Source organism: Ruegeria sp. CDSA141, from assembly GCF_059612005.1.
In genome coordinates this window covers 57111-114009 of record NZ_JBXWPT010000007.1, presented here as the reverse complement: position 1 = coordinate 114009, position 56899 = coordinate 57111, and the positions used below count along the sequence as shown (strand labels likewise).

Genomic DNA, 56899 nt, shown 5'->3' with positions numbered 1-56899 from the left:
GGATGGGTTTGTCCCTGGTCCCTATGATGCGGCCAAGGGAAAACAGACCTGCCAGCACATCATCGACATGCTGGAGCATCTCAAGAAACACCCGTCCCAGGGTGGCCCCGAGGTGATGGAGATGGAGCGGTTCTGGCACCCGCGCATGAACTGGTACGGTCCTTCGGGCATCGGCACCGGGCGCGGGTATGCAGGGTTCCGCAACTGGCATCAGATTCCGTTTCTGAACGGTATGCCGGATCGCGGGCAGTTTGTGGACGACATCACCTATCACTTCTTCGGTGACGGGGAATATGCGGCCGTGACTGGCTGGCCCAACATGATCCAGACCGTCACAGACGATGGTTGGATGGGCATCGCTCCATCAGGCAAGAAGATCACCATGCGCAGCCTCGATTTCTGGCGTTTGGAAAACGGCAGGATCCGGGAAAACTGGGTGCTGGTTGATTTGCTGGATGCCTACCGGCAGCTTGGCGTTGACGTCTTTGCCCGTCTGCGGGAATTCAACAAGGCTCGAAATATGGGCCGCATTGAAATACCGGATGGAATGAACTGATGACCGAATTGCCACGCACCCCTTCGTTTTCCCTGAACGGCAAATCCGCCCTCGTTACCGGAGCTTCATCTGGCATCGGTCAGGGCTGTGCAGTGGCTTTGGCCGAGGCAGGCGCGCATGTCGTCTGCGCGGCCAGAGGCAAGGACCGGTTGAACGACACCGTCGCTGCCTTGCAGGATCACGGCTGGTCGGCCGAAGCGCTTGTGATGGATCAGGGTGATCTGGGCGCATTGGAACAGCTTTTCGCGTCGCGCTGCTTTGATGTCGTGGTGAATTCGGCCGGGATCGCACGGCACAGCGCGGCCATCGAAACCACGCCCGATGACTTCGATGTTGTCACCAATGTCAATTTGCGTTCGGCCTATTTCCTGTCCGCCTACGCCGCCCACGCTTTGATCAAGGCAGGAAAGCCGGGATCGATCATCCACATCTCCAGCCAAATGGGGCATGTCGGTGGGGTCGACCGGGCACTTTATTGTGCAACCAAGCATGGCCTGGAGGGCATGGTCAAATCCATGGCGATCGAGTGGGGTAAACAGGGCATTCGGATCAACACGGTCTGCCCGACTTTCATCAGAACCCCCCTGACCCAATCCACTTTCGACAATCCTGAACGTGCCGCTTGGATCATGGACAAGATCAAGCTGGACCGGATCGGAGAAGTCGAAGACATCATGGGCGCGGTGCGGTATCTCGCATCAGACGCCTCTGCTCTGGTCACTGGTACTTCGATGTTGATTGACGGGGGTTGGACAGCAGATTGATGGCTAGGAAGGTCACATCTCTTCAGGTTGCGCAGTTGGCTGGTGTCAGCCAGTCCGCCGTCAGCCGCGTTTTCACGCCTGGCGCCTCTGTCAGCAAAAAAACCGAGGAGAAAGTGCGCAAAGCCGCCGCTGAACTGGGCTATCGCCCAAACGTTCTGGCCCGCGCCATGGTATCCGGGAAAAGTCGCATCATCGGATTGGTGGTCGCCTATCTGGACAACTACTTCTACCCAGAAGCGCTTGAGAAACTGTCAAATGCATTGCAGGAACAGGGCTATCACGTTCTGATCTTCATGGCCTCCAGAACCGCTGGAAACATAGACGACGTGATGGAGGAAATCCTCGATTATCAAGTCGATGGCGTCATTCTGGCCTCGGTTGCGATGTCGTCGGATATTGCAACGCGGTGTCAGCAGGCGGGTGTGCCGGTGGTGTTGTTCAACCGCAGTCAGGATATCGACGGGATCACCTCGGTTACATCGGACAACTACGCTGGCGGCCGTAAGGTGGCCGAGTTCTTTATCGCCGCTGGTCACAGACGCATCGCCTATATTGCCGGGTGGCAGGGCGCTTCAACACAGCGAGATCGCGAGGCCGGCTTCCGGGCCGCGCTCAGCGATGCGGGCCAAGAACTGTACGCTCACGACATCGGTGAGTTTCACACTGAGAACGCACGCCTCGCGGCCCGCCGTATGTTTGATGTCGAACCGCTGAAACGGCCTGATGCCGTGTTTGTTGCCAATGATCACATGGCGCTTGCGGTCATGGACGTCATTCGGTTTGAGTTAGGAATGCGTGTGCCCGAAGACGTGTCTGTCGTTGGTTACGATGACGTCCCTCAGGCCGGATGGCTTGCCTACAATCTTACGACCATTCGTCAGCGGGCCAATTTGATGGTTTCCGAGACCGTGGATGCTCTGCTGGACCATATTGAAAAACCGACAGCTGCTGCGGCGCGTAAAGTCGCCATTGATGGGCCGCTGATCGTGCGGTCTTCGGCCCGATTGCCCAAGGGATGGGCCCCACAAAGGACAGAGACATGAAAGGCTTCGATCCAAAATTCCGGGATTTTCCGGATTACATCATCGGCATCACCAAAGAGATATGGGAAGACCGGGGGATCGCCACGCTGCATGAATATTACAGCGATGACATCGTCGTCCGTTCGCCCGGTTCGGTCGTTTTGGGCAATCAGAATGTCATTGGGGCCACAATGGCAACGCTGGCCGAGTTTCCGGATCGGCAGCTGCTGGGCGAAGACGTGATCTGGTCCGGCACACCGGAAGAGGGCATGCTGAGCTCTCATCGCATCATTTCAACGGTCACGCATTTGGCCGAGGGCGTCTATGGCAAGCCAACCGGCACCAAGCTGCGTTACCGGATTCTTGCGGATTGCCACGCCATCGACAATCAGATCAACGATGAATGGCTGATCCGTGATCAAGGCGCGATTGTACGCCAGATGGGCTGGGATCCCAAGGAATACGCCGCGAATCTGATTGCCCGCGAAGGAGGCAAGGAGAACTGCGTCAAGCCTCTGACCCCCGAAATCGATCAGCCTGGACCATACAAAGGCCATGGGAATGACAACGAATGGGGGCAGCGCTACGCCGACATTCTGACGCGGATAATGAACGCAGATATGGGCGTGATCGGTTCAGAATATGACCGAGCTGTTCAATCAGAATATGTGGGTGGCGTAACAGGGCATGGCTGGCAGGCCGTCGACCGTTTCTGGATGGGTCTGCGGGCGAGTTTTCCGAACGCAGAATTCAAGATTGAGCATCAGATCGGGCGAGACGACCCTGATATGCCTCCGCGTGCGGCAATTCGCTGGAGCCTATGGGGCAAACATGATGGCTGGGGCGTGTTTGGGGCGCCGACTGGTGCACAGGTTTATGTCCTCGGTATCAGCCACGCTGAGTTCGGCGCACTGATTGCGGGGCAGCCGCAGTTGCGTCGTGAATACACTATTTTCGATGAAACCTCGGTCTGGAAGCAGATCCTGTTGCAGAGCGGAGAAGTCTGAGTGGGCCGTCCGGTCTCATATCGCATCCTTTCAGGCGGTCTGTCCGAGCCCCGGACCATTCGACGTTTCCATATGTACCGTCAAAGCCTTAGGGCGCGGAGACTGAACCTGCGCCCGCCCGGAGAGTAAGGGCGTGTCCTGCTCGGGCACACGAGCTTTCTTTCCAAAAACGTTAAATCGGATCGTACGTCATGACAAAATCATCCATCCCTTCCCGCATAGTCCGCTATGGCGAGCTTCAACCCTGTAAAACCGCTTTTATCGATGCCCACACTCCCGGCAGCGATCAGAAAGAGAATTTTACGATAATCGGCGGCGGCGTCTCGGAATCTCCGGACCAGCATGTCCACATCACCGACAAGATCGGCTTCAACATCGGAGCCGCGGGGCAGCCGCCGAAGTGCCGAAACTCACTGCACAGCCACACCACGGCCGAGGTCTTTTTTGTTGCCAAGGGTCGTTGGCGGTTTTTTTGGGGCCGCTATGGCACGGCCGGGGAATTCATCGCCGAGGAAGGGGACATCTTCAACATTCCAACGGGGATTTTCAGGGGCTTTGAGAATGTCGGCCAGGATTACGGAATGATCATGTCAATCCTGGGCGGAGACGATGCGGGCGGCGGCGTCACATGGGCGCCTCAGGTAATCGAAGATGCGCAGGCACATGGTCTGATGCTGGGCGACAATGGCGTTCTGTACGACTCCAAACAGGGCCAGGACTTGCCCCATAATGTCCGCCCGATGCCTTTGCTGACCGAAGAACAACTGAAAAGCTATCCTGAGGTTCCCGTCGAGGATGTGGTCAACAAATACGTCGCGCGGTATTGGGATCTGATGGCGTTGTCGGCCAAAAAGCCCGCAAAGGTGATTGGCGAAAACGCAATGATCAAGGACAAACCCGGATTTGCGGTCGACTTCCTGGGACGAGGATCCTCGGTGACCCAACCGATTGCCGCAGAGAAACCGGTGGTTCTGATGCCGGCCAGCGGTCACTGGCGTGTTGCGATTGACGGGTACGAAACCACGATCTCGGTGGGCGACACGGCCTTGGTTCTTCCCGGCGAAACCTATGGCGTTCGACCATCGATGACCGGACAGGCGGGCCTGTACCGCATCACCGCAACCGATGACCCGGCAGGAGCGACCTGGACAGAATGAACGCGGACCCGAATGACACCCACGCCGTTTATGAGCGACAGGCAACAGAGTATGACAGGCGCCGTTCAAAGGCCCTGTTCGAAGCGCGCTGGTTGGCGCGCTTCACTGCCAGCCTGAAGCCGGGTGACCGCGTATTGGATCTGGGCTGTGGCTCGGGCGACCCTATTGCACGGTGGTTCATGGCAGAAGGATTTGATGTCACAGGCATCGATTTTTCCGACGCCATGCTTGCCATTGCGCGGGGCCGTTGGCCCGCTGGGGACTGGCGCAACGCGGATATGCGGAGCTTTGAATTGGATCAACAGTTCGAAGGTATCATCGCCTGGAACAGCTTCTTTCACCTTACGGCGGATGAGCAAAAAGACTGTATCGCCCGGATGGCGCGCCATTTGCGGCCCAAAGGAATGCTCATGCTGACTGTCGGACCTCGTGCCGGAGAGGTCAGCGGCACGGTGGGATCAGAACTAGTGTACCACGCCTCGCTGTCCCCGGCGGGTTACGCCGAGTGTCTCGAGAAAAACGGGCTGCAAATGACCGGATACCTGGCCGAAGACCCTGAAGCCCAAAGCCACACGATCCTGATGGCACGAAAGATCTAAGGAGGTCCCAATGACCGTAAAAACCACACATGTTGGCTCTCTGCCCCGAACGCAGGACGTCGTGGATTTTATTTTTGCCCGCGAAAACGATGAACCCTATGACACAGGCGCCTTTGATACCTGCATGGCCAACGCCGTGGCCGAAACGGTGCGCAAACAGGTCGAAGCCGGTGTTGATATTGTCAGCGACGGCGAAACTTCGAAAATCTCCTATGCGACCTATGTCAAGGATCGTTATACCGGGTTTTCGGGCGACAGCCCTCGTAACGCGCCGGCAGACTTGAAAATGTTCCCCGGCTTTCTGCAAAGACTGGCCGATGACGGCGGTACGCCACAATACACAAGGCCGATGTGCACGGGTGAGGTGCGATCAAAGGGGCAAGGCGAGTTACAAAAAGACATCGCCAACCTCAAGGCGGCCATGGCTCGGCACGGGGCCGAGCGTGGTTTCATGAATGCCGCGTCTCCCGGAGTGATCTCGCTGTTTTTGCAGAATGATTTCTACCCGACGCGCGAGGCCTACCTGGCTGCGTTGGCCGACGCAATGAAAGAAGAATATGAAACCATCGTTACCGCCGGTTTGGACCTGCAACTGGATTGCCCCGACCTCGCCTTGTCGCGCCACATGCTGTTCACCGACCTGTCGGACGATGAGTTCATCAAGATAGCCAACATGCATGTCGAGGCCCTGAACCACGCGCTTCAGAACGTCCCGCAGGATCGCGTACGGGTACATATATGCTGGGGCAACTACGAAGGCCCGCATTGCTGTGACATCGCCATGGACAAGGTTTTCAACACCCTGATGGCAACCAAGTCGCGCTATGTCCTGTTCGAAACGTCGAATCCGCGGCATGCCCATGAATGGACTGTCTTCCGGGACCGCAAGGCCGAGATTCCCGATGACAAGGTGCTGGTGCCCGGCGTGGTCGACACCACAACCAATTTCGTCGAACATCCCGAACTTGTGGCCCAACGGATCGACCGGTTCACAGAAATCGTGGGGGCGGACCGGGTGATCGCGGGCAGCGATTGCGGCTTTGGCACTTTTGCGGGATTCGGCGCCGTTGATCCCCAGATCGCCTATGCCAAGCTGGCGGCGTTGTCCGAAGGGGCAAAGCTGGCCTCAGCATGAAACCTCTGATCTTCTTGCCGGGCATGATGTGTGATGCCCGGCTTTTTGGCCCCCAGATCAATGCTCTGTCGGGCAGAATGCCCGTGATGACCTTTCCGTTGTCTCACCACGACAGCGTTGAGGCCATGGCGCACGATATCCTCAGAAATGCGCCACCGGTTTTCACGCTGGCCGGGTTGTCCATGGGGGGTATCGTGGCGATGGAAATAGCGCGCCAAGCCCCTGAACGTGTTTCGCATCTGGCTTTGCTTGACACCAATCCACTGGCGGAAAAGCCAGAGGTAAAAGCGCGTCGCTCGCCCCAGATGTCCGCCGTTCGCAACGGTCAGCTGAGGACCGTGATGCGTGACGAGATGAAGCCCGGTTACCTGGCTGATGGACCGAACCGGGAGGCGATCCTGGATCTGTGCATGGCAATGGCCGCCGACTTGGGCCCTGACGTTTTCATAAGTCAGTCCAAGGCACTTATGAACCGCCCTGACCAAAGCAAGACACTGACGGCTTATACCGGAAGGGCTATGGTTTTGTGCGGGCGTGAAGACCGGCTTTGCAATGTTGAACGCCACCGGCTTTTGCATGACCTGCTGCCACAAAGCTCGCTCGAGATCATCGACGACGCGGGTCACCTCCCGACTTTGGAACAACCTGAAAAAACAACAGCGGCGCTGTCCCGCTGGCTGGAGGACACATGACCCCGACCCTTTTGTCTTTGCTCCGCAAAGTCGACACACCAACTGTCTGCAATGCCATCGAGGTGGCGCAGGGCAAGCGCGGGTTCGACAGGTTCACGCGTGGCACCATGCTAAGCTCTGCCCCCGAAGGGCCTGCCATCATCGGCTATGCCCGCACTGCCAAGATCGCTGCGGTCAATCCCCCGACCGAGCCGCCCGAAGTCATCAAAGCCCGACGTATGGCTTATTACAAGTACATGGCCGAGGCACCCGGCCCTTCAATCGCCGTGGTCGAGGATCTGGATTATCCTGATTGTATCGGCGCTTACTGGGGTGAGATCAATACGACAGTTCACAAGGGATTCGGCATGTCGGGGGCTCTGACCAATGGTGTCATGCGGGATCTCGGGGATTTGCCCCAAGGGTTCCCGGTTGTCGCTGGTTCCATCGGACCGAGCCATGGTTTCGTCCACGTCCGCGAGGTTGACACTCAAGTTTCGATTTTTGGTCTGACAGTTGAGTCCGGTGATCTGGTTCACGCCGATCGTCATGGCGCTTTGGTCATACCGAATGATGTCGTCGATCAATTGGAAGGTGCTATCCAAAAGCTTTTGGCGACAGAACGTATTGTTTTGGACGCAGCCCGCGAGCCCGCGTTTGATTTCGAAGCATTCGAAACCGCCTGGGCCGCCTTTGAAAAAGCAAGGGTCTGATCGCAGGGGCCAGAGACAATGAAAGCCGATTGGGTGAAAAACACTTACAGGTCCCTTACTCGTCAACCCAGAGCCGGAGCAAGACGGCCTACGCCAACGCAATGCCCGTGACGAAGGTTTAGCCACATCTGCCTATCCGGTGGCGGCGTCGCGCCGCTGCCGGTGGCGTCCGAACGTGATCCGGATTATGTCGCACCATTGCACAGACAGCAGCCCATTTCATCGCGATGTGCGGGGGTTCAGATCCGTTCAGCCCCGCCTGAAATCCGCGTTTCCGGACAGATTTCGGAAAGAACGTTCAAGCCTTATGAGAAGCAAAGCCCTGCGCATCACTTCGCTGTTCTCCGATCACGTTCAGCATGGCATCTACATCAGCACGTACGGTTCGTGTTGCCGCTTCGCGCACCGGACCAAAGCCGCGGATATCCAGCGGGGCTGACAGGATTTTCAGGCAGGTTTCCGCCTCCAGTTCGGGGTTGGCCTCTTCGACGCGGTCCAACACACTCAGAAACCAGGCCTGGGTTTCGTTTTCAAGCTTGCGGTCCCTTGAAAACCGGAACGGATCAAGCCATCCTCCGCGAATCCTGCGTACACGGGAAAGGAGCCTCAGGACGGGGGTCATCCAACCACCGTAGCTTCGCTTTCGCGGCCGTCCGCGTGCATCCTTCTGACCACCTAAAACCGGAGGGGCGAGGTGGTATTTGATCCGAAAATCCCCCTCGAACTCGGACTGTAGTTGTTTCTCGAATTGTCGCGATGTCAGCAACCGGGCGACCTCGTATTCGTCCTTGATTGCCATGAGACGGAACAAGGATTTTGCCGCAAGCGAAAGCGCTTTCTCCCGTATCTGATCAGGCAGTGCTGCGGACAGCCGGGCCAAGCGATCCCGGTACTGTTGCGCGTAAGCGTCATCGTGGTAGGTCGCCAATTCGTCGGACCGGTAATCGATTATCTGCTGCGCGGATTCTTGCGAAGACCTCTTCTCCTTTGCATTCAGCACCTGTGGGTTTGCTGCGATCACCCGCCCGAGATCAAAGGCCATCGCGTTAGCCTCGATCGCGGTTCCATTGAGCTTGATCGCCTGTTTGATCGCAACCTCACTGATCGGAATGTTCCCCAGCTGCCACGCGACACCAAACAGCAAGGTATTGGCGAAAACCGAGTCCCCCAGCAAATCCACCGCCAATTGGTTTGCATCCAAACCGAAGACATTTTCTTCGCCGACGGTCCGGCGTATCAACGCTTCTCGTTCATCGACCTTGAGCTGGGCATCGCGCTGCAAAACAAGGTCACCTGTTGGCATTTCCGCACGGTTCAGTACGACTTTTGTGCCTTTGCGATAGTGAACCGAGGCTTTGGGCGCCGAAGACACGACCACATCACACCCAATGACGGCGTCGGCGCTTTTGGCCTCAATTCGGACCTGATTGATTTCGTCGGGCGTGCGGGCAATGCGAACATAGCCGACAACCGTACCGAATTTCTGGGCGAACCCGGTGAAATCCAGCACGCTGGCGCCTTTGCCTTCCAAATGCGCCGCCATCGTCAGAACGGCGCCCACTGTTACGACACCGGTACCACCGACCCCACCGACCAGAAGGTCGTGCGGCGCGTCCAAGTCAGGAAGCTGCGGGTCGGGAACCTTGGCAAGAAGTGACGGGATATCCAGTTTTTGCTTGGGTTCTTTTCGCCGTATCGCCCCTTCCACGGTAATGAAACTGGGGCAAAACCCGTTCAGGCAGGAAAAGTCCTTGTTGCAGGAGTTCAGGTTGACCTTTCGCTTGCGGCCCAATGGGGTTTCCAATGGTTCAATACTCAGGCAGTTGCTTTCGACAGAGCAATCGCCGCAGCCTTCGCACACCGCGGGGTTGATGAAAGCAAATCGTTTGGGGTCTTCTGTTTTTCCACGCTTGCGGCGACGACGCTTCTCGGTGGCGCAGGTCTGCTCGTAAATCAAAACCGTTACACCTTCGATGTCACGCAACTCACGCTGCACGGCATCCATCTCTTCCCGGGGGTGAAAGCTCGTTCGTGCCGGAAAATCTTTGGAATCGAATTTTGTAATATCGTCTGAAATTAACGCGATCCGGTCCACGCCTTCTGCGCGACAGGTCTGGGCGATCCCGGAAACGCTGATAGGGCCATCAACAGGCTGCCCCCCCGTCATTGCCACTGCATCATTGTAAAGGATCTTGTAAGTGATGTTTGTACCTGCCGCAACGGCCTGGCGAATGGCAAGCGACCCGGAATGATACCAAGTTCCCTCGCCAAGGTTTTGAAAGATATGTTTGTTGCCATTGAATTTCGAGGCAACAACATGCGGCACACCTTCGCCACCCATCTGCGCATAACCGACCGTGTTGCGGTTCATCCAACTTGCCATCACGTGACAGCCGATGCCTGACGCAGCCGTGCTTCCATCCGGGACTTTGGTGGACGTGTTGTGGGGGCAACCCGAGCAAAAATATGGTGACCTGACCGCACCCGGAACATTCAGAACAGATGGCGGTTCGTCCGTCAGCGCCTTCGCCTTTTCCAAGAATCCTTCTTCCGGAAAAAAACGGTCGAGTCGCTCTGCAACGACCGGAATCAGGTTCAACGGGCTCAACTCTCCGGTCCAGGGAATCAATGGATCGCCTGCCGCGCGGTGTTTTCCAACCATCTTTTCGGGTTTGTCCCCCGGCCAGTCATAGAAGTATTCCTTGAACTGGCTTTCGATGATCCCGCGTTTTTCCTCGACGACCAGCACCTCTTTTTTGCCACGGACAAAAGACAGCGCATCGCGCCGTGCCAAAGGCCAAACCATCCCGACCTTGTAAATGTCGATGCCCAAACGGCGGCATCCGCTTTCGCCGAGACCCAGAAGGCGCAGCACTTCCATCAAGTCCAGATGGCTCTTGCCCGTTGTGACAATCCCGAATGGAGCATCCTTGATATCATAGATTCGCCGGTCGATCGGGTTGGCTTCGACAAAAGCCTCGACCGCCCGCAACTTGTGTTCGATCCGCGTCTCGATGGCCGGGCTTGGCAAATCGGCGCTGCGGACGTGCAGACCGCCTGGCGGCAGACCTATTTCCGGCAAGGTAAATGCACGGTCCGGTTTCAACTCCACGGATTGCCCGCTTTCCACGGTTTCCGAAATCGCCTTGAACCCGACCCAGGTGCCTGAATATCTGCTCAGCGCGATCCCGTATTCACCGAACTCCAGATATTCAGCCGCGTTGGCCGGGTTCAGCGTTGGCATGAACCAGGTCATGAAGGCGACGTCAGACTGATGCGGCATTGAAGAAGACACGCAGCCATGATCGTCACCCGCGACAACCAGAACACCGCCCTTCGGCGACGAACCATAGGCATTGCCATGGCGCAGCGCGTCTCCTGAACGATCGACTCCGGGGCCCTTCCCATACCACATCGAAAACACGCCCTCGACCTCACAATCGGGATCAAGCGAAGCCTGCTGGGCACCAAGAACCGCTGTGGCACCGAGATCTTCGTTTACGGCCGGCATGAATGTGATCCTGGCTGCCTCGGTTTCCTCTTTCGCTCGCCACAGCTCCAGATCCAGCCCACCGAGGGGGGACCCCCGATATCCGGAAATGAACCCAGCCGTATTGTTTCCTGCGGCTGCGTCCCTGCGGGCCTGGTCTAACATGATGCGCACCAGAGCTTGCGTTCCTGTCAGGAATACACGGCCCTCTGAGGCTTTGTATCGGTCCGACAGGGCGTAAGTTTCGAATTTCAGGGACTGGTCAGTCATGGGTACCTCACGTTACTGGGTATTTTACCGATATTTTTTGAAGAATCTGTTCTGCTTTCCCGAAAATACCGTGTATTGTTGAAAAATTCTCTCTTCTTTTGTCGAAATTTAGGGTATTTTTCCCGGATGCTTTTCGACTCACGTGACTGCCAACTTCTCGCGATCCTTCAGAATGATTGCCGCATCTCAAACGCTGACCTTGCAGAACGAGTGGGCATGTCATCTTCTGCCTGCTGGCGTCGAGTTCGTGCGTTTGAAGAGGCCGGTCTGATTTCGCAGTACCGGGCCGAATTGTCGCCCCAACACGCAGGGCTTTCATTTCAGGCCATGGTGCATGTACATCTGACCCGGCACAATCCGGAACATCTAGAGCAGTTCATTGCAGCGATCGAGACGCGCCCGGAAGTAATGGAATGCTACGCAACGACCGGGCAGGCAGACTACCACATGCGGGTGATCTGCAAGGATATCGGGGCGTATAACGTTTTTCTTGAAGAATTCCTGTTTCGCCTGCCGGCAGTGGAAAGCGCGCAAACGAATGTCGTTCTCCGCGAAATCAAACGCAGCAATGCCCTGCCCATTCCTTCTTGTTGATATCGATTGTCGAGGGACTTATTTGCCTTCTGTTTTTGGTTTAGTTGCACAGCTTTGAACACACCAGCGGAAGGCTCATTCCTTTCGCTTTAGAAAAAATGCCGTGTTAGCAGGCAGCCGCAAACAGAATGGCCGTTTTTGAGTGCTCCAAACGGCAGGTTCACGCGAACACGTTACCAAGCGACGGTCACACCCTCCATACCCCGCGGCGTTGCTGAAAACTGAGATTTTCACAGGTCAGGATTCCGCAAGCCCCCAAAAAAACCGACGCGCGATCAGGCATCAAGGCAGGTAAAACGTGGTCGCCTTTTGGACTGCGACATTTTGAATTCTGCCATCTATTCCGTGCATCAAACGGTACGATCGTGCATCTGAAGACCTGCCCTCAACTGTAGGAGAAGCTGGTTCACTTGAATTGATGTGATCTCTTGTGCGGTGCTCCGGGCGGAAGGTGCCAGAGACGCCGAACAATCTCAAAATCAAATTTCGAGCCTGAAGCCACTTTGATGCTTCGATTTTCGTTTTTTTTCTTTTCTTTTCCCTTGCTTGCATTGAGTCCGGCTCCTGTTCCCTGCCGTCATCAAGAGTGTAGCACCGTTTCTTTGCTTTTGCAGATTTGAGAGCGAACTCTCCTTGGCTTTCGGCTACTCCGCAATTTCGTCGATCAACCGCGTCTCCAGAAGCTGGCCATTCTGGTACAGAACCGGGTACGCAATAGATGCAATGTGGCTGTTGAACTCTCGGAACGCACGTAACGTCTCAAGATGAATATCACTGGTTTCGAAGCTTTCCCGTGACCCGTGCTGCAATCGGCGCAGGTGTCGTTTTCGGCTTTCACGTTCCACCCGTTTGATTTCGGTCTTCTCGAGGCTGAGCAGGCGCGCGCTTTCCAGATCGTCTGAAATGAGTACGTTTGAAGCCAGCTTCACATTAGCCAGAATGCCCTCGTGCATCTGAACAAGTTCCGACCAGCCTTCCTGCGAGAAACTCGAGCCCTTGGCCCGCATTTCACCCGCCAACACTGTCAAGCGCTTGGCAACGACGTCGCCGGCCGTCTCAAGCCGGATAGCGAACTCCATAAGGTCGCGTGCAGTTTTTGCGTCCCTTTTTTCGTAAACATCCGGCGGAATCGCCGAAACGAATGCCCTGATCCCGGACAGGCAATTGTTCACGTCTTCGTCGATGGCTTGCACCGCTCGAATCTGTTGTTTGTCGCCGCTGCGATACAATTCCAGGCAAGGCCGGAACATGGTTTCGACAAGGTCGCTCATCCGCAACAACTCACGCTTGAGGCTCGGCAGGGCCTGGCTGGGATTTGCCACATTGCCTATGTCCAATGCGCTGGCCGGTCGTGCCGGTTGCGGTACATTTGCCTTTTTCTGATCAGGCAAGAACCTTTCGAACGGGCCTTTCAATTTGCCACAAAACGGTAAGGCGAGGACCAGCAGCGACAAATTGAACACAACGTGCACATTGACCAGCATCTGCCCGCCTTGCGGATCGCCCAATACCCCGGTCCGCAGAGCCATGTTGGCCGCAAATAAACTCATCAAAGCCCAACTGCCACGCAATGCCAGGTTGGCGTAGGGAATGCGCCGGGCCGGGGCTGGCATGGCGCGGGTGAGCCAAATCGGAATGAAGGCAGAGCCGAAGTTTGCGCCAAAAACCAAGGACATTCCAGCGGCAAACGGGATCGCTCCGATCTGTACAAGGGTCACACACATGAGGATGGCCGCCACCGAGGAATGCATGATGAAAGCCAAAGCGCCCCCTACAAGGAACGCGGTGATGTAATCGCGCGCCAGATAATCCGCCACAGCAGGCAGAAACGCACTATCCCGAATGGGATCCATCGCCTCGCGAAGGAACCGAAGCGAGATCAGGATAAAGGCCACACCCATCAGAATGCGCCCCAGCTGTCGCGTTTTTTTGGCTTCGGTCTTTACGAACAGATACCCCCCAACCGCCAACAGCATTGGAACAAGCCAGTCCAACCGGAACGAAAGTATCTGGATGATCAGCGCCGAACCCAGATCGCCGCCAAGTACAATCGCAAGGCCGGCAGGAAAACTGAGCATTCCACTGGCCGCAAATCCCGAGGTCAACAGAGCAACAGCCGCCGAGCTTTGCAGCACAACCGCCATCGTCAAGCCAACCACCGAGGCCTGCAGGTAACTGCGCTGTTGGGTCATTACACGCTGGAACGACGCGCCATAGCTGCGCTCGATCCCGGTTCGCACCATGCGAACCGCGTAAAGAAGCAGCATCGTCGCCCCGGCAAGGCTGATAAGGAAGCTGACAATTGCCATACTCTACCCCGTTATTATTGTTGGCTCAGTGTATCGCAGCGCATGGTATTTTTCATGTGTCTGACCGCGATTGGGAAGTGTTACATCCCATTGTGGCCCACAAGGCGTAAACTCCTGTGTGTTTCACTGCAACCATTTCAAAGCGTTTTGACGGAACACCCGTCGCTTATGAGGTTGGCCAAGAGGTCCCGGAAGGGCGCGATCACTGATCCTATTGTGACACGAGGTTGGTCGCGGACGTCAACTCTCGGCCTTGATTGCGGCAATTACAATGTCGATTGCGCGGTCCAGGTCCAAACGCGAGATGGTCAGCGGCGGTGACAATGTCAGAACGCACCCCTGGCTGATCTTATAGCTTAGACCGGCCTCGAGGCAGGCATAGTATATCCGTTCGGCGCGCGCGTTCCCCGGCGTTTTGTCGGCGCGATCATCGACGATTTCAATCCCGAACATCAGGCCCCTTCCCCGGATGTCTCCGACAATCGGAACGTTCTGAAGTTCATCCATCAAGCGACCAATGGCATGTTCACCCAGTTCCGCTGAACGGTGAACCAAGCCTTCGTCTTCGATGATCTGGATCGTCGTCAAAGCGGCCCGGGCAGTGACCGGGTTCTTTTCGTGCGTGTAATGTCCGATGGCAAAATCTCCGCAAACATCCAGCTGCGTACGGGCAACGCAGGCCGCGATGGGCAGGATGCCGCCGCCAAGCGCTTTCCCAAGTGTCACGATATCCGGGATGATCTCGTCATGCTCAAAGGCGAACATCTTGCCAGTCTTGCCAAGACCCGTTGGGATTTCATCCATGATCAAAAGCGCCCCGTGACGGTTGCACGCCTCGCGAACCGTCTTCCAGAACCCCGGCGGAGGGACATAGGGCACAGCGCGCATCGGTTCCGCTATGACAGCCGCCACATCTCCTTCACGCTCGAGGACATATTCGACCATTTTCGCGCAGGCCAGTCCGCAGGTTTCGGGGCCCGCGTGATTGTACGGGCATCGATAGCAGGCAAAGGGGGCGACATGTTCGGTACCGGACAGGAGGGGGCCTGCGATATGACTGCGAAACGTCGCCTCTCCGCCCACACTTGCGGCGCCGAAACCAGCGCCATGGAAGGCATCCCAGAAGCTGATCGTTTTGAACCGACCCGTAGCGGCGCGTGCAATCTTGAGGGCGACCTCGTTGGCGTCAGAGCCGCCGGTGGTAAAGAGCATTTTCCCCAGATCGCCAGGCACGATCTCTGCCAGTTTCTCGGCCAACTCTACGGCCGGATCATTGGTGAAGCGGCGTGGCGCAAAAGGAAGATCGTCAAGCTGTGCCTTAATGGCGGCAACCAAACGGGAATGGCCATAACCGATGTGGTGCACCGAGTTGCCATGGAAATCCATGTACCGGCGGCCCTCCATATCCTCGATCCAGATCCCCTCGGCCTTTGCAATGGTGCTGACGCAAGGTGAGGATAGAGATTGATGCAGGAACACGTTCGCATCGCGTTTGAGCAATGGCGTTGACTTCGGCCCCATGGACTTTTGCAACCACACCTTGCGCGCCTCAGACGTGTTTGATTCCCCTTCAGTATGGACAATTTGTGGCATGTCCGCTCCTCTTTGCCGTCATCAAATGATGCGGACCCCGCAAGGCCCGCCAGTACCAGGGAGGAACTGTGTTACCCTTTCCACAGATGGGGAAAAGGCGGTACGCTTAGTTAGGCCACGGCAACGAATAGGTTTTGACGTTGGTGAAAAACTTCATTGCTTCGATGACGCCTTCCTTCACCCCGTTTCCACTGTCCTTGATGCCGCCAAAGGGCGACATTTCAATGCGATAGCCCGGCTGTTCCCAGATGTTGCAGGTGCCGACGTTCAACCCGTTGATGAAAGCAATCGCCCGGTTCAGATCGTTTGTGCAGACACCCGAAGACAGGCCAAACTCGGTGCCGTTTGAAATTGCCATCACCTCTTCGTCGTTGTCCGGCACGCGAACGATCGGCACGATAGGACCAAAGGTTTCCTCCATCACCAATTCGCTGTCATGGGGCACTTTGTCGACCACGATAGGCGGCAGCAGCGCACCCTGACGGCCGGGGTGGTACAGAATTTCAGCCCCCTCTTTTTCCGCCTGAAGAACACGGTTTTCAAAAATCTCGGCGGCCTTGTCATGGATCACGCATCCCAGTTCGGTTTCTGGGTCTTGCGGATCGCCGAACTTGATCTTCTTCGCCTTCTCAAGAACCAGCGGCACAAACTTGTCGGCCACACTTTCCTGCACGAGTATGCGCTTGACCGCCGTGCAACGCTGACCGGAGTTTCCTGTAGCCCCCGCCACGGCAATTGTTGCCGCCTTGTCCAAATCGGCCTCAGTGAGGTCATTCAGAACGATCAGAGGGTCGTTGCCGCCAAGTTCCAGCGCCTGACGCTTGTAGACGCCTTTTTCGGCGATCATCTTGCCCACGGGCACACCGCCGGTAAAGGTGATGATATCGATGTGTTCATTGGTGATCATCTCGTCGCCAATGTCGCCGGGCCAACCTGTCACGACCTGGAACATCTCGGGCGGCAAGCCTGCCTCATAGAGAATGTCAGCCAGTGTCAATGCGGTCAGCGGCGTCAGTTCAGTCGGTTTGCAAACCATGCAATTGTTGGTGGCAATCGACGGCGCGATCTTGTGGCTGACCATGTTCAGCGGGTGATTGAACGGCGTGATCGCACTGATTGCTTTCACCGGCTCTCGGGTGGTGAAAATCTTGCGGGCCTTTCCGTTATGGGTCAGGTCGCAGGAAAAGATCTCACCATCATCCTTCAGTGCCTCGGCCGCCGCGAATTGATACACGTCCTGCGCGCGTTTGGTTTCGTAGATCGCATGCTGGTGACAGATCCCCAACTCCAGCGTCAGCCATTTCGCAAGATAGTCGCGCTTTTCGCCGATCAACTCGCCCGCCCGTTGCAGGATTTGGCTGCGCTCGTATCGGGTCAGCTTGGGTTTGTAATTCGCCGCAATCCCAAAAGCCCGGCGCGCATGTTCGGCTTTACCGGCTGGTACGTGACCCACGACTTCGTTGGTGTACGGGTAGAGAACGGGAACAGTGTCGTCGGTAAAGACAATCTCGCCACCGATCCGCATTCCCTCGTTACGTACTTCGATTTTCGACATGGTCTGATCTTTCATAGCTTACTGTGCCGCCGCTGTTGTTGCGTAAAAGAAGGCATCGAAATTGCGCAGCACGGGTTGGTTCGGCAGGTCGATGACGCGGTTCACGATGAAGGGAACTTCCTGTTCGGTCAAACCGCCATGGCTGCGCAACGGTTCTTTGAGCGCTGCCAGATCATGGCGATGCTCGGACGTGCCGATACAGATGTTTTCGCCGGAAACCATCACGATGTCGCCAATGCGGTCGCCTGGCAATTCGAATTGCTCGATCGCTTCGGCCTTGGTCAGCACGTGCGTAATGCCGTTGGTCGCCTTGAGCTTGCCGATGATGTCGTCCCGGTCTGCTCCGTCAGGCAAATAGGCGGTTGCGAAGGAACCCAACGCGCCATGATGCACGACGTATGGATCGGTAATCGGAAGGATGACCCGTGCCGCGTCCTTGCCCAGCCATTCGTCCATCAGGTCCTGCACGTAAACTACAGAGGGCGATCCATCCGCCAAATGCTTGGGCTTCATGCCGTGATCCGCGGTCACCACGATGGCCGCACCCAATTCATCCAGTTCGCCAAGATACCGGTCGAACATGGCATAGAAATCGAGTGCGCCTTTTTGATCGGGTGCAAACTTGTGCTGGATATAGTCGGTGGTCGACAAATACATCACGTCGGGCTTGAACTCTTTCAGCAGCTTGACGCCAGCGGCAAAGACAAATTCGGAAAGCTCTGCCGAGTAAACCTCGGGGACGTCCATGCCCAGCCATTTGCTGGCGTTGTCGATGCCGTGTTCCGCCAGCGTCGTTTCACCCGACCGTTCGGAAGAAAACGCGACCGCCCTGCCTTCGTCAAACTTCAGCCCGGCACCTAACAGCGCGCGCAGCTTGTCCTTGGCGGTTACCATCGCCACGCGAAAACCCGCGTCGTAGAACTGGGAAAAGATGGTCGGCGCACGCAGGAAGCGGACATCATTCATCATCACCTCTTCACCACTGTCTGGGTCGATGAGGTAGTTGCCACAGATTCCGTGCACGATTGGAGGACGCCCGGTGGCAATCGAAAGATTGTTGGGGTTGGTGAACGACGGGATAACGGAATGTGCCAGCCGGTCCGTGCCCTCTTCCCGCATTCGCTTGAGGTTGGGCATCAGCCCTTTCGCAATCGCGACATCGAGGTATTCAGGTTCACATCCATCAAGGCAGATGGCAATGGCGGGCACCTTCGGCGTCGGATAGACGCGCTCATTTGCTTCGACAGGAGTTTGGATAGTCATCTGTGTTTTCCTTGATGTTTAAGCGGCCAACTTGGCGCGTTCTTCCAGTGCCCGGAGAGGAGGAGCGGCACTTGTAACGCCCATTTCGTCCAGGGATTCTTTTGCTGCGTTCACAACCTTACGCATGACGTCTTCGTCCATCTGACCGATACATCCGACGCGGAAACTGTCGACGACGGTCAGCTTACCCGGGTAGATAATGAACCCTTTGTCTTTCATCAGGTTATAGAACTGATCGAATACGAACTTCTCGTCGGCGGGGCAGAAGAACGTAACGATGATCGGGCTCAGCCAACGGCTGTCCAGCAGTGTTTCGAAACCCAGTTCGCGCATCCCCGAAACCATAACGTCCCGGTTGCGGGTGTAACGTGCGCCGCGGCCGGCAACGCCGCCTTCAGCAGCGTGCGCCCGAAGCGCTTCGATGAAGGCTGCAACCACGTGCGTCGGCGGGGTAAAGCGCCATTGACCGGTCTTGTTCATGTGCGCCCACTGGGCGTGCACATCCAGAGACAGGGAATGACTGTTGCCCTTTGCGGCTTCCAGTTCGCTCTTGCGCGCCACAATGAACCCAAAGCCCGGAACGCCCTCGATGCACTTGTTTGCAGAAGATACCATGGCGTCATATCGAATATCTGTGGGCCTGAGCTCGATCGCACCAAAGGCAGACATCGAGTCTATCAACAGCTTGCGACCGGCTGCATATGTGGCCTCGGATATTTCCTCAACAGGGTTCAAGATACCCGAGCTGGTTTCGCAGTGAATGGCAACAACATGCGTGATGGCCGGGTCATCCGCGAGAATACGCGCAACCTCGTCGCCCCGTGGCGGCAGGTAATCGCCCTTGTCCAGCACGATATGGTCCCGGCCCAGGTACTGCAATGTCTGGGCTGAACGCTGCCCGTAGGCGCCATTGGCCAATACCAGCGCCTTTCCTTCCGGCGGGATGAAGGATGCCAGCATCGCCTCGACTGAAAACGATCCGCTGCCCTGCATTGGGACGCAATCAAACGCGTCAGCGCCCTCACCAAGCAGGTCCAGCAGGCTTGATCGTACTTCCCGGGTCATGGCGCGAAAGTCGTCGTCCCAGCTGCCCCAATCGCGCAACATGGCCTCTTTCACGGCATAGGACGTCGTCAATGGCCCGGGTGTCAAAAGGTATGGTTCGCCGAGGCGCGGTTGCTCGATTTTTGGATGGGATGGCGTCATTACCAGGCTCCAGAACAGCGTTTTCACAAACACCATTGCAGCAACGGTTGCTATATGTGAAATTGCAAATATCAATCTAATTATAAGTGCAGCCTATGCATTAATCATTGGGGACCGGTGATGCGGCACAGCCAGCTCAAAGCCTTTCATTACGTGGCCAAACATGGCGGGTTTTCCCGCGCGGCCGAGGCACTTTTTCTGACGCAGCCGGCGATTTCCGAACAGGTTCGAAAGCTGGAACAGGATCACGACCTGTTGTTGTTTCAGCGCGAACGAAAACGCGTGAACCTCACCCCCGAAGGCGAACAGCTTTACCAGTTCACAAAGCAGTATTTTGAGATCGAAGATCAGATCGAGGACTACCTCTCGGAAACCAAGGCCGCGATCGACGGGGAATTGCGGATCATTGCCGACTCAGCGCATCACATGACGTCTTTCCTGGGTTCGTTTCAAAAGAAGTACCCCAAAATCACCATCACCGTGCGGACCGGAAACACCGAAGAAATTCTGGAAGAACTTCGGTCGTACAACGCAGAGATCGGCGTTGTTGGCAGCTTGTCTCCTGGCAAGGATATGGATGTGTTGAACCTGGGGTCCACTGAAATCGTGGCCTTCGCCGCGCAAGGTGTGCTTTTGGCATCCAAACCTTCGCTTTCTTTGGAAGAGTTGGCCGATCAGCCGCTGGTTTTCAGAGAGCATGGGTCAAAAACACGTCAGAAACTGGAAGAAGAAGCCGAAAGGCGCGGTATCACGTTGAATCCTGCAATCGTTGCGGAAGGGCGCGAGGCCGTTCGCGAGCTTGTAGCCTCGGGTGCAGGCATCGGATTTGTCTCTGAAGCAGAGTATGGGCACGATGATCGGTTACGGCAAATCAAGCTGAAAGGCGTGAAGTTGCAAATGGGTGAAAGCATGATTTCGCTTTCGCAACGGCGCAACGTAAAGATCATCCGAGCCTTTATGGACTTCGCCCAGCGCGCGCTGGAAGAAAAAAGCCCCGCCGCCGATACCTGATCAGCGGCGGGGCAGAGTTCTTTGACTACCTGCTTCGCCAAGCCTGAGTGCGCTTCAGAATGCCTTTTGAAGCAATCAGGTGAACGATCCGGGCAGCGGCGTTGGTGTAAAAGATCATCATACCCATTGCCGCCGCCGGTGCGATATCCCCGGCATCATCCATGTTCAGCACCGCGATGGACGCAAGCGTCGTTTTGGGAGAATAAAGAAACACCACTGCCGACACGGTCGTCATCGCGTTGACGAACAGATAGATTGAGATATCCAAAACCGCTGGCAGGCAAACCGGAACCGTTACCCGTGCAAACAGCTTCATCGTTGGTTGTTTGAGCGAAGACGACACCGACTCAAATTCTCTGTCCATTTGCTTGAGCGCGGTGACGGCCGTCAGGTGCGACACGGTGTAGAAGTGGGTCACTGTACAAATCACCAAGATCGCCATCGTGCCGTAAATCCCATTCAGCGGGTTGGATGGGTTGTTGAAGAAGAAGATGTACGACAGCCCCAATACCATGCCCGGGATCGCCATCGGCAGCATCGCAAACATCTGGAAAATCGACCGACCGGTTCTGAACCCGTTCGATTTTTCCACCAAATAAGCCCCGAAGAACACAACTGTCGTGCCGATAACCGCCGTCAGCAACGCCAGTTTGATCGAGTTGAAATACGATCCCCAGCCGCCGCCGTCCATTCTGTTGAACTGATAGTTCTTGAGGCTCAGGCTCAGATCGTACGGCCAGAACTTGATCAGCGCCGCAAACTGACACACAGCCAAAAGACCGACGATGAACAGGCCGACCAAGCTGCAGTAGATCAGGAATATGCGATCAGCCTTTGGGTTTGGAGTCGGCTGATACGGCACAGAACGCGCCGAAAGCTGCGCCACCTGCTTGGACTGAACCATCCGGTCGATGGCAAATGCCAGGATGGCCGGGATGACAAGAACCACCGATACCACAGCGCCCATCTCAAAATTCTGCTGACCGATCACCTGTTTGTAAATATCCACTGCAAGCACGTTGAATTGACCGCCGATGACCTTGGGTAGACCGAAATCGGTGATCACCAGATTAAAAACAACAAAGGCCGCTGAGATCAGCCCATAGCGGGCCCCGGGTATCGTTACGGTCCAGAAGGTTCGCCATGGTGTCGACCGCAAGCTGACAGCAGCTTCATACAGGCGCGCGTCAGATATCGCGAGCGCGGTCGATATGATCAGGAATGCGTGCGGAAAGGTAAAGAAAACCGATCCGATCACGATGCCGATGGGGCCGTAAATGCTGGCACCAAACAGCAACTCCTTGATCATCCCCTGGTTGCCGAAAAGGTAGACCAACGCGATGCCCGGCAAGAGCGACGGAACCAGGATCGGTGCCATGGCAATGAGGCGAAAAACGCCTTTGAACCGCATGCAGCTTCGGTTCAGCGCATAGGCGAACCAAAACGCCAGCGTCACCGTTACAATGGTGCTGACAACCGAAATCCAAAGAGAGTTTTTGATCGAATTGAACAGTGCCGGTGTCGAGAAGTAGTTAATGAAATTGTCCAGCCCTCGCGACTGGACCGGCCGCATTTGCACCCGGCGGAACGTGTTGGAATCAAGCTCGACCCAATCGGTGCCTTCATTCAAAGTCGACCCGACCAGAAAGCGCCCGGTATCCGTTGTGTTACGGATCTTGTACATGACCGGGCTGCGAAAGCTAAAATCAGGGAAGAGTCCGGTCACAGGCAAACGTCCGTCCGAGCCCGTCACCAGATCAGTGTCGGAAAAGACCCTCAATTGCCTGTTCAGTTCGTCAGCCGACAGGATCGTTCCATCGAATACGCCTGCATCGTCACTTACCTGAAACTCATACTGGGAAAGTTCTATCCGATAGGTCGAGAACGACTTGGAGAGCATCGTGTAAAGTGGCAACGCCAACGTCACCACTAGATATAGCGCGATCACCATCATGCTTCCGCGCATCAGGATGTCGTCGCGGCTGAGCTTTGGCTTGATGTCCGGCCCGACAGGCAAGGTGCCTTGGTTGGTCGAAAGCGAGCTCATGCCTCAGCCTCCGGGACGTCAAAAGCCATAAGACGGTTTTCGGGGAGCTCAATCACCATGCTGCGCCCTTCTTCCAGCTCAAGACGACGTACAGCGTTGATCGAGAAATCCGCAATTAGTTCCGATGATCCGAACCTCTCGTTGTTCAATCGGCAGCGCCAGAACGAACCCAGGAACTCCATCTCATCAAGCGTGACCTCTATGCAGTTCCGATTGCCACCTGTGTCCAGGTAACCAGCTTCATGAGGGATGATATCTTCGGGTCGAATAGCTGCGATGATCGGGGTCCCATCGTTGAATTTGTGGCTAAGGCAGGCAAAGGTCTTCTCCCCGACGCTCAATCGTCCGCCTTTGGTAACCTGCGACCGGATCTGGTTCATTTCACCGATAAAGTCGGCGACAAACAGATTGGCCGGCTCCCGGTAGATTTCGGTGGGAGGCCCCACCTGTTCGATCACACCATGATTCATGACCACGATCCGGTCTGCCATGGCCAGCGCTTCTTCCTGATCGTGGGTCACCATCACGGTGGTCACACCCAGCTTGCGCTGCAACTCCTTGATCTCATGCCGCAGATGAACGCGCACTTTGGCGTCCAGCGCCGATAACGGCTCATCCAGAAGTAAAAGACCCGGGTTGGTCGCGATGGCGCGGGCCAGTGCAATCCGTTGCTGCTGACCACCTGACAATTGCGCTGGGTATTTCTTGCCCTGTTCCGGCAAACCAACCAGATTCAAGAGTTCGTTTACCCGAACAGCGATATCCGATTTGCTGCGGCCGGTGTTTTCAAGGCCAAAGGCGATGTTCTTTTCAATCGTCAGGTTCGGGAACAGAGCGTAGGACTGAAACACAATCCCGAAATCCCGTTCGGACGGGGGGAGATTGGATACGTCCTTGCCATCCTGCATGACCGTACCCTTTGTCTGCAAATCCAATCCGGCAATCGCCCGCAAAAGAGTGGTCTTACCGCAACCGGACGGGCCTAGAAAGCAGACAAATTCCCCTTCATTGATTTCAAGAGAGATGTCCTTGAGCGCCAGAAAGCTTCCGAACGCCTTCCACAAATTCTGGATGCTGAGATACAGTTCACCGAGTGGTGTTTTCTGAAGCACGGGAGAGGTCCTCACATCTGCACCTCGGGCACGGCCGATCCTGGCCGGTTTGAACCGGGTGAGTAAGTTGTTTGTTGGGGAACAAGATACTGGTGTGCAGGAGAGGCACAAAAGCCTCTCCTGCTAAAGGGATTACTTCGCTTCCGACTTTCCGTCATAGCGAGACTGCCATTCCTTCAGGATTGCCGCGCGATTATTGGCGGCAAACTCAAAATCGTTTTCGATCATTGCATCCAGAAGACCGTCTGGGAAGTGCTCAACCGGCTTTGCAACACCCGGATAAGCTACGACGGCATAGCCGGTGTTGTACATCTCGTTGGCTTCCTTGGTGACCGTGAAGTCCACCAGCTTCTGCGCGGCCTCCAGATTTGCAGTGCCAGCAACAATTGCGGTGGCTTCCATGTCCCAGCCTACGCCTTCAGAAGGCACGATGATCTCAAGCGGCGCGCCGTCGGCTTTGGATTTTGCCCCGCGGAACGCGAAAGAGATGCCGATAGGGATCTCGCCTGCTGCCGCCAATTTGCAAGGTTTTGAACCTGAATGGGTGTACCGTGCAATGTTCTCGTGCAGCGCATCCATGTATTCCCAACCACCTTCTTCACCGAACATCTGCAACCAGCTGGACACATCAAGGAACCCCGTACCCGATGAATTCGGGTTGGGCATGATCACCTGATCTTTGTACATTGGGTCGGTGAGATCCTTCCAGGATGTCGGCGGGGTCAACCCGGCCTTCCCGGCCTCGACTGTATTGTAGCAGACAGAAGCAACCCAGGCGTCCATACCGACCCAGGCAGGGGGGTTGTCGCCATCAACAAATTTTTTGTCCAGCTTTTCCACACCAGCCGGCGCATAAGGCTCCAACATACCTTCTGATTTCAGCAGCAGCAGCGACGTGGCGGCCAGGCCCCAAACAACGTCTGCCTGCGGATTATCACGTTCTGCCAGCAATTTCGCCGTAATGATGCCGGTCGAGTCGCGAACCCAATTGATCTTGATATCAGGGTGACTTTGATTGAAAGTTTCGGCGTACCGGGCCAAATCTTCCGCCTCGACTGCGGTATAAACTGTCAATTCAGTTTCCGATGCCGCAACCGTTGCCGTTAGCGCACCTATAGTCAGAGCCGCGAGAAATGATGTCGTGTGTTTCATTGTGATCCTCTGTTGGTAATTATGTTGTTTTCGCCATTCTTACGCGGCGTTCGAACTCGATTATTATGCACCGATTGTTTGACAGCAGTTTGACAGATAAAAACGCCAATAAAAATCGATTATATCTTCGATGTCATAAGCAATACCTATAGGTGGCATTGGCAAGGCCTCAGGCCGAACAGGGCGAATTCACGAACCTGGTTTTTTGCTTTTGTGCGATCTCATGGTCCATTATTCCGAACGCATCCCTATCGGCGAAACTTCCCCGTTTTCATCCATATCCAAGTGTACATGCAGCGTGCAGGCACCAATTGCGGCCAGCCGGTATGGTTTCGTACAGAGAATGGACAAACTGGACTGCCGCGAAGGCAATCTGAGGTCTGACATCCGGTTCGTCGGCTCTTCCGGATTACCAAAGGCGAGTTAAAAACCGCTGCGTTCAGAGCGTTCGGCTTCTGTTTCATCCAAGACATCTTTCAAGCTTTGTCTTTTTATTGAGGCTGGGACAAAAAGGGATACCCGGCTGGCTCAACAGGCTTGTTGGCGGCAAAACGGCGGGCAAAACCAACCACGTTTCCCCAAGGTCTTCGCGGTTTGGGCCGTCCGCCACCCAACCGAAACCGCCCTACCCCACCAAATCATTGCGGAACTGGCTTATGACGATCAGCAGAACACTCAGGCATGTTTCAGGGTCTGAATTCCGCAAACTTTTCTTCGATGCCCCGAAGGACGCTCAACGTGTCATTGCAAGGATTACTATTCCGATCGCGACGATGGTCGCTGCAAGAAGCCTGTTGGATTTTGGACCCTCACCAAACCACATCACACCAATAAGCGACGCAAAGATAACTGAGCTTTCCCGGAGGGCGGATACCACGCCCAAGGGCGCAATGGTCTTGGCATAGAGTACCAACCCGTACGCCAGCCCAGAGATGACGCCGCCTGTCAGGCCCGCCCAGACATAGCGCTTGGGCAGTGCAACGAAACGCTGCCATCTGGTCGTGAAGATAAACCCGGCAACAATAATCTCGGCAACGAACAATGCTGCAATGTATCCCAACGTATTCCCGGAAAGCCGGATACCGATACCATCCACGATCGAATAGGACGCAATCATCAAACCCGTGCCAAACGCGGCCGCTACGGCGATCCAGTTTGTGTTTCTGCCCAGCCCGGCCAAGGACAGACATCCGATCCCAACCGAGATGCAGACGATACCGGCCCATGCGATCGGCGGCAGAAACTCACCCGCAAAAAAGATAGCACCCACCGTAACCAGGATTGGCGTCATCCCGCGTGAGATTGGGTACACTACCGACAGGTCACCGTGCTTATACGCGGTGTTGAGAAACCAATAGTAACCCCAGTGAATCAGGGTCGAACCGATGATGAAGGGGACAGCTGCCCAAACTGGCAACCCGACAAAAGGCAACGCAATCAACGCAGGCACAGCGTGGCCAAGCGACACCAGCCCCAAAACCACGGCTTTGTCGGGCGCGCCTTTGACAACTGCATTCCAGAGCGCGTGCAACACGGCTGCGGTCAATACGATGAGAACTGCCTGTATTGTCATTGTGGCTCGACGATATGAGAAATTTTTTTTTCTTTCATCACAGTTCGGCTCTCAGATAGGCCAACCCCAACGAAAGCTGATCCAAAGGCAATCCATCCCAGCACAAAAGTGCTGATATCCGTGACATGCGCCGTGTCAGGTTTGATGACAGAACAGTGTTTCATCTGGATTTAGGCCAGTCGGTTACCATCGGAACCTAGCCGTCCATCTTGGGTCGTTCGTTCCCGAAATCATATGGGCTTCTTAAATGGGCTGTTGCTGAAAATCTGGTTCCGGCAAGATCAATCTCGAAACCGCCGTTCAGGATATATTCCAATGTGATGCGTTCCGGAGCGTCAAGCTGGCATAAAGCTACCGCTGCCCCCAGCGTATGGCCATACGCCGCTGAACGAACTTCTCCGATTTCAACGCCGTTACACAGGACGGCCTCGCCGCCCCATAGCTGCTGTGCGCCATCATCCAGCACCAGCTGAACAATGCGGGTTTTCAGGTGACTGGGGTCTTCTTTCGCAGCCAGCAGCGCCTCTCTCCCGATAAAGCCGCCCGGCTTTTCGAAATCGACCGCAAAACTCAGCCCCGCCTGCAACGGTGTGATACCGGGGGTCAATTCACGGCTCCAGGCGCGGTATCCCTTTTCCAGCCGCAGCCCCTCCAGCGCATAGTATCCGGCGTCGCGAATGCCGTGCTCTGCTCCGGCGCACATCAGGTCTTCATAGACACCGATGGTGAATTCAACCGGAACCACCAGTTCCCAACCCAGTTCGCCTACATAGGTCATGCGATTTGCCAACACGGTGGCGTAACCCAGGTCAATCTCCTGTACCGCGGCAAATGGGGAACCGGCATTGGACAGGTCAGCTTTGGTCAGCTTGCGGAGCACGTCGCGAGACTTTGGCCCCATCACGGCCAGCACTGACCAGGCCGAAGTGACATCCGTCAGGAATGCGTGTGCATCCTCGACGAAATTCCTGCGTATCCAATCCGCATCATGCACAGCCTGTGCCGAGCCCGTGATCAGCATGAACTCCTGATCCTTCAGGCGCAGCACGGTCAGATCAGATTCATACCCGCCGCGCTCATTCAGCAGGCCAGTGTAGATTGTGTGACCCACCGGCACATCCACATTGGCCGCACAAATCCGGTTTAGCTGGGCACAGGCATCGCGACCTTGAACCAGGAGCTTGGCAAACGAGCTCTGGTCAAAGACCGAAACCCCCTCGCGGGTATTCTTATGCTCAGTGGCAACCGCGTCATGCCAGTTCTGACGGCCAAAACTGTAATGAATCTCGGGCGCCTCACCTTCAGGCGCAAAATAATTCACCCTCTCCCAGCCCATTTTCGATCCAAATACGGCATTCTTCGCAGCCAGACGGTCATAGAGGGCAGAACGTCGGAATGGACGCGCCGAATCCAGCTCTCGGTTCGGCCAGGGCATCGCGTAATGAAGTCCCAGAGTTTCCTTGACCCGGTCATGCAACCAAGTGGGGTTGTTGTTGAAACTGGCAAACCGGCGGATATCAACGGCAAACAGGTCCGAGGTCGGAGCCCCCTCGACAATCCACTCTGCCAGAGCGCGCCCTGCCCCGCCGGCGCTGGCAATACCCATCGAGTTGAACCCGGCGCCGATGAAGAAGTTCTTCAGTTCAGGGGCCTCTCCAAGCAGATAGTTGTTGTCGGGCGTAAAGCTCTCGGGGCCGTTGTAGAATTTGCGCACGCCGGCTTCGGCCATCTGCGGCACCCGGACCAGTGCGTTTTTCAGAAGGATCTCGAACTGGTCCCAGTCATCGGGCAGCAACTGGAAGAAGAACTTGTCAGGTATTCCATTCATTGCCCAGGGCTTGGCCTCAGGTTCGAACCCGCCCAACACCAAGCCACCGGTTTCTTCCTTGAAATAGATGTAACCGTCTGGATCGCGGAGCACCGGCAGGTTAGAGGTCACACCCTCAACCTGCTCAGTCACGATATACATATGCTCGGCCGAATGCATGGGAACGTTGACGCCGCACATCTTGCCAAGTTGCCGTGCCCATTGGCCACCGCAATTGACTACGACGTCGGCCTTGATCGTGCCCTGATCAGTCACCACACCGCTTACCGCGCCATTCTCAGTCAGGATATCGGTGACCTTTATGCCCTCGATCACCTTTGCGCCGCCCATCCGTGCGCCCTTGGCCAGCGATTGAGTCAGATCGGTCGGATTTGCCTTGCCGTCCCCAGGCATCCACAACCCGCCCTTGACATCATCCACCTGCATTATCGGCCACTTGTCCTGCGCTTCCTGTGCGCTGATGACCTGAACCTCGACACCCTGCGCCCGCGCCGCCGCAGCCGTGCGCAGCAGCATGGTCATACGGTCATCTGTCCGTGCAACAGTAACCGAGCCACACTCCATCCAGCCTGTCGCGAGCCCGGTCTCTGCCTCAAGCTGCGAATAGAGCTCGGTCGAATAGCGGATCAGGTTGGTCATCGCGGGTTGGCTGCGCAACTGACCAACCAGACCGGCCGCATGCCATGTGGTGCCACAGCTCAGCTGCCCCTGCTCCAGAAGCACCACGTCACGATGCCCCATCCTGGTCAGATGATACGCAACCGAGCAGCCAATGATACCGCCTCCCACAATGACATATTGTGCGCTGTGCGGAAGTTTGGTGTCAGCCATCGGCTCGCTCCGTACTCAGGGATTCGGATTTGCTTCCACCCTATTTGCACTTTGCAAATTTTGGCAACTGCTTTCTTATTTTTGCGTTACGCTTTCACAATATCCACGGGTTGATTTTGTAACGCGCCAACTATGCTATTTGGCAACTCCTCATCCACCACCAGTGCTGCTTTCACCGGCAGCGGTTTCATCGCGATCGGACCAACCACATCGAACTTGCTGCCATCCGCCAGAATCAGTGGCCGCTGCGCCCGTTCCATCATCATGTGACGCAGGTTGGCACCTTCTAGCGAAAAGTCTGTAAACAATGCCCGAGAACTCACACCGCCGACCCCTATCAGTGCATATTCCGCATTGTACCGCGACAGGTGGTCGAGCGTGTCCAAACCCAACGTAGCATTCTCTGAAAAATCCAGCCGCCCGCCCAGCAGCGTGACTTCGGTGGCCGCTGGTGCCAGCACAGAAGCAATAGTTAAGTCGTTGGTATATATAGTAAGATTCTGGCGCACAGTCGCCAAAGCCTGCGCCGCTGCCAGTGTCGTTGACCCATTGTCAACTATCACGCTGGCCCCGTCCGGGATTACGCTGGCCACATAGGCTCCAATCCGCTTCTTACCCTCCGGGTTGGTTTGGGACCGGTCGGCCATGGAAGGTTCCTGCCTGCGCACACTGGTCGCCCCGCCCCGCACCTGATGAAGCTTGTTCTCCTGAGCCAGCTGTTCAATATCTTTGCGCACGGTTTCCCGGGATACACCAAGCCGTTCAGTCAGAGATCGGATCGAGACCGCGGGTTGGCGCGAGACTTCTTCCAGAATAATGGCGTGGCGTTCGGGTGCTAGCATTGGCCTGCCCTATGATTTGGCATTGCACGAATATGCCAAAACTTGCCAATAGGGTCCAGCCTGAACACACAATCAGGCACGAGTTTTCGTAGCCGCCGCGGTGACGCTCACACGCAAATGGTCCAGCGCAGTTAAATGCCCTGTAACCCTAAGTTACTTTGAAAACTGCCGGATTGACCCGGATCATCGGCGTCGAGGCACCCGCTCAACCGGCAGAACGAGGTCGGATCGGGGATGACAATGGTGGCGCGGATCAAAAAACGGCTTGACCTGCACCACGAGAACTTGATCGCAGACACAGCGTAAGGAACTGGGCCATTTCCGGGCAAGGAGTGTTTACACCGCATAGGTGGGAAATGACGCGCACAACACGGCGACTGTAGCTTTACAGCGCAGGACTGTCGCGTCAGCATCACCTGCTGCCTCAGCTTCGATCAAGTCCGCAATCACATTGCCCAACTCTTCGAACTCGGCTTCCTTCATTCCGCGGGTCGTGGCTGCGCTCACGCCCAGACGCAACCCAACCCATTCTGTCGGACGTGTGCTGTCATTGGGGATCGCGTTTTTGTTTGCCGTGATATTGGTCTTTTCCAGGACGACCTCAGCACGTTTGCCCGTGATACCCTTTGGGCTGAGATCCACGAGTACCAGGTGCGTGTCGGTGCCACCGGAAACAATACGCAAGCCCCGGGTCTGCAAGGTTTCTGCAAGTTTGGCGGCGTTGGCTTTAACCTGTGCTCCGTAATCCTTGAACTCGTCCGTAAGCGCTTCTGCGAGACAAACAGCTTTGGCTGCCAGTACCTGGCTGTGGATTGAGCCCTGAACGCCGGGGAAAACCGCAGACTGCAGCTTCTTGAACCAGTCCACGTTGTTCGTGAGGATCAGTCCGCCACGCGGGCCTCGCAGTGTTTTTGTCGTGGTGCAAGTTACAATGTCAGCGTGTGGGAAAGGCGAGGGATGCGCGCCAGCCGCGACAAGCCCGGCAATATGAGCCATGTCCACGTGGAAATGTGCGCCCACCTTCTTCGCGATTTGCCCCATGCGCTCAAAGTCGATTTCGCGCGGATAGGCAGAACCACCCGTGATCAACAGCTTAGGCTGGATTTCCTCAGCCAGTTTTTCCAGCGCATCACAGTCAATAACTTCAGAGTCGGCATCAACACCATAGTGATGCGATTCGAACCAGCGACCCGACAGGTTGGCTTTCAGGCCGTGACTCAGGTGACCGCCAGCTGCCAGATCCAGCGACAAGACCTTGTCGCCAGGCTTGAGTAGCAGAAAGAAAACAGCAAGGTTCGCCTGGCTGCCGGAATGGGGCTGAACGTTGGCATAGTCGCACCCGAACAATTCCTTGGCGCGGTCGATTGCCGCTTGCTCGACGACGTCGACGAACTGACCACCTCCGTGGAACCGGTTACCCGGATACCCCTCAAGCGTCTTGTTGGTCATCTCATGTCCGAGGACATCGAGCACTGCACGGCTGACGATGTTTTCGGACGCGATCAGCTCAATTTGATTCTGCTGACGCTTTTTCTCGTTTGCAAGAGCTTCTGCGACGACGGGATCGGTCGTCCCGACTGGATTTTCAAAGTGCCGCGACATCCGGGCTCCTCCGATGCGTTTTGGTTTAATCCAAAATCCAGAGTTTCACTGGCGGAAGCAAATCAGTATTGCTATTTATTTGCCGCAGAAAAACTAAGGCTCAAGTAGATGTCACTTTCTCCTCGTCGTCCAAAAGGTCCACATCTCAATGCCCTGCGAGCATTTGAGGCAGCAGCTCGGCTGGGAAGCTTTGCCGCTGCGGCAGACGAGCTATCCGTTACCGCGGGCGCGATAACCCAGCACGTCAAGACCCTGGAAGCTTGGGCGGGCACCCAACTTTTTGTCCGAAATGCCCGTGGGGTTGAGATGACGGCGCTCGCCGAAGAGCTTTTGCCCGGGTTTAGCCAGGCGTTTGACCAATTGGGAATGGCTGTGCAGGAACTCCGAAGCAAGGCCTTGCCCCGGAAGGTCAAAGTTGCTGCGTTGCCGTCGATCGCGCAGTTGTGGCTGGCCCCGCGGCTTGGAAAGCTAAGGCGTATTGCTCCGGATTTGTCCGTGTCTGTTGTTGCACTCGAAACACCGCCAAACCTCGCGCGTGAACCTTTTGACATGACCTTGTTTTTTACTAGTGAGCTGATCGGAGCAAACGAAATCAGAATAGCGGAAGATGTGATTTTCCCAGTTTGCGCCCCCTCAGTCGCGGACAGATTGAATTCTGTTTCGGATCTTTCGAAGGAAACACTTCTCCATGACGGGTCGTGGGCAAATGATTGGGGCAATTGGCTGAACAGTCAGCCTGGTGGAGCAAACGTGCCGCAGACGGGAACTGTACACTCGCTATATTCTGTCGCACTGGAGGAGGCGCGTCATGGCGGCGGCGTGTTGATGGCGCACGAAGTTCTGGTACAGAACTTGCTGGACTCTGGCGATCTGGTCCGCCCTTTTTCAGCCTCGTTGAAGCTTCCGAGTGCAATGGTGGCGAAATTTACTCCATCGTTCAGCAGATCCCCCGCCTTCAACGAGTTACGATCATTTTTGCTGGCCGCGAACTGAAGAGCGGTTTCCGCAATACGGTTGCTACCGCCAATCAGGCACCGCTTCGCCTCACAAACTCAGTTGGTCGAAACGTCGCGACAAATCCTGCGGGCACATGCATCAAATCCGTGAACCTTCACATACTTAAGTCGTGGTCGAGCCTCAGACTGGAAGGTTGAGAAACGCGGCCCGACATTGCAAGCTGCTGTCAAGACCCACGGTCCGGGACGGAGGAAGAATGTCAGACGCGCGCCCTTCGGCGGAATCCAATCCTGGTCTCGCGGTACGCGACCTGAGTTTTCACTATGGCGCCAAGACGGCTTTGGATGCTGTCTCTTTTGACGTGTTGGCGGGGACGTTCTGCGGTCTGCTTGGTCCGAATGGGGCTGGGAAATCGACACTGGTGTCGTTGCTCACGCGATTGCTAGTAGCGCCAGATGGTGAAATCACGGTCGCAGGCCATAATCTTCGCCAATCCCCGCGCAAGGCGCTGGCAAAGCTCGGCGTGGTCTTTCAGCAACCGACACTGGATCTGGGTTTGACGGTACGCCAGAACATGACCTATTTTGCCGCGCTGCATGGGCTACCTCGATCCGATGTCCCCGACCGTATCGACGCAGCGCTGGATCGGCTGAACATGCGGGAACGTGCCGGGGAACGTGTACGCGATCTTAATGGTGGTCATCGCCGTCGGATGGAACTGGCTCGTGCCCTGCTGCACGAACCATCGGTGTTGCTGTTGGACGAGCCAACAGTTGGGCTTGATGCCGCGGCACGGCACGCGATAACCGACCATGTGCACGACCTGGCGGAACAGGGGTTGTGCATCTTGTGGGCCACGCACCTGACAGATGAAGTGCGCGACGACGACCAGCTGCTGGTTCTGCATCGCGGTCAGATTATTGCCAGTGGGCAGACAGGCAGCCTACGGGGGGATCAAACCCTGCCCGACTGGTTCCTGTCCCGAACCGAGGTTGCGACATGAGCGGGTTCCTGGGTGTCGCACGTGCCATCATCGAACGCGAGTTTCTGCGTTTCATCCATCAACGTGAACGATTTCTCGCAGCTCTGGTTCGGCCAATGGTCTGGCTTTTGATTTTCGCTGCAGGGTTTCGTGCCGCCCTGGGCCTGTCGATAATTCCACCCTATCAGACCTATATCACCTACGAGACCTATATCATCCCTGGCCTCTGTGCGATGGTTCTGTTGTTCAATGGGATGCAAAGCTCACTGAGCCTTGTCTATGACCGCGAGATGGGCTCGATGCGTCTGCTGCTGACCAGTTCGTTCCCGCGCTGGTGGTTGTTGTTCTGCCGCCTGCTGGGATCAACGGCGATATCCATCCTGCAGGTCTATACGTTTCTCGCATTGGCCGCTTTGTTCGGCATTGTCCTGCCGTTGCCCGGTTATGTCGCGGTTCTACCGGGATTGGTTCTGGGCGGTCTGATGCTGGGCGCGCTGGGGCTGGTGCTGTCCAGTTTCATCAGGCAACTAGAGAATTTCGCCGGCGTAATGAACTTTGTCATCTTCCCGATGTTCTTCTTGTCTTCCGCCCTCTACCCGCTGTGGAAAATGGCTGAAAGCTCGCCGTTGCTGCGTGATATCTGTGCGCTCAATCCTTTCACGCATGTGGTCGAGTTGATCCGGTTTCTGCTTTACTTGCAGATCAACTGGGGGGCCCTGCTGTGGGTTCTGGCATCAACTGCGATACTGAGCGCGATCGCCGTTTGGGGGTATGATCCGGCCCGGGGCCTGATGAGGCGGAAATCGTGACAGCCGCGCCACAAACCGCAAAGCGCAGTCTGCTTCTGAAAACCCGGCTGGGCCTTGGTGCCGTCGTGCTTGGATCAGGCACCTTGCTGGCGGCCGCAACCCTTTACTTCGGGATGCAGAACGTCGCCAGCCGTCTGGAAACCGCGCTGGCTTCGGAAACCCGTATGGCACGCTATGCGGCTCTGTCGACCCAGGCCGCCACCTTTCTTGTAATCGCAACCGAGTCGATACAAACCGGCCAAACAGTCGAGTCACGAATTGATCGCCTTTCCCCGATCCGAGACCAGATTGCGACAACGTTTCTGCAGCTTCGTTCTGATGTGGAAGACGCTGTTGCCGCGGTTCAGTCCCTGGGGCTGGACGAACAATCGCGTTACGGAACCCAATCCCTGGGTCTGGCCAGAATGGAGGCGCTTCTGGCCAGCACGCTGGAAGGGCTTGCCGACGCGGAGGCCGATCAGGCGCGGCTGCGTGCCCATGTCGACTCGTTTGCGTCGGCGTTTGATCCTCTGCTCAGCCAGGCGGTGAATACCGAGGTTCTGTTTCGAAATTCCGTATTGGCGGGGATCGAAAGGACCCGTCTGGTTCTGACTTGGGTGGCACTGACACTGGCACTATTCGCCTTGCTCAGCACGGCGTGGTTCTACTTTGGTCTGGTGCGACCGCAGTTCTCTCGCCTGGATCGGCTGCGCAACGCGGCGGTTCAGGTCGGCCAATCCGAATTCGCAATTTCACTGCCGCAAACCCGCAATGATGAGATCGGCCAGTTATATGGCGAGACCAACCGCATGGCGGCTGCATTGAGACAACGCCAGGCCGAGGTTGACTCAGAATGGGCCCGGTTGAACGAGACCATTGTCCAGCGAACCCGGGAACTCAGCACTGCAAACGAATCCCTGTCCAAGATTGACGAAAACCGGCGCCGCTTTTTTGCTGATGTCAGTCACGAACTGCGCACACCGCTGACGGTGATCATGATGGAAGCTCAGATTGGTCAGAGGGATGTCCAGACCGCGCAAGAGGTGTTGGCAACAATCGAAAACAGCGCCACAAAACTGAACCAGAGCATCGATGATTTGCTACGCGTCGCCCGATCCGAAACCGGCGAGCTGGCTCTGGAACCAACTAACGTTGCACTTTGCGATCTGATACAAACAATTGTCAGCGACATTCAGCCTGAAATCGACAGCGCCAACATGCAGCTTGAAACGAGCCGATTCCCGGATTGTTCGTTGCACTGTGACCTGAATTGGATTCGTCAGGTCCTGCTTAGCCTGATACGCAATGCGATCCGACATGCGCGCGAAGGGAAGGCGTTGTTACTGTCCGGTCAAACAGTAGACAGCGGTGTTCAAATACAGCTAACGGATAACGGCCCCGGCATTCCCGATGGCGCCCAAACCCGGATCTTCGAGCGGTTTGTTCAGGGAGGGGCGGCAAACAGTCAGGGCTTCGGTGTCGGGCTGGCACTGGCCAGATGGGTCGTCGAGGCCCATGAAGGAACCATTTCGGTGGCAAGCCCGGTTCCTCGCAACAATGCTCTGGGATCAAATGCCGGTACAATTGTCTGCATTCGATTACCGCTGGCGAAGGCATAGAATAAATACATGGTCTCCAAGCTTCTGATCATAGATGACGACCCCAGAATCACGTCGGCCCTTGTCCGGGGCCTGACGCTGCACGGCTACTCAGCCGAGGCTGAAAACCGCGCCGACCAAGGGTTGGAACGGTTGAAAAGCGGTGCATTCTCAGGTGCGATTGTTGATGTGATGCTGGGAACGGATAGCGGTGTCGAACTGGTCCGAGCTGCGCGCCGGGCTGGGGTCGGAATCCCGATCCTGATGTTGTCGGCGCTATCGGATGTCGACCATCGCGCCGCAGGGCTGGAAGCCGGAGCCGATGACTATGTCGTAAAGCCGTTCAGCTTTGATGAACTTGTCGCCCGATTGCAAGTACAGGAACAGCGCGCACTCTCTCACCGCCCGGACCCCGCACGGCTATCCACGCGGGACAGAAAAATTTCAATCCGAGAGACAAGCATTGCACTCACCGAACGTGAATTCGATCTGCTCACGTTGCTCAACAGCCAGGCCGGATCGCCAATTTCCCGGGGAGAGCTGTTTGACACGCTTTGGTCGCAGGAAGGATCCAGCAACGAAAATGTGGTGGACGTCTATATTGGGTATCTGAGAAGAAAGCTAGCGTCAGACGATTTTGGGTTTGAAATCAAAACCATACGCAATCAAGGGTTTTGCCTTCAAGGTGTCGCTCCGTTATTGGATGACAGCTGAGTACCGACCAAAGTCTAATTCTTTCTTATGAATTAAGAGTCGCACCATCCGATAAGTCCTGCCACATTGGAAACCAGCACACCTTAGGAGGAGGACCCTGATATGGCTTGGAACAGACCTGTTATTCGCGAAATCGAATGCGGCATGGAAATCAACATGTACGGCCCCGATCATGACGATGAGCGCGGTGGCGGCCTGATCTGATCAGCCGCAAGCGCCAACAATAGATGACGTTGCGCGCAATAATACTTGGGGCCGCTGCTGGAGGCGGCCTTCCGCAATGGAATTGCGGATGTGAAAACTGCAATCTGGCCCGAAGCGGAGTTATTCCCGCGCAGACGCAGTCATCACTCGCCGTGTCCCCCGATGGTCAGAACTGGGCCATCCTGAACGCATCTCCGGATATTCGAACACAGCTCGGCAATACGCCTCTCCTGTATCCGACTGGGTTGCGAGAGATGCCGATTAATTCGGTGCTGGTTACAAACGGTGATATTGACCATATGGCTGGCTTGCTCACGTTGCGCGAGATGCAGCCATTTACGCTGTTTGCGACTCATAGCATTCAGGATGTTCTAGCGCAGAATCCGATATTCGACGCCTTGAACGCCTCGGTCGTGAAACGCGCGTCGATCTCGTTGAATGAGACATTCGAGCTGGTTTCAGGCTTGGAGGCAACTTTGTTCCCTGTGCCCGGCAAAGTGCCTCTGTATCTTGAAGGGGAACACGTCGAAACCGAGCTGGTTGGCGAACAAACTGTCGGGGTGGCACTAAGCACACAAGGGAAGACGGCGTATTATATACCGGGCTGTGCCGCATTGACGCCCGAGTTGCGCGCTCGGCTTGACGAGGCCGATCTTTTGTTTTTCGACGGCACGCTTTGGCACGACACAGAAATGGTGCAGGCCGGGCTGGGTCAGAAGACGGGCAAGCGCATGGGCCATATTTCGATGGACGGCCCAGATGGATCGATCGCCGGTTTCGCTGATATGAAAATCGGCCGGAAAGTGTTCATCCACATGAACAACACCAATCCGGTTCTGCGCCCCGACAGCACTGAGAACGCTCAGGCACGGGCCAAAGGCTGGACGATAGGCCAAGATGGCATGGAGATAACACTATGACCCAAAGCCGCAAAGAGTTCGAGGCCCGGCTTCGTCAGATCGGAGCCGAGCGTTACCACGACCTGCATCCGTTTCATCATCGCCTGCACGGTGGTCAATGCACGCCTGACGAAGTGCGGGCCTGGGTGATCAACCGCTACTATTATCAGCATTCCATCCCGATGAAGGACGCCGCCTTCATGTCGCGTGTAGATGATCCCGCGCTGCGCCGAGCCTGGCGGTCGCGGATCGAAGATCATGACGGCACGGAAGACAACGAAGGTGGTATCCGGCGCTGGTTGCGACTGGCCGAAGCAGTCGGTCTGGATCCGGAATATGTCGCCTCATGTGACGGCGTATTGCCTGCCACCAAATTTGCGGTGGACGCTTACGTGCGATACGTCCGTGAAAAGTCGTTGCTGGAAGCGGTTGCGGCCTCGCTCACTGAACTGTTTGCTCCCAAGATTCACGCCAACAGGATCGAAGGCCTGCTTCAGCATTACGATTTTGCGGATGACAGCTCACTTGCCTATTTCCGCAACCGCCTGAAAGAAGCCCCCAAGGATGTGGCCTTTGGCTTGGCATGGGTATTGGATCATGCCGACACTGCAGAAAAACAGGAAGCGGCAGCCAAAGCACTGATATTCAAGACCGATGTCCTCTGGTCGCAGCTGGATGCCTTGTGGGGCGCTTATGTCGAACCTGCCCGAATTCCTCCCGGGGCATGGAAGCCGGACACCGGTTTACGGATGCGGCAGGCATCATGATGTTGGCGCAGGAGGTCCCCTTGCTTCCGCGTGGCGTCCGCATCCAGTACGATTCTGTGCGGGAACAATGGGTTCTGCTGGCACCTGAACGGGCCGTGACGTTGGATCAGATCGGACATGCGATTCTGAGCGAAGTAGACGGCCAACGCAGCTTTGGTCAGATCACCGCAAGCCTGTCCAAGAAGTACAACGCCCCGGAAGAACAGATTGTCGAAGACAGCTCGGGGTTTCTGGATGCCCTTCGGGTGCGTCGTTTTCTGGATGTCATTTGATGCAGGTAAAAACCCCTCCCCCAATTGCCATGCTGGCCGAGCTGACGCATCGATGCCCATTGTCCTGCCCCTATTGCTCCAACCCAGTCGAAATGGCCAAACTCGACAGTGAAATGGATACCGAAACCTGGGCACGTATTTTCAGAGAAGCGGCGGCGCTTGGCGTCTTGCAATTGCATCTGTCAGGTGGAGAACCCGCATCCCGCCGAGACTTGGTTGCGCTGGTCAACGCCGCGCGTGAGGCTGGACTATATACCAACCTGATCACATCGGCGATCGGACTGTCCGAGCGACGCCTGCATGAGCTGGACGAAGTCGGCCTGGACCACATCCAGCTTTCTCTTCAGGGCACTGACGCCGCGATGGCCGACAAGGTAGGCGGCTACCGAGGTGGGTTTGACCGCAAAATGAAAACAGTCGAATGGATCAAAAAAATCGGGTTTCCGCTGACCCTGAACTTCGTGCTGCACCGTCACAATGCCCACCAACTGCCGCGGGCGCTGGAACTGGCGCGCGAAATGGGAGCGCGACGGATCGAAGTTGCAACCGTACAATTCCACGGCTGGGCCTTGAAGAACAGGGACGCCTTGATGCCGACGCGGGAACAGGCGCAACAGGTGACGAGACAGGTGGCCGAGGCTAGGAAGGACCTCAAGGGACAACTGGTCATCGATTATGTCCCGGCGGACTATCATGATGACTATCCCAAGCGATGTATGGGCGGTTGGGGCACAACCGGGCTGAACGTGGCGCCAGACGGTCAGGTTCTGCCTTGCCATGCGGCACAGTCCATCCCGCATCTGACACTTGACAGGGTGCAGGACAAACCGCTTGCGGATATCTGGTACAGTGGCAGCGCGTTCAATGCTTATCGCGGAACGGAATGGATGTCGGACCCGTGCAAAACCTGCGAACGCAAAACCGTTGATTTTGGCGGCTGCCGCTGTCAGGCCATGGCCGTTGTCGGAGACGCAAGCGCCACCGATCCCGTTTGCATCAAATCACCCCTTCATCAGACCCTGCAAAACCAGGCAAATGAACATGCCGCAAAAGCGGATGCGCCTTTCATCTATCGTACCGCACCCGGTGCCGCGACGAAGTCTGCGAATGACCCCTAACCCAGAACGGCCCCGTCTGGCCCGGATTTCAGGTTTAGGATCCGGTCGGAAAGCCGATTTGCTTCTGGTCTGGAATGCGTCACGAACAGGGTCGCCGGTCGGTGCCGCATGATGAGGTCCTCGGTCAGGGTCAGCATCGTCTCGGCTGTTTCAGAATCCAGAGACACAAAGGGCTCGTCCATAATCAGAAACTCAGGCTGCCCGGCAAATGCGCGAGCCAAAGAAAGCCGGCGCTGTTGACCCAGTGACAACTGGCCGGGAAACAAATCCCCCTTTCCTTCCAAACCCACGTCAGTCAGCGCGGCGTCGGCCTCAGCCTGCGACAGGTCGCCATGAATCAGAGTCAGATTATCGATAGCCGAACGCCATGGCAGCAAAGTGGGTTCCTGAAATACAATAGCCAGTCGATCCGGCCGAACGATATGGCCTTCAAAGTTCGGGTCAATGCCTGCCACCAATCTCAGCAGCGTCGTCTTTCCAATGCCCGAGGGCCCGGTCAGAGCGACTGTTTCCCCGGCAGCGATTTCAAAGGCAATGGGGCCCAGAACGGCATCGTTTTCAAAGTGCTTTTTGTGGATGTCAATTTGGATCATGCAGTTCTCCACCGTCGAGCGTTACGCTCCAAAGGCTGTAGAACCAACCACTCAACGACCAGCATGACCGCAATGAACGAGAATGCGTAAACCAGCACCATAGCCACATCAAACAGCTGAAAATACAAGTGGATTTGGAACCCGACACCGGATGATCGCCCAAGAAATTCGACCACAAGCACGATTTTCCAGATCAGAGAAAGCCCAGACCGTGCGGCAGCGGCGATAAACGGGGCAAGCTGCGGCAGGATCACATGACGCAGTCGCGTTTGCCACGGCATCCGGTAGACCTGTGCCATCGCATCCAGATCTGGGCTTAGGGCCCTGCCGCCCTCTCGGAGGATCGTTGCGACATTGGGAATTTTGTTCAGCGTAACTGCGGTGATCGCCGCAGCTTCGGTCAGCCCGATCCAGAGATAACACAGCACGATCAGAACCAACGCGGGCAGGTTCAGGAAGATAACCAGCCATGGATCGAGCCAGCGGTTCAGCGCATCCGACCGCCCCATGGCCAGGCCAATGATCGTTCCCAAGGTCATCGCCAACACAAAGGCCCAGATCACGCGTAACAGAGTCGCGCCAAGGCTGCGTAGCAATTCGCCTGACGCAAGTTCTTGCTGAAACCGGGGAAACAGATCCCAAGGTTGCGGCAGAGTCTGAGGATCAGCGGTCAGAGACGCTGAAACAATCCACAACGCGACAAGGCCTGCGATAGACATAAGCGGCGTAAGGCGCGCGTTTTGCATCTGATCCTATTCCACGTCAGCAAAAAGACCCTGTGGCACAGTCGTCGCAGTGCCCACCAGTTCAGCCCCGCCTAATTCGGCCATAAGTTCCAGCATCTTGTTGGCCGCAACCTCGTCAACCGGGCGGCGATCGGGAATACCGGCGATCCAATCGAACTTGAGTTGTTCAAACTGTGCATCGGACGTGACGTTCATGCGCGGTCTGATCGCCTCCCACGCCTCAGGCGAATTGGCCAGCAGGTCCTTGGCATCGCGGCTGGCGGCAAACAGGCTTTGCGCAAGGTCGGGGTGTTCGTTCAGAAAAGTCTCTTTCAGGTAATAACCCAGCAGGGGTGTATTTGTGTCGAGCCCCAAAGCCTGCCCAGCACCCTCAACCGAGATCAGCTCTTTCATGCCGGACGCTTTCATCTTGGCCAGAAAATGCCAGAAATTGATCGCGCCGGCATAGTCACCGTTCAAAGCAGATTTGAAGATCAGAGGGGGCGCACCGAACACCTGCTCGGTGTCGGCTTTCAGGTCCATCCCATATTCCCGTGCTGCAAAGGCGCGCAAAATCAGCCAGGATTTATCCAGCGGGCCACCCGCTATGCCGATCTTGCCACCGGCCAGATCCCTCAAACTGGTCGCAGGGCTGTCAGCGGGTACAACCACGCCACCAACTGCTTTGGAATAGGGAATGAAAACATAGCCCTTGCCCGCAGCCCTTTGTCGAGCAACCCAGATCCAATCGGCAACGGCTAGATCGGCTTCGCCACCTTCGACCGCAATGCGCGTTGCGCCATTGTCGGCAAAAGGTTGAACATCAAGGATAAAGCCATGTTTCCGATCCAGACCGTTCTGACGAATGGTCTCCAGTTCCCAATTCACCGTACCTATCTTGAGTACGGCCGCCCGAATGGTCGGCAGGGTCTCAGCGGCCAGAGCCCCCGAAATGAGTGCAAGTGCAAGGCAGGCGGCAAATAGTTTGGTCATGGCTCAATCCTGTTTATTCGCTATTCCGCTTTTCGGCTGACTTCATTCAAATCCTTGTCCAGCTTGATATCGAACTGGTTGCCACCCTTACAAATGACGTCATCCAGATCATACCCATCGTCTTCTACCTCGATGTCATCCGGGTCCATCTGGCATTCGATAGAGGCAAGATAGGCCTCAATCCTTTCCACTGTTTCGGTATCAACTTCGTCGGCGGAAGCCGGCGCCGCCAAAAGTCCGGTGATTATAAAAATTCCAATATTTTTCATGTACCTATCCCTTCTCTATTGAATACTAACAGTGATGCGTTGCGTTTCACCCGTGGACCCGGGGATGCGAATTTCATGACTGCCGGGTTTGATTGCGATAAACGACAATTCAGCCACGCCAGCCTTGTCAAACTCGATGCTATCTACCGCCATCGGACGAATTTCGATCTTGTTAATCACGATTTCGTTCATCCAGATCGCGCGAAAGAACGATGGCCCCTCGATGGCCAGTTCCGCTGAACCATCAGCGGTGATCTCAAGCTTGTAATACGCGCCGGATTGCAGAACCACGTCTTCACCCAGCGGCTGCCCTGAGGCGAGTGTCAGCTTTATGGTTTCTCCCCGGTTGCATTTCGCCAGAAGTCCGGCGAATCCCAGATCGTCACACAGTGGCGCCGCCGATACTGGTCCACCCAACGCTGCAATCATCACTGCGATCACTAATTTCTTCATTCCCGTCCCTCCCAGAACTTCAGTCAATGGTCACCACGCCCCAGGGCTGTTGACCGACCTGTACTGATTTGATGGCTTTCTCTGCAGCCACATCAATGATTGTGATGTCGTTTGAATTACCATTTGTGGTCAGCAGATATTTTTCGTCCGGCGTGAAATCGAGCTGCCAGACCCGTTGCCCAACCAGGATATAGTCCAGAACTTCAAGGCTTTGCGCGTCAACAACGGCGACCCGGTTTGCGGGCCCCAAAGCAACGAACAGACGTTTGCCGTCCGAAGTCACCTTGGCACCGACGGGTTGCAACCACTCCGGTTGCACGCCCGCCACTTCGAAGCTGATTTTGCCAACAACCGTCGGCGTTCCGTCTTCTGCAATGTCCATTACCGTGACGGTTCCGCCTATTTCCGATGTCACGAACAGGCGTTTTCCATCCGCCGTATACTGGGCATAGCGTGGGCGCTGGTCGACCAAGACATTATGCTTGATGGAATAATCCTCGGTGGAAATGAAATGCGCCATATTGGTGGTCTCGGACGTGTTGACCACAAATTTGGCGTCGGGGCTCATTCCCATGCCTTCGGGCTCGACACCTACCGGAATCTCGGCCAGAACGGTGCGGGTTTCGGTGTCTGTAACCGTCACCAGATTGTCGTCTTCATTGGCGATATAGAGCCGCTTACCCGAGGGTTCGAGAATGAAGAGCTCGGGATCCGGGCCAGAAGGTAAGCTGGGCAATTCCTCATAAGTCGAAGTATCAAACACCCGAATAATATTGTCGTCAGACGCACATACATACAGTTTGCTGCCATCCGGGCTGACAGTGATGCCGCGTGGGCGGTTGCCGCCCGGAAATTCGGTGATCACGTCCCAGGTTTCGGTATCAACTACGGTAATGGTGTTGCCCCGCTCATTCGAGACAAAAGCCTTGCCCGCCAGCGCCGGACCCGAGGCAAGCGCCGCAAAGGCAACGGTCAGCAATAGTCGTTTCATCAAAACCTCCGGTTACTCAAAAGCGTGACAGCTGGATTCCGCCCGATCCAATCCCATTGAATCGAGCGGCGAGACCTGGTGCAGAAATCCCTCCTGCGGGCTGACACTGACAGTGATTGACCCGTCATACAGAAGGATCGGCTGGCGTAGCTGCCCGTTCCAGTCGCGGAACGTCACTTTCTGTCCTTTGAAAGCCGCAAGTTCGAACTGGTCCGAAAGGGCATAATCACGCACACCTTCCGGTTCGGCTGTGCTGGCACGGGTCACGGCCTCACCGATAACCCGTAAAGCAAGCCACGTATTGTAATCTTCCGGGCGCACGTATCGACCCGTCATTTCCTCGAAACGGGTGTGGAACTGCGTCGCGCCCCAAGCTTCATGGGCTCCATGAAACGTCGTCGGGCGCAGACCGCCGGAACCCATCACAGGACGCGGAGTCCAAAGGTGATAAGACAGATAGCGCGCAAAATAGTCGGTTTCGTCAGCGGCGATCACAACATCGTGGTCTCGTACATCCTGTGTGTCCAGTGGCAATTGTCGCTGAACTAGGACATGACCGGAATCCGTTCGGCGAGATCCCCCGGTATCCGCAAAGGTCCGATCTTCGGTGATCTTCGCGCCAAACTTGTTCGCCGCGCGGCGATACGCGTCGGCGAGCTTGACATCCTCGGGGTTGGATCCGGCCAACAGGAACCAGTCGCCCCATTTCTTCCAGACGGCAAACTGTGCAACAGCATCGGCTTTCATGCCACGGGACGGTGCGATATGAAGCAGGTTGCCCCGGCAGTTTGCGTCGCGCAAGTCGATATCAGGCGCAGACACGTTGAAAACAAGCGCCCCGGACTCTGCCGCCTTGTCCGTCAGGCGCAGTACGTCAGGGGCTTTGGCCAAAAGGACGATCAGGCGTACGCCGCCGGCAAGGATCCGGTCCATTGCGGCGTCGGCCTCTTCCGGCGAAACGGCAATAGTGACGGTCTCATAGGTATGTCCCAGAAATCCGCCCGTAGTTCCGTTATCCTCATCCCCAAGCGCCGCACCAGCAAACCCCAGATCGTCGGGTTTCAGATCATATCGCGAGATAGGCAGAAGCGATGGATAGTCGATCCGCAGCACCGCAGCCTTTACATCAAGCGCCGCCGCGGTCATCGCGGATGCATACCAAAGAAGCGCCGCAAGCAGCGACAGCAGGCGAATACTCAAGATGTCCTCCCGTTGCCTGAATGTCAGAGTTCAGGTTGAACCAACCGGGGCATAGCGCCCCGAAAAACGGAACCGATACTTTTGGCCGTGTTGTAAAACAAAGCCTAACAGCTTCATCATTGAGCTCGATTCTTATTTTATAAGAGTGCGCGTATACGGTTGATCTTGCTATGGTTTCCCGCGGCTTCCCTCGACTTCTCAGGGGGTGTCACGGGTGACCGGTAGCGTGCGCTCGCACGTCAGTTCTGACAGGAGGCACGCTGCGACGGAGCCGCGCGTGTAAACGCTCAGCGCATTCAGGGAGGACATGGAATGAATCGACGACTTCTTCTTGCTGCAACCGCCGCTCTGCTGGTTCCGGGTCAGGTTTGGGCCCATGGGCCTACCAGGCAGAAAGTCACGCTGTCTGCTGAGGTCGCAGCCTCACCAGAGGAAGTCTGGGCCGTTGTCGGGAACTTTGATGACATGTCGTGGCATCCGGCTGTGTTTGCGACCGAAGGCAACGGCGGCAACGCGATTGATGCGACCCGATTGCTGACACTTGGTCAGGAAGGCGGGCCAACGATCAATGAAATCCTTTACAAGTACAGCGAAGACAAAATGAGCTACTCCTACCGGATCACCGAGGTCGCGGTAGAGGTACTGCCTGTCACCAACTACTCGTCGCATCTGACGGTAAAACCGCGCGACGGAGGTGGTTCGATCATCGAATGGCGTGGGGCTTTCTATCGCGGATATCCAAACAACGATCCTCCGGCCGAGTTGAATGACGAAGCCGCCGTTGCCGCCGTAACCGGCGTCTATCAGGCAGGTCTCGACGCGCTGATCGAGCGGTTTGGTGCGGCAAGTTAACTACCCGCTGATGTTGTTCTTGGCGCTCTCTGGCAGCCCGACACTGGCAGAGACAGCGTTTATCACCTGTCAAAACGGTGAGGAACTAAGTCGGATAGATCTTGCACAAATGCAGGAAACAGCCCGTTGGCCATTACCCGGAAAGCCTGCGGGTGTGGCGGTTGGTTTGGATGAAACGCTGTTCACCGTGTCCCCGAACAGCAAAACAGTGAGGCGTTTGTCTGCTGAGACCGGTGAAGCGATAGCGCAAGTCACTCTTGAAGGGGGGCCAATCGGAATCGCTTTGGATCAAGAACGCGGACGGGTTTTTGTCTCGGATTGGTACAACGCCCGTCTTTGGGTTCTGGACAGCAAAACTCTGAAGGTGCAAACCGAGTTACCCACCGGAGCCGCCCCGGCGGGTATCGCGATATCGAAAGACGGGCGTTTTCTGGCGTCGGCCGACAAGGACGCGGATCAAGTGTCGGTATTTGATGCCGACACTCTTCAGCTACTGCACCGCAGCCCGGTTGGAACGCGCCCCTTCGGACTGCGTTTTGCCCCCGATGGGCGTCTGTTCGTCGGCAATGTCGGCAGCAACGATGTCAGCCTGGTCGATGCTGAAACCGGCGCCGTCACCGCAACGATCCCAGTTGGTGAACGCCCATATGGCATCGCCTTCGCCCATGGTCGCGTGTTCGTCACGAACCAATATGCCAATACCCTCAGCGTCATGTCTCTTGAGACGCTCGAACATGAGGCTGTGATTGATGTTGGAGAATATCCCGAAGGCATTGATACGACGGCAGGCGAAGATCTGGTGGTCATTGCAAACTGGTTCGACAACACCGTCAACATCGTGGACCCGCAGGCACTGTCGGTGGTAGAAACAATAGAAACCTGTGATGGACCACGTGCCTTTGGCAGGTTCCTGCAAGGAGGACAACAATGAAAGCATCTCACCTGATTGCGGCCGTGTTCAGTGTGTTGGCGGCCCCGGTTTGGGCATCCAACGAGGCATGGGAAAATGTCCGAGCTCTGCTTTATGGCGACAGACCGATGCAGAACGGAGATGCGTTGATCGCGATTGATGCACCTTATCGCACACCCGATGACGCGCGGGCTCAACTGGCGGCTCAGGTCGTAGCCCCTCGGGGGACGACAGTGGCCAAGGTGACTTTGGTGCTGGATGAAAACCCGATGCCGGTTTCTGCCGTGTTCGAGTTGGAAGAGCCACTGCCGAGCTTCTACTTCGATGTGACCATGCGTGTGAACGGTCCGACCCCGATGCACGTCGTCGCCGAGACCACCGATGGACGCCTGTGGGTGTCAGGAACTTTCGTCAAGACCTCTGGTGTTGGCGCTTGCGCGGCGCCTCCTGGGACTGACCCGGAACTGGCCTTGGCTAACCTTGGAACGATGGAGGCCGAACTGGTCGGCCGTGTGCCTGCGCTGAACACGCTGAAGCGGCTGTCCAACCTGGGTGCGGATCGCGCCAACAAGATGGATCTCAGCATTGATCATCCGTCGCATTCCGGAATGCAGATGGATCAGATTTCTTTGCTTTTCATACCGATGCGATATGTTGAAACCGTGGATATCGATCTTGATGGTGCCGGGTATATCCAGATGACGGGGTCGATTTCACTGTCCGAAAATCCGAGGGTTGGCATATCTGTTCCAAGCAGGGCGCAAGCGGTCGATGTGACCATGACGGATACTGACGGTACGGTCAGTCATTTGCACAAGAAACTGGCGGGCTTCTAGATCAACCGCCTCCGGTAACGGGTTGGCCCGGGGCCGGCTCGACCCGATCCAGCGGATAGCCCCACAATGCCCAGCCGTCGGTACCCTCTGGAAGCCAGTAGACCTTGGCGTATCCCCATTCGATTGCGCGTCGGGCGGCATTCCAGCTCATCCAGCAATCTTCCAGGCAAAAGAACACGACACCTTGGTTGATATCGCCATTGGTGCTGGCCTCTAAACCGGATCGAAAATAGTCTGCAGTGACCTCTGCGATTGCTCCGTAGCCGACATTGGGTAACCAGATTGCTCCTGGAATACTGTCGCGCGGCTTGTCGCGCCAGATCGTGCCTTCAGGCAAATTGGCTGGTTTGGGCGGCTGCGGCAAAACGTCGATGAACGCAACACTCTGATCCAGCCACAGGCCGTGCGCCTCTTCCGGACCGATGGTTGTTCCACCGGTTATCTGATCCGGCACCGGTGCGCGGTAGTGATCCATGCGGTAGTCACTTGGCTCGGGAACTGTCTGCGCTGTTGCCGCAGTCGAGATTAGCGCAATTGCTACCGTGGCCCGCATCATTGAGACAGGTCCAATACCTCGGTCCCAAGATCATTCACAAGTGGAACGCCTGCCTCGGCCAATACTGAATTGATCTCATCCTGATTACGGCGGATCAGCGAGTTCAACTGCCGCTGCCAAACCTTCTCACCCTGACGCACGCCCATGGTGATGCGGTAAAACAGACGCGGCGGCAGCTCCTCTTTGACCAGCGGGATCACCTTGAAATCAGGGTAGTCTGCCTTGACCAAAGGCCCGCCCAGTGGACCCCAAAGAATGGCCACATCAATCTCACCCGATTGCAGATCATCCAGCATGTCGATGGCTGGGCTTTCCACACGTCGGTCAACAAAAAGGTTATAAGGCTTGGCCTGTCCGATCAGCCCGTTCCGCGCCATATGCGCCGCAGGCGGTGTGCCGGCAATAATGCCGATCCGTCGCCCCTTGAGCATCGGATCGTTCAACGTGTCGACCTGAGCCAGGTCGCCATCCTTTGGTACAATTAAGGTATAAGCAGACGTGTAGTAGTGGTTGGTGTTTTGCACCAACTCATGACCTTGCGCATAGCCGATCACCACATCGCAACGCTTTGCGGCAAGCGTGTTCCGTATGAAGCCCGTCGCCTGAGGAAACCAAACATATTGCACCGGCAGTTCAAGCTTTGCCGCAATCAATTCCGCCAGCTTGTTTTCATATCCCGTTCCATCCTCGGATGACACTGGATAATTGGCAGGATCCGCGCACACGCGAAAAGCTGTTTTTGAAACCAGATCAGAGGTCTGCGCCTGCACCGGCAGCGTCAGACCGAGCCAGACGCTAAGTCCGCAAATAGCAAGGCAGGCCTTAGCCCATACACGCATCTTCATCCTCGCGGATCACGTCAGATTTAGCCTCTTTCTTGGGCGGCCGTCCACGCGGGATCGCACCCGACCCATGAGCCTTCAAGTATACATAGATGTCATCCAGAAAGCACATCACATTCGGGTTGTCGCCAAATCCCGGCATTACCGAGTTTTCAGCGGCGTTCACCACCTGGCGGCCATTTGTGACGATATCAACGAAGTCGTAATAATCCATTTCCAGCGCTGACTCTTTCAAAGCCGGCGCATAGGTCGAACCCTCGCCATCCGGACCATGACAAACATGGCATTCCGCGTGATACCGCCGGAAACCTGAAAATGTCATCCAGTCCACGGTTCCATCCTCGGCCACGTTGAAAGTCGGGATATCGTCTTCGGTGTAATACCGTCCATCCTCGGTGTATGCGGCAGTCAGGTTGTCCGCTGCCACGGCACAAGGAAGGCATGACATGAGTGAAAGTGCCAAAAGACGTGTAACGTGGTTCATGGATATCTCATTTGCTTAAAGTAGAGTTCCGGCGCGGCCATCACGGGTCGCGCCGGGCATTTCCTTTGCTTAGTTCGGCAGTGCGAACACCGTCAGCTGACCGCCCAGCGCGGTGTAATCACTGAGAGCAGCATAGCCACCCACGGCGCCCAGACCGTCATTAGGATTGGTCAGACCAGCCGCCAGACCAATACCGGCCCAGCCACCAACACCCGACAGGATGCCGATATACTGCTTACCACCCTGCTCGTAGGTCATCACGTTTCCGATAATGCCTGAGGGCGTCTTGAACTTATACAGTTCTTCACCTGTCTCGGCATGCACAGCCTTCAGATACCCTTCAAGCGTGCCATAGAACACGATGTCACCTGCCGTTGCCAGAGCGCCCGACCAAACCGAGAACTGCTCGGGGATCGACCACTTGATGGAACCGTCGGTGTTGTCCCAGGCGATGAAGTTGCCCATACCGCCATGGCTGTCCGGCGCCGGATACATCGCCAGCGTCGCACCCACGTAGGGCTGACCGGCGGTGTAAGACACGCGGAACGGCTCATAGTCCATGCAGACGTGGTTTGTCGGCACGTACATAAGCTCGGTCTTTGGCGAATAGGCTGCGGGCTGTTGGTCCTTGGTGCCCAGAGCAGCCGGGCAGATACCGGTCGAGTTCACGTCCTCGCCATTCTGCTCGGTTGAGTATTGAGCAACAACAGCAGGACGACCGTAGGTTTCGCTGTTGGGATCCATGTCGACGCCCGTGGTCCAGTTGACCACCGGATCGAACTTCTCGGCCACCAGCAATTCACCCGTCACCCGGTCCATGGTGTAACCAAGACCGTTCCGGTCGAAATGGGTCAGCAGTTTGCGCTGCTCGCCATCAATTTCCTGCTCCGAAAGGATCATTTCATTGATGCCGTCATAGTCCCATTCGTCATGTGGCGTCATCTGATAGAACCAACGCGCCATACCGGTATCGATATCGCGGGCCATGACTGTCATCGACCAGCGATTGTCGCCCGGACGCTGCGCCGGGTTCCATGTCGACGGGTTCCCGGTGCCGTAGTACATCAGGTTTTCGTCCAGATCGGCCGAATACCAACCCCAGGTGGTGCCGCCACCAATTTTCCATTGGTCGCCTTCCCACGTGTTGGTTCCGGAATCCGCGCCAACCGGCTTGCCCAGATGGGTGGTTTTTTCAGGATCAACCAGGATATCGGAGTCCGGTCCCATGGAATAGGCGCGCCAAACCTGCTCGCCCGAGTTCATGTCATAGGCCGTAACCGACCCGCGCACACCAAATTCACCACCCGAGATACCGACAATGACCTTGTCCTTGATCGGCAACACTGTGGCTGTGTTGGTTTCACCAATCGCCGGGTCACCATTCTGGACTTCCCACACGACATCGCCGGACTTGGCATCCAGCGCCACAACCTTGGTGTCGGCCTGATGCAGGAAAATCTTGCCATCAGCGTAAGCCACGCCACGGTTCACCGTGTCACAGCACATAACCGGAATCACGTCCGGGTCCTGCTTAGGCTCATACTTCCAGACGATTTTGCCGTCATTGGCCAGATCCAGAGCATAGACAATGTTCGGGAACGGCGTGTGGACATACATCATGTCGCCAATCACCAGCGGCGAACCCTCATGACCGCGCAGAACGCCGGTCGAGAAGGTCCATGCGACCTGTAGATCACCAACATTGTCTGCGTTGATCTGATCCAGTGCGGAATAGCGCTGATTTTTGTAGTCACCCGTCTGGATCGCCCACTGTTTCGCGTTCTCCATCTGGGCAACCAGGTCGTCATTTGCATAGGCCGCGGTGGCCAGTGCAATGGCAATCCCGGAGGTCCAAAGCGATAGATTTTTCATTCAATCTCCTCCCTTTCGTGCAGAGAGATCTCTCTGCATTGCAACACCTCACCCAGGTCGGATTACGGTGTCTGTTAATGCTCGCCCGGACCGGTAGTTTTCCGGTCGCATCGGTGGGTGAGCAATGCGCTCTCCTACGACCCGTTGTCCTCAAAGGTCGCAAGATATGCGATGATGTTCGCTCGATCGTCCTCTTTTCGCAGCCCCGCGAAGGTCATCTTGATCCCTTTCGCGTAGTCGCGTGGTTTTGTCAGAAACGCGTTCAGTTCTTCCGGTGTCCAGACCAGCCCCTCTTCGGACAGGGAAATCAACACCGGTGAATAGCCAAACCCTTCAACGCTTGCGGCCTGACGTCCAACAATACCGTTCAGCATCGGCCCTACCTTATTTTCAGCCCCCTCGCCCACCGCGTGGCACGCCTTGCACTTGCGAAAGACTTTCTCGCCCGCTTCGGGGTCGCCTTCGGCGCTTGCGAAGGCGGGGGAAAGCATGAGGCAGGTTGCTGCAAATACCGTTCTGATCACTATCAATCTTTCCTTGCTGTTTTCATTGGTTGAGGCGTTCCGCGTGCCATTCGACATGGTCGCGCGCAAAACTGTTTACGAAGAAATACGAGTGGTCATACCCTTCCTGGATTCTGATCTGTCCGGGCTGGCGACGCTTGGCCATCATATTGGCCAGTGCTTCGGGTTTAAGAAGATCAAGGAACTGATCATCGGCGCCCTGATCGATCAGCAAGTCACCTTTCCAGCCGTGCTCTTCCAGCAGCAGAGTGGCGTCATGCTCGACCCAGGTATTTTCGTCGTCACCCAGATAGCTGCTAAGCTGTTTACGGCCCCAATCCGACCGCGTCGGGTGCGCAATCGGCGCAAATGCCGAAAGAGATCCGAATTTGTCGGCGTTGCGTATCGCGATGGTAATCGCGCCGTGGCCACCCATGGAATGACCAGTTATCCCGTGACGATCCTGCACGGGGAAATTCTTCAGTACAATGTCGCGCAGCTCGTCGACGATGTAATCATACATCCTGAAATGGGCCCGCCATGGGTCCCGGGTGGCGTTCACGTAAAAACCGGCCCCCTGCCCCAGATCATAAGCGTCGTCATCGGCAACACTGTCCCCACGCGGTGACGTATCGGGAAACACAACCGCGACGCCGTAATCTGCGGCTGCCTCCTGAAATCCGCCCTTGGTCATCGCGTTTTCATGGGTGCAGGTCAGGCCGGACAAGTACCACAACACCGGCACCGGCCCGGATTTGGCCTGAGGCGGCAGGTAGACAGCAAAGGTCATCTCGCAATCACACGTCTCGGACGAGTGGGAGTAGACAGTCTGCTCACCTCCGAAACTGCGATTTTGCGAGATGACTTTCAAATCCATGTCAGTACTCCACTACCGCACGGATTGATTTACCTTGGTGCATCAGGTCAAAGCCGTGGTTGATTTCATCAAGAGTCAGCTTGTGCGTGATCATGGGATCGATCTCGATCTTGCCGGCCATGTACCAATCAACGATCTTCGGAACATCCGTCCGGCCCTTGGCTCCGCCGAACGCGGTTCCACGCCATGACCGGCCGGTGACCAGTTGGAAAGGACGCGTTGAAATCTCGGCGCCAGCAGGTGCCACACCGATGATAATGCTTTCTCCCCAACCTTTGTGTGCGCATTCCAAAGCGGTTCGCATCACGCCAACATTGCCGGTCGCGTCAAAGGTATAATCTGCGCCACCGCCGGTCAGTTCGACCAGATGTGCCACGATATCGCCGCTGACTTTCGAGGGATTCACGAAATCGGTCATACCGAAATGAGTCGCCATTTCGGCCTTGCCGTCATTCAAGTCGACACCAACGATCTGATCACAGCCCGCCATTCGACAGCCCTGAATGACGTTCAAACCAATTCCGCCCAGACCAAAGACCACGCAACGTGAACCAATTTCGACCTTGGCGGTGTTGATGACGGCCCCGATGCCGGTGGTGACGCCACAGCCGATGTAGCAAATCTTGTCAAACGGCGCGTCCTTGCGCACCTTGGCCAACGCAATCTCGGGCACAACGGTGTGATTGGCAAAAGTCGAGCAGCCCATGTAGTGATGGATGGGTGTACCGTCCAGCATGCTGAACCGGGTCGTACCATCTGGCAGCAAGCCCGCACCCTGCGTGGCACGAACTTTCTGACACAGGTTTGTCTTGGGATTCAGACAGTACTCGCATTCACGGCATTCGGGGGTGTAAAGAGGGATCACGTGGTCTCCAACCTCAAGGCTGGTGACACCTTCCCCTACTTCCAAAACCACTCCGGCGCCTTCATGACCCAGAATTGCAGGGAAAATCCCTTCGGGGTCATCACCTGAACGAGTGAACTCATCCGTATGACAAAGACCGGTCGCCTTGACCTCAATCAGGACTTCGCCTGCTTTCGGGCCATCAAGCTCAACCTCCATGATTTCCAGGGGTTGGCCTGCCGCCACAGCCACCGCCGCGCGTGTTCTCATCTCTGTCTTTCCTCCCATGGCACCGGAATCAACCGTAGTCCGGCAGCTTGGGTCGAGTATGAGGGTGAGCCCCATGTGCAAACAATTAAGACAATGGTGTGTATTGGGTTGAATGGACTTCGCGCGCAGATTCCATGCATGATGTCCGCGTGGAGGAGAGCTGCGATGTCTAACGGCAAGCTAATAATTTCGGCGCTGGCTTGGCTCGGCGCGGCTGGCCCAGGCCTGGCAGCGGATTTTTCCGACCCAACCTGGCCGTGCATCCAACGCAAAGTCGAGGACCTGTCGCTGGGCCTCATGTGGCCGTACCAGGTCCCTGACAGCGAAACCACCGAAGATAGTGCCGACATCGATGAAATTGCTGGCCTGTTGGCGCTGAGGCGGATCGACCTGGAGGATCTTCGACCACAAGTTGCAGAGTTTGCCTCGCGGTACAACGGTGATCCGGATATTCTGGGTCAGGTGTTCCAGCGCGTCTTTGACACCTTATCCAAAAGGCGCAAGCGCATCATTGCGGGGATCGGAGAGTTTTCGTTGAACCAGATCGATATGGCTGAAAAGATTGATCTGGCCCGGGTGGAAATGGAGCAAGCCCTGTCTTCCGACTCGCCGGACTATGACCGCATCGACGCCCTGGAAGAGCAGCTGGATTGGGATCAGCTGATCTATTCTGACCGTCAACGCTCGATCACCTATCTTTGCGAAACACCGCAAATAATCGAGCGACGCCTGTTCGCGATTTCGCAAATGCTGCAACAGTTGACCTCAGATCAAGGTTAATGCAGCGGCCTCTTGGCAAGGAGGGAAATATGAAACACCTACTGATCGTCTTTCTGACGCTGTCGCCTCTCTCGGCCCTAGGCCAGTCCCCACTCAGCGGTGTTGACATGACTCTGCCCAAAATGACCCAAGCGCAAATGTCCCGCGCCGATGTCGTGGCCCGGCTTGCCGCTGCCACGGCCGACGCCCCCGCAGATTTCACCCGGGTCTGGTTGAACAATCTCGACTTGTCCGGGTTGGATTTCAGCAACGCGATCCTGCGAGCGACGTCATTGAACGGCACCAATTTATCGGGATCGACTTTGGACGGCGCGATTCTCAGCCAATCCTGGATGATCGGCGCCGACCTTTCAGGTGCATCTCTTGTCGGGGCCGAGCTGTTCCAGACCCAGCTCAGCCAGGCGGATCTGAGCGATACGGATTTCACAAATGCCAGAACAGCCGCCGATTTCACCAAGTCCAATTTGAACCGGGCAGTATTCAAAGGGGCGGATTTTTCGGCGGACATGCGCAACCAATCCATGGGGCTTATGCGCGGCGTTCTGTCCTCGGCTCGCGGATCAGACGTGGATTTCACTGACGCGCGAATGTCCCGCGCCGATCTGGAATTTGCCAAATTGCCCAACGCAAATTTCACCAATGCGGATTTGTCGATGGCCACATTGGGCGGGGCGGACCTGACAGGGGCCACATTGTCCGGTGCCGATTTTACGAATGCCGATTTGACGGCAACGCGGCTGACTGACGTTGGGGGCGCAGATCAGACCAATCTGGGTGCCGCTAAAAACTTGGATCGGGCTATTCGCTGACAGGGCTATTCCCATTCAAGTTCGGTGAATGCGACCGTCGCATTGCGCGGGTTGTAGGCGTCAAACAATTCCCAGTGCGCCGCTTCTTCCTGAGCGATCGTTTCAACCGCATCGCCCAGTCGCTGACCACTGTCGATTGCTTCGCGCGTGTCGGTTTCCAGCACATTCAAATAGCGCCTCATATCCTCGGCGCCCTCAGGCCACGCCAGGATCGGCCCACCGTGGCCGGGTACGATTTGGGTGACGTCAAGCCCGGTCATCTGCTTCAGGACGCGTTGCCAGCCGATCAGTTGACCATCCAATGCCGGGGTATGCCGGTGAAATACCAGATCGCCCGTGAACATAACGCCGGTGTTTGCATCCATGACGGTCAAGTCATTCCCGGTATGTGCTCGGGGCCAGGCCCGCAGGATCAGTTTACGCCCACCCAGGTCGATCTCGTCCGTGGTTTCGACAGCGATGTCGACCGAAACTGGCCCGACGCCCACATAGGCGCTATCGCCGATCGCGGCGCTCAGGCTTTCGACATAGTTGCCCAACCGGTCCAGCAACGCTCTCTCCAGCCCCACATGGCCGACAACCTGCGCACCTGAAAGGGTCAAAGACTCAGTCCCCAATGTGTGATCGGGATGCATGTGGGTTAAAATTACGTGACTGACTGGTTTGTCCGTCTCGGCCCGAATGGCCCGCCAGACAGCCTCTCCTATCCAAGGTGCCGTTCCCGTATCAATCACCGCAACACTGTCCTGGCCGATGACAAATCCGATATTGGACACATCGCCCAGATTGTCCGCGGCGGGTTCCGCTATCAAACCGCGATGCACGAACAGACCTGGCGCAGCTTCTTCAAATTCCAGTGCCTGACCAATGTGTTGGCAAAACGGTTCGCCGCTGCGCCAATCGGAAAGCGGCGGAAGAGTTGTTTTCAGCTTCTGCTCGCATTCAGCCTGTGATCGGGCTTCGTAACCCGGCAAAAGCTGTTCTCTGCAAGGCTCTGTCGCAACCTGAGCGCATAGCAAAATCACGGCTTCAAACATAG

54 protein-coding genes (1 of these 54 running past the window's edge) are annotated in these 56899 nt (G+C 56.2%); 26 read left to right on the top strand and 28 right to left on the bottom strand.

All coding sequences use genetic code 11. From position 1 onward, the window contains the following. From AC2FLP_RS12270 to AC2FLP_RS12230, 9 genes are all read left to right on the top strand, one after another. Window positions 1-556, top strand: the 3' portion of a protein-coding gene (locus AC2FLP_RS12270) for an ester cyclase (protein WP_299897753.1). 497 nt of this gene lie to the left of the window's left edge; only the last 556 of its 1053 coding nucleotides appear in the window; its start codon lies beyond the left edge, outside the window; the stop codon is at window positions 554-556. After that, window positions 556-1320, top strand: coding sequence for an SDR family NAD(P)-dependent oxidoreductase (locus AC2FLP_RS12265; protein ID WP_117873048.1), 765 nt, complete (start codon window positions 556-558; stop codon window positions 1318-1320). Before AC2FLP_RS12270 ends, AC2FLP_RS12265 begins: the two co-directional genes overlap by 1 nt. After that, a complete protein-coding gene (locus tag AC2FLP_RS12260; protein WP_496684747.1) occupies window positions 1320-2363 on the top strand; it encodes a LacI family DNA-binding transcriptional regulator in 1044 nt (347 codons plus the stop codon). The genes AC2FLP_RS12265 and AC2FLP_RS12260 overlap by 1 nt, the downstream gene beginning before the upstream one ends. Beyond that, window positions 2360-3349 carry a nuclear transport factor 2 family protein gene (locus AC2FLP_RS12255; protein ID WP_496684745.1) on the top strand — a complete coding sequence of 330 codons (990 nt, stop codon included), beginning with the start codon at window positions 2360-2362 and terminating at the stop codon, window positions 3347-3349. The genes AC2FLP_RS12260 and AC2FLP_RS12255 overlap by 4 nt, the downstream gene beginning before the upstream one ends. A gap of 191 nt (window positions 3350-3540) precedes the next feature. After that, a complete protein-coding gene (locus AC2FLP_RS12250) occupies window positions 3541-4506 on the top strand; it encodes a cupin domain-containing protein (protein ID WP_117873045.1) in 966 nt (321 codons plus the stop codon). Then, window positions 4503-5105 (top strand): class I SAM-dependent methyltransferase, encoded by a 603-nt coding sequence (locus AC2FLP_RS12245; protein WP_117873044.1) that lies wholly within the window; start codon window positions 4503-4505, stop codon window positions 5103-5105. The genes AC2FLP_RS12250 and AC2FLP_RS12245 overlap by 4 nt, the downstream gene beginning before the upstream one ends. A 10-nt stretch (window positions 5106-5115) precedes the next feature. Further along, window positions 5116-6240: a cobalamin-independent methionine synthase II family protein gene (locus AC2FLP_RS12240; RefSeq protein WP_117873043.1), complete on the top strand. Its 1125-nt coding sequence runs from the start codon at window positions 5116-5118 to the stop codon at window positions 6238-6240. Next, window positions 6237-6932 (top strand): alpha/beta fold hydrolase, encoded by a 696-nt coding sequence (locus AC2FLP_RS12235; RefSeq protein ID WP_117873042.1) that lies wholly within the window; start codon window positions 6237-6239, stop codon window positions 6930-6932. Before AC2FLP_RS12240 ends, AC2FLP_RS12235 begins: the two co-directional genes overlap by 4 nt. Further along, window positions 6929-7624: an RraA family protein gene (locus AC2FLP_RS12230; RefSeq protein WP_496684743.1), complete on the top strand. Its 696-nt coding sequence runs from the start codon at window positions 6929-6931 to the stop codon at window positions 7622-7624. The genes AC2FLP_RS12235 and AC2FLP_RS12230 overlap by 4 nt, the downstream gene beginning before the upstream one ends. A 298-nt stretch (window positions 7625-7922) precedes the next feature. Here the strand turns inward: AC2FLP_RS12230 and AC2FLP_RS12225 are convergent, their stop codons facing one another. Next, complete coding sequence (locus AC2FLP_RS12225) at window positions 7923-11384, bottom strand: indolepyruvate ferredoxin oxidoreductase family protein (RefSeq protein ID WP_496684742.1); 3462 nt, start codon at window positions 11382-11384, stop codon at window positions 7923-7925. 126 nt (window positions 11385-11510) lie between these two features. Between AC2FLP_RS12225 and AC2FLP_RS12220 the strand changes: the two genes are divergently transcribed. Next, window positions 11511-11978, top strand: coding sequence for an Lrp/AsnC family transcriptional regulator (locus AC2FLP_RS12220; protein WP_299897729.1), 468 nt, complete (start codon window positions 11511-11513; stop codon window positions 11976-11978). A gap of 644 nt (window positions 11979-12622) precedes the next feature. Here the strand turns inward: AC2FLP_RS12220 and AC2FLP_RS12215 are convergent. From AC2FLP_RS12215 to AC2FLP_RS12195, 5 genes are all read right to left on the bottom strand, one after another. Continuing rightward, a complete protein-coding gene (locus AC2FLP_RS12215; RefSeq protein WP_117873038.1) occupies window positions 12623-14287 on the bottom strand; it encodes a Na/Pi cotransporter family protein in 1665 nt (554 codons plus the stop codon). Between the two features lie 240 nt (window positions 14288-14527). Continuing rightward, entirely contained in the window at window positions 14528-15880 is a 1353-nt protein-coding gene (pbfA, locus tag AC2FLP_RS12210; RefSeq protein WP_496684740.1) for a (R)-1-hydroxy-2-aminoethylphosphonate ammonia-lyase, read from the bottom strand. Between the two features lie 106 nt (window positions 15881-15986). Next, entirely contained in the window at window positions 15987-17435 is a 1449-nt protein-coding gene (gene phnY, locus AC2FLP_RS12205) for a phosphonoacetaldehyde dehydrogenase (RefSeq protein ID WP_496710058.1), read from the bottom strand. Between the two features lie 18 nt (window positions 17436-17453). Next, a complete protein-coding gene (phnA, locus tag AC2FLP_RS12200; protein WP_117873036.1) occupies window positions 17454-18698 on the bottom strand; it encodes a phosphonoacetate hydrolase in 1245 nt (414 codons plus the stop codon). Window positions 18699-18716: 18 nt separating this feature from the next. After that, window positions 18717-19904, bottom strand: a complete 1188-nt coding sequence (locus AC2FLP_RS12195; RefSeq protein WP_117874015.1) for a 2-aminoethylphosphonate--pyruvate transaminase — start codon at window positions 19902-19904, stop codon at window positions 18717-18719. A gap of 120 nt (window positions 19905-20024) precedes the next feature. Here AC2FLP_RS12195 and AC2FLP_RS12190 point away from each other — a divergent pair, with 120 nt between their 5' ends. After that, entirely contained in the window at window positions 20025-20915 is an 891-nt protein-coding gene (locus tag AC2FLP_RS12190; RefSeq protein WP_496684736.1) for a LysR substrate-binding domain-containing protein, read from the top strand. Window positions 20916-20940: 25 nt separating this feature from the next. Here the strand turns inward: AC2FLP_RS12190 and AC2FLP_RS12185 are convergent, their stop codons facing one another. The 7 genes from AC2FLP_RS12185 to AC2FLP_RS12155 all read right to left on the bottom strand — a co-directional run bounded on the left by AC2FLP_RS12185 (window position 20941) and on the right by AC2FLP_RS12155 (window position 31902). Further along, window positions 20941-22962 carry a putative 2-aminoethylphosphonate ABC transporter permease subunit gene (locus tag AC2FLP_RS12185; protein WP_496684734.1) on the bottom strand — a complete coding sequence of 674 codons (2022 nt, stop codon included), beginning with the start codon at window positions 22960-22962 and terminating at the stop codon, window positions 20941-20943. After that, window positions 22959-24074, bottom strand: a complete 1116-nt coding sequence (locus tag AC2FLP_RS12180) for a putative 2-aminoethylphosphonate ABC transporter ATP-binding protein (protein WP_496684732.1) — start codon at window positions 24072-24074, stop codon at window positions 22959-22961. The genes AC2FLP_RS12185 and AC2FLP_RS12180 overlap by 4 nt, the downstream gene beginning before the upstream one ends. 132 nt (window positions 24075-24206) lie before the next feature. After that, on the bottom strand, window positions 24207-25226 hold the full coding sequence (locus AC2FLP_RS12175) for a putative 2-aminoethylphosphonate ABC transporter substrate-binding protein (protein ID WP_299897710.1): 1020 nt from the start codon (window positions 25224-25226) through the stop codon (window positions 24207-24209). Window positions 25227-25959: 733 nt separating this feature from the next. Further along, complete coding sequence (locus AC2FLP_RS12170) at window positions 25960-26799, bottom strand: EamA family transporter (protein WP_299897707.1); 840 nt, start codon at window positions 26797-26799, stop codon at window positions 25960-25962. Between the two features lie 196 nt (window positions 26800-26995). Then, a complete protein-coding gene (locus tag AC2FLP_RS12165; RefSeq protein ID WP_496684729.1) occupies window positions 26996-29458 on the bottom strand; it encodes a GcvT family protein in 2463 nt (820 codons plus the stop codon). A gap of 86 nt (window positions 29459-29544) precedes the next feature. After that, the gene (locus AC2FLP_RS12160) at window positions 29545-30300 is read right to left on the bottom strand and encodes a DeoR/GlpR family DNA-binding transcription regulator (RefSeq protein WP_117873029.1); all 756 of its coding nucleotides are present in this window, start codon (window positions 30298-30300) and stop codon (window positions 29545-29547) included. Window positions 30301-30636: 336 nt separating this feature from the next. Then, window positions 30637-31902, bottom strand: coding sequence for a 2-methylserine hydroxymethyltransferase (locus AC2FLP_RS12155; RefSeq protein ID WP_299897700.1), 1266 nt, complete (start codon window positions 31900-31902; stop codon window positions 30637-30639). Window positions 31903-32010: 108 nt separating this feature from the next. Here AC2FLP_RS12155 and AC2FLP_RS12150 point away from each other — a divergent pair, with 108 nt between their 5' ends. The 10 genes from AC2FLP_RS12150 to pqqE all read left to right on the top strand — a co-directional run bounded on the left by AC2FLP_RS12150 (window position 32011) and on the right by pqqE (window position 40201). Further along, window positions 32011-32895, top strand: coding sequence for a LysR family transcriptional regulator (locus tag AC2FLP_RS12150; protein ID WP_496684727.1), 885 nt, complete (start codon window positions 32011-32013; stop codon window positions 32893-32895). Window positions 32896-33115: 220 nt separating this feature from the next. Beyond that, entirely contained in the window at window positions 33116-33862 is a 747-nt protein-coding gene (locus AC2FLP_RS12145; RefSeq protein ID WP_117873026.1) for an ABC transporter ATP-binding protein, read from the top strand. Then, the gene (locus AC2FLP_RS12140; protein ID WP_299897691.1) at window positions 33859-34650 is read left to right on the top strand and encodes an ABC transporter permease; all 792 of its coding nucleotides are present in this window, start codon (window positions 33859-33861) and stop codon (window positions 34648-34650) included. The genes AC2FLP_RS12145 and AC2FLP_RS12140 overlap by 4 nt, the downstream gene beginning before the upstream one ends. Next, window positions 34647-36248, top strand: a complete 1602-nt coding sequence (locus tag AC2FLP_RS12135; protein WP_496684725.1) for a sensor histidine kinase — start codon at window positions 34647-34649, stop codon at window positions 36246-36248. Before AC2FLP_RS12140 ends, AC2FLP_RS12135 begins: the two co-directional genes overlap by 4 nt. Before the next feature lie 9 nt (window positions 36249-36257). Further along, window positions 36258-36941 carry a response regulator transcription factor gene (locus tag AC2FLP_RS12130; protein WP_299638858.1) on the top strand — a complete coding sequence of 228 codons (684 nt, stop codon included), beginning with the start codon at window positions 36258-36260 and terminating at the stop codon, window positions 36939-36941. Window positions 36942-37043: 102 nt separating this feature from the next. Continuing rightward, window positions 37044-37145, top strand: coding sequence for a pyrroloquinoline quinone precursor peptide PqqA (gene pqqA, locus AC2FLP_RS12125; RefSeq protein WP_117873022.1), 102 nt, complete (start codon window positions 37044-37046; stop codon window positions 37143-37145). A 23-nt stretch (window positions 37146-37168) separates the two neighbouring features. Continuing rightward, window positions 37169-38065 (top strand): pyrroloquinoline quinone biosynthesis protein PqqB, encoded by an 897-nt coding sequence (pqqB, locus tag AC2FLP_RS12120; protein ID WP_496684723.1) that lies wholly within the window; start codon window positions 37169-37171, stop codon window positions 38063-38065. Beyond that, entirely contained in the window at window positions 38062-38811 is a 750-nt protein-coding gene (gene pqqC / locus AC2FLP_RS12115; RefSeq protein ID WP_496670309.1) for a pyrroloquinoline-quinone synthase PqqC, read from the top strand. The genes pqqB and pqqC overlap by 4 nt, the downstream gene beginning before the upstream one ends. Continuing rightward, on the top strand, window positions 38811-39083 hold the full coding sequence (gene pqqD, locus AC2FLP_RS12110; protein WP_371415326.1) for a pyrroloquinoline quinone biosynthesis peptide chaperone PqqD: 273 nt from the start codon (window positions 38811-38813) through the stop codon (window positions 39081-39083). The genes pqqC and pqqD overlap by 1 nt, the downstream gene beginning before the upstream one ends. Next, window positions 39083-40201 (top strand): pyrroloquinoline quinone biosynthesis protein PqqE, encoded by a 1119-nt coding sequence (gene pqqE, locus AC2FLP_RS12105; protein WP_496684721.1) that lies wholly within the window; start codon window positions 39083-39085, stop codon window positions 40199-40201. The genes pqqD and pqqE overlap by 1 nt, the downstream gene beginning before the upstream one ends. Here pqqE and AC2FLP_RS12100 read toward each other — a convergent pair. Genes AC2FLP_RS12100 through AC2FLP_RS12070 form a run of 7 tightly spaced genes read right to left on the bottom strand, consistent with a single transcriptional unit; the run spans window position 40198 to window position 45371 of the window. Then, the gene (locus AC2FLP_RS12100) at window positions 40198-40794 is read right to left on the bottom strand and encodes an ABC transporter ATP-binding protein (protein ID WP_496670305.1); all 597 of its coding nucleotides are present in this window, start codon (window positions 40792-40794) and stop codon (window positions 40198-40200) included. The genes pqqE and AC2FLP_RS12100 overlap by 4 nt on opposite strands. After that, window positions 40791-41540, bottom strand: coding sequence for an ABC transporter permease (locus AC2FLP_RS12095; protein WP_496684719.1), 750 nt, complete (start codon window positions 41538-41540; stop codon window positions 40791-40793). The genes AC2FLP_RS12100 and AC2FLP_RS12095 overlap by 4 nt, the downstream gene beginning before the upstream one ends. Window positions 41541-41546: 6 nt before the next feature. Then, window positions 41547-42512, bottom strand: a complete 966-nt coding sequence (locus AC2FLP_RS12090; RefSeq protein WP_299897675.1) for an ABC transporter substrate-binding protein — start codon at window positions 42510-42512, stop codon at window positions 41547-41549. Between the two features lie 20 nt (window positions 42513-42532). After that, window positions 42533-42781 (bottom strand): PepSY domain-containing protein, encoded by a 249-nt coding sequence (locus AC2FLP_RS12085; RefSeq protein WP_117873014.1) that lies wholly within the window; start codon window positions 42779-42781, stop codon window positions 42533-42535. Window positions 42782-42796: 15 nt separating this feature from the next. After that, window positions 42797-43234 carry a cupredoxin domain-containing protein gene (locus tag AC2FLP_RS12080; RefSeq protein WP_117873013.1) on the bottom strand — a complete coding sequence of 146 codons (438 nt, stop codon included), beginning with the start codon at window positions 43232-43234 and terminating at the stop codon, window positions 42797-42799. Between the two features lie 19 nt (window positions 43235-43253). Continuing rightward, window positions 43254-44225 (bottom strand): YVTN family beta-propeller repeat protein, encoded by a 972-nt coding sequence (locus tag AC2FLP_RS12075; RefSeq protein ID WP_117873012.1) that lies wholly within the window; start codon window positions 44223-44225, stop codon window positions 43254-43256. A 12-nt stretch (window positions 44226-44237) separates the two neighbouring features. Further along, window positions 44238-45371 (bottom strand): ABC transporter substrate-binding protein, encoded by a 1134-nt coding sequence (locus AC2FLP_RS12070; protein WP_117874013.1) that lies wholly within the window; start codon window positions 45369-45371, stop codon window positions 44238-44240. Window positions 45372-45737: 366 nt separating this feature from the next. Between AC2FLP_RS12070 and AC2FLP_RS12065 the strand changes: the two genes are divergently transcribed. Genes AC2FLP_RS12065 through AC2FLP_RS12055 form a run of 3 tightly spaced genes read left to right on the top strand, consistent with a single transcriptional unit; the run spans window position 45738 to window position 48023 of the window. Next, the gene (locus tag AC2FLP_RS12065; RefSeq protein ID WP_117873011.1) at window positions 45738-46277 is read left to right on the top strand and encodes an SRPBCC family protein; all 540 of its coding nucleotides are present in this window, start codon (window positions 45738-45740) and stop codon (window positions 46275-46277) included. Continuing rightward, the gene (locus AC2FLP_RS12060) at window positions 46264-47208 is read left to right on the top strand and encodes a YncE family protein (RefSeq protein WP_496684716.1); all 945 of its coding nucleotides are present in this window, start codon (window positions 46264-46266) and stop codon (window positions 47206-47208) included. Before AC2FLP_RS12065 ends, AC2FLP_RS12060 begins: the two co-directional genes overlap by 14 nt. Beyond that, window positions 47205-48023: a quinoprotein dehydrogenase-associated SoxYZ-like carrier gene (locus AC2FLP_RS12055; protein WP_496684714.1), complete on the top strand. Its 819-nt coding sequence runs from the start codon at window positions 47205-47207 to the stop codon at window positions 48021-48023. The genes AC2FLP_RS12060 and AC2FLP_RS12055 overlap by 4 nt, the downstream gene beginning before the upstream one ends. Before the next feature lies 1 nt (window position 48024). Here AC2FLP_RS12055 and AC2FLP_RS12050 read toward each other — a convergent pair whose 3' ends face one another. The 7 genes from AC2FLP_RS12050 to AC2FLP_RS12020 all read right to left on the bottom strand — a co-directional run bounded on the left by AC2FLP_RS12050 (window position 48025) and on the right by AC2FLP_RS12020 (window position 54271). Beyond that, the gene (locus AC2FLP_RS12050; protein WP_496670961.1) at window positions 48025-48576 is read right to left on the bottom strand and encodes a PQQ-dependent catabolism-associated CXXCW motif protein; all 552 of its coding nucleotides are present in this window, start codon (window positions 48574-48576) and stop codon (window positions 48025-48027) included. Next, window positions 48576-49418, bottom strand: a complete 843-nt coding sequence (locus AC2FLP_RS12045) for a substrate-binding domain-containing protein (RefSeq protein ID WP_496670292.1) — start codon at window positions 49416-49418, stop codon at window positions 48576-48578. The genes AC2FLP_RS12050 and AC2FLP_RS12045 overlap by 1 nt, the downstream gene beginning before the upstream one ends. After that, window positions 49402-49905, bottom strand: coding sequence for a c-type cytochrome, methanol metabolism-related (locus AC2FLP_RS12040; RefSeq protein WP_117873006.1), 504 nt, complete (start codon window positions 49903-49905; stop codon window positions 49402-49404). The genes AC2FLP_RS12045 and AC2FLP_RS12040 overlap by 17 nt, the downstream gene beginning before the upstream one ends. A 69-nt stretch (window positions 49906-49974) precedes the next feature. Then, window positions 49975-51777 (bottom strand): lanthanide-dependent methanol dehydrogenase XoxF5, encoded by a 1803-nt coding sequence (xoxF5, locus tag AC2FLP_RS12035; protein WP_117873005.1) that lies wholly within the window; start codon window positions 51775-51777, stop codon window positions 49975-49977. Window positions 51778-51911: 134 nt separating this feature from the next. Further along, a complete protein-coding gene (locus tag AC2FLP_RS12030; RefSeq protein ID WP_299638896.1) occupies window positions 51912-52301 on the bottom strand; it encodes a c-type cytochrome in 390 nt (129 codons plus the stop codon). A gap of 22 nt (window positions 52302-52323) precedes the next feature. After that, window positions 52324-53157, bottom strand: coding sequence for an S-formylglutathione hydrolase (gene fghA / locus AC2FLP_RS12025; RefSeq protein WP_371415316.1), 834 nt, complete (start codon window positions 53155-53157; stop codon window positions 52324-52326). Window position 53158: 1 nt separating this feature from the next. Continuing rightward, window positions 53159-54271, bottom strand: coding sequence for an S-(hydroxymethyl)glutathione dehydrogenase/class III alcohol dehydrogenase (locus AC2FLP_RS12020; protein WP_117873003.1), 1113 nt, complete (start codon window positions 54269-54271; stop codon window positions 53159-53161). Window positions 54272-54436: 165 nt separating this feature from the next. On the opposite strand from AC2FLP_RS12020, the gene AC2FLP_RS12015 reads away from it, so the two are divergent. Together AC2FLP_RS12015 and AC2FLP_RS12010 are read left to right on the top strand one after the other, a co-directional pair. Next, window positions 54437-55051, top strand: a complete 615-nt coding sequence (locus tag AC2FLP_RS12015) for a hypothetical protein (protein WP_496684712.1) — start codon at window positions 54437-54439, stop codon at window positions 55049-55051. Window positions 55052-55080: 29 nt separating this feature from the next. Next, window positions 55081-55860, top strand: coding sequence for a pentapeptide repeat-containing protein (locus tag AC2FLP_RS12010; protein WP_496684710.1), 780 nt, complete (start codon window positions 55081-55083; stop codon window positions 55858-55860). Between the two features lie 5 nt (window positions 55861-55865). On the opposite strand, the gene AC2FLP_RS12005 is transcribed toward AC2FLP_RS12010, so the two are convergent. Further along, window positions 55866-56897, bottom strand: coding sequence for a quinoprotein relay system zinc metallohydrolase 2 (locus tag AC2FLP_RS12005; protein ID WP_117873001.1), 1032 nt, complete (start codon window positions 56895-56897; stop codon window positions 55866-55868). Window positions 56898-56899: the final 2 nt, after the last annotated feature.

What these genes read in the sequence shown, in the direction of transcription:
- AC2FLP_RS12130 (WP_299638858.1), top strand. Translation starts at nt 36,258, where the DNA reads ATGGTCTCCAAGCTTCTGATCATAGATGACGACCCCAGAATCACGTCG.
- AC2FLP_RS12045 (WP_496670292.1), bottom strand. Translation starts at nt 49,418, where the DNA reads ATGCGTGTATGGGCTAAGGCCTGCCTTGCTATTTGCGGACTTAGCGTC.
- AC2FLP_RS12145 (WP_117873026.1), top strand. Translation starts at nt 33,116, where the DNA reads ATGTCAGACGCGCGCCCTTCGGCGGAATCCAATCCTGGTCTCGCGGTA.
- AC2FLP_RS12175 (WP_299897710.1), bottom strand. Translation starts at nt 25,226, where the DNA reads ATGAAACACACGACATCATTTCTCGCGGCTCTGACTATAGGTGCGCTA.
- AC2FLP_RS12100 (WP_496670305.1), bottom strand. Translation starts at nt 40,794, where the DNA reads ATGATCCAAATTGACATCCACAAAAAGCACTTTGAAAACGATGCCGTT.
- AC2FLP_RS12240 (WP_117873043.1), top strand. Translation starts at nt 5,116, where the DNA reads ATGACCGTAAAAACCACACATGTTGGCTCTCTGCCCCGAACGCAGGAC.
- AC2FLP_RS12215 (WP_117873038.1), bottom strand. Translation starts at nt 14,287, where the DNA reads ATGGCAATTGTCAGCTTCCTTATCAGCCTTGCCGGGGCGACGATGCTG.
- AC2FLP_RS12040 (WP_117873006.1), bottom strand. Translation starts at nt 49,905, where the DNA reads ATGAACCACGTTACACGTCTTTTGGCACTTTCACTCATGTCATGCCTT.
- xoxF5 (WP_117873005.1), bottom strand. Translation starts at nt 51,777, where the DNA reads ATGAAAAATCTATCGCTTTGGACCTCCGGGATTGCCATTGCACTGGCC.
- AC2FLP_RS12230 (WP_496684743.1), top strand. Translation starts at nt 6,929, where the DNA reads ATGACCCCGACCCTTTTGTCTTTGCTCCGCAAAGTCGACACACCAACT.
- pqqD (WP_371415326.1), top strand. Translation starts at nt 38,811, where the DNA reads ATGTTGGCGCAGGAGGTCCCCTTGCTTCCGCGTGGCGTCCGCATCCAG.
- AC2FLP_RS12050 (WP_496670961.1), bottom strand. Translation starts at nt 48,576, where the DNA reads ATGCGGGCCACGGTAGCAATTGCGCTAATCTCGACTGCGGCAACAGCG.
- AC2FLP_RS12220 (WP_299897729.1), top strand. Translation starts at nt 11,511, where the DNA reads ATGCTTTTCGACTCACGTGACTGCCAACTTCTCGCGATCCTTCAGAAT.
- AC2FLP_RS12065 (WP_117873011.1), top strand. Translation starts at nt 45,738, where the DNA reads ATGAATCGACGACTTCTTCTTGCTGCAACCGCCGCTCTGCTGGTTCCG.
- AC2FLP_RS12085 (WP_117873014.1), bottom strand. Translation starts at nt 42,781, where the DNA reads ATGAAAAATATTGGAATTTTTATAATCACCGGACTTTTGGCGGCGCCG.
- fghA (WP_371415316.1), bottom strand. Translation starts at nt 53,157, where the DNA reads ATGGATTTGAAAGTCATCTCGCAAAATCGCAGTTTCGGAGGTGAGCAG.
- AC2FLP_RS12255 (WP_496684745.1), top strand. Translation starts at nt 2,360, where the DNA reads ATGAAAGGCTTCGATCCAAAATTCCGGGATTTTCCGGATTACATCATC.
- pqqC (WP_496670309.1), top strand. Translation starts at nt 38,062, where the DNA reads ATGACCCAAAGCCGCAAAGAGTTCGAGGCCCGGCTTCGTCAGATCGGA.
- AC2FLP_RS12185 (WP_496684734.1), bottom strand. Translation starts at nt 22,962, where the DNA reads ATGAGCTCGCTTTCGACCAACCAAGGCACCTTGCCTGTCGGGCCGGAC.
- AC2FLP_RS12010 (WP_496684710.1), top strand. Translation starts at nt 55,081, where the DNA reads ATGAAACACCTACTGATCGTCTTTCTGACGCTGTCGCCTCTCTCGGCC.
- AC2FLP_RS12055 (WP_496684714.1), top strand. Translation starts at nt 47,205, where the DNA reads ATGAAAGCATCTCACCTGATTGCGGCCGTGTTCAGTGTGTTGGCGGCC.
- phnA (WP_117873036.1), bottom strand. Translation starts at nt 18,698, where the DNA reads ATGACTATCCAAACTCCTGTCGAAGCAAATGAGCGCGTCTATCCGACG.
- AC2FLP_RS12245 (WP_117873044.1), top strand. Translation starts at nt 4,503, where the DNA reads ATGAACGCGGACCCGAATGACACCCACGCCGTTTATGAGCGACAGGCA.
- AC2FLP_RS12020 (WP_117873003.1), bottom strand. Translation starts at nt 54,271, where the DNA reads ATGAGAACACGCGCGGCGGTGGCTGTGGCGGCAGGCCAACCCCTGGAA.
- AC2FLP_RS12015 (WP_496684712.1), top strand. Translation starts at nt 54,437, where the DNA reads ATGTCTAACGGCAAGCTAATAATTTCGGCGCTGGCTTGGCTCGGCGCG.
- AC2FLP_RS12235 (WP_117873042.1), top strand. Translation starts at nt 6,237, where the DNA reads ATGAAACCTCTGATCTTCTTGCCGGGCATGATGTGTGATGCCCGGCTT.
- pqqA (WP_117873022.1), top strand. Translation starts at nt 37,044, where the DNA reads ATGGCTTGGAACAGACCTGTTATTCGCGAAATCGAATGCGGCATGGAA.
- AC2FLP_RS12225 (WP_496684742.1), bottom strand. Translation starts at nt 11,384, where the DNA reads ATGACTGACCAGTCCCTGAAATTCGAAACTTACGCCCTGTCGGACCGA.
- AC2FLP_RS12095 (WP_496684719.1), bottom strand. Translation starts at nt 41,540, where the DNA reads ATGCAAAACGCGCGCCTTACGCCGCTTATGTCTATCGCAGGCCTTGTC.
- AC2FLP_RS12070 (WP_117874013.1), bottom strand. Translation starts at nt 45,371, where the DNA reads ATGACCGCGGCGGCGCTTGATGTAAAGGCTGCGGTGCTGCGGATCGAC.
- AC2FLP_RS12160 (WP_117873029.1), bottom strand. Translation starts at nt 30,300, where the DNA reads ATGCTAGCACCCGAACGCCACGCCATTATTCTGGAAGAAGTCTCGCGC.
- AC2FLP_RS12170 (WP_299897707.1), bottom strand. Translation starts at nt 26,799, where the DNA reads ATGACAATACAGGCAGTTCTCATCGTATTGACCGCAGCCGTGTTGCAC.
- AC2FLP_RS12140 (WP_299897691.1), top strand. Translation starts at nt 33,859, where the DNA reads ATGAGCGGGTTCCTGGGTGTCGCACGTGCCATCATCGAACGCGAGTTT.
- AC2FLP_RS12150 (WP_496684727.1), top strand. Translation starts at nt 32,011, where the DNA reads ATGTCACTTTCTCCTCGTCGTCCAAAAGGTCCACATCTCAATGCCCTG.
- AC2FLP_RS12250 (WP_117873045.1), top strand. Translation starts at nt 3,541, where the DNA reads ATGACAAAATCATCCATCCCTTCCCGCATAGTCCGCTATGGCGAGCTT.
- pqqE (WP_496684721.1), top strand. Translation starts at nt 39,083, where the DNA reads ATGCAGGTAAAAACCCCTCCCCCAATTGCCATGCTGGCCGAGCTGACG.
- pbfA (WP_496684740.1), bottom strand. Translation starts at nt 15,880, where the DNA reads ATGCCACAAATTGTCCATACTGAAGGGGAATCAAACACGTCTGAGGCG.
- AC2FLP_RS12195 (WP_117874015.1), bottom strand. Translation starts at nt 19,904, where the DNA reads ATGACGCCATCCCATCCAAAAATCGAGCAACCGCGCCTCGGCGAACCA.
- AC2FLP_RS12165 (WP_496684729.1), bottom strand. Translation starts at nt 29,458, where the DNA reads ATGGCTGACACCAAACTTCCGCACAGCGCACAATATGTCATTGTGGGA.
- AC2FLP_RS12260 (WP_496684747.1), top strand. Translation starts at nt 1,320, where the DNA reads ATGGCTAGGAAGGTCACATCTCTTCAGGTTGCGCAGTTGGCTGGTGTC.
- AC2FLP_RS12190 (WP_496684736.1), top strand. Translation starts at nt 20,025, where the DNA reads ATGCGGCACAGCCAGCTCAAAGCCTTTCATTACGTGGCCAAACATGGC.
- AC2FLP_RS12155 (WP_299897700.1), bottom strand. Translation starts at nt 31,902, where the DNA reads ATGTCGCGGCACTTTGAAAATCCAGTCGGGACGACCGATCCCGTCGTC.
- AC2FLP_RS12075 (WP_117873012.1), bottom strand. Translation starts at nt 44,225, where the DNA reads ATGAAACGACTATTGCTGACCGTTGCCTTTGCGGCGCTTGCCTCGGGT.
- pqqB (WP_496684723.1), top strand. Translation starts at nt 37,169, where the DNA reads ATGACGTTGCGCGCAATAATACTTGGGGCCGCTGCTGGAGGCGGCCTT.
- phnY (WP_496710058.1), bottom strand. Translation starts at nt 17,435, where the DNA reads ATGTCGAAAATCGAAGTACGTAACGAGGGAATGCGGATCGGTGGCGAG.
- AC2FLP_RS12005 (WP_117873001.1), bottom strand. Translation starts at nt 56,897, where the DNA reads ATGTTTGAAGCCGTGATTTTGCTATGCGCTCAGGTTGCGACAGAGCCT.
- AC2FLP_RS12090 (WP_299897675.1), bottom strand. Translation starts at nt 42,512, where the DNA reads ATGACCAAACTATTTGCCGCCTGCCTTGCACTTGCACTCATTTCGGGG.
- AC2FLP_RS12080 (WP_117873013.1), bottom strand. Translation starts at nt 43,234, where the DNA reads ATGAAGAAATTAGTGATCGCAGTGATGATTGCAGCGTTGGGTGGACCA.
- AC2FLP_RS12265 (WP_117873048.1), top strand. Translation starts at nt 556, where the DNA reads ATGACCGAATTGCCACGCACCCCTTCGTTTTCCCTGAACGGCAAATCC.